Source organism: Mesobacillus subterraneus, assembly GCF_003937825.1.
Taxonomy (GTDB): domain Bacteria; phylum Bacillota; class Bacilli; order Bacillales; family Cytobacillaceae; genus Mesobacillus; species Mesobacillus subterraneus.
Genome location: NZ_RSFW01000011.1, coordinates 1 through 55650 on the forward strand (window position 1 = coordinate 1; position 55650 = coordinate 55650).

Below are 55650 nucleotides of genomic sequence, written 5' to 3' on the forward strand. Positions count from 1 at the left end.
AAATCCCGTGATTTTGAAAAAGAGGTCACCAATGAATGAGGCTCCCCCCATTAACGGGACAACCTCATTCACTTACCATTATTTCTTCAGCCTTGCCCTTTCCTGCCTTGACCACATTTTTAGGTGGGGGTATGGATCAAACGACCATTCGGTGTAGCCGTTGTCTTTATACATTCCGTAATGCAGGTGTGGTGGGAATTTCCCGCTTGTTCCCGGAGGGCCGTAGCCAGAGCTGCCGACTCCTCCGATGATGGTTCCTAGCTCGACAATTTGTCCAACTTTCAGGTCCTTGGCAAATCCGCTCAGGTGGGCGTAATAATGATACGTATTGTTGATATCGCGAATACCGACCCGCCAACCGCCATATTTATTCCAGCCTTTCATTTCGACGATTCCATAGCCTGTTGCGCGAACAGGCACGCCATATCCGGCAAAAATATCGGTGCCCTCATGAATCCGCCGGCCGCCCCAGCCGCGGGCATCACCCCATGTATTGTTATAGCTGTGGTTGCTCCTTAACGGCAGCGGGAAGCTGTGGGTTTCAAGGTCCAGTCTACCAAAATGCCTGTAAATCATCGCCTTGCCAATGATGATGCCGACGGTTTTATCCCGCTTATAGTAATTCCACAGGCCGATTTTGATATTTTCGTGGTCCCTTCCATAAGAGAGAAGGTATTGGGCAAACGCCTGGAGCACATCTTCATCATCCTTCAGGCTCGCTTTGCCATCTCCATTGCCATCAAAACCAATCCCATTGAAAAATTGGATGGATACAGGATTGTCGTCATCAGGGTTAGGATTCAATAATCCAGCCCATTCTTCCGGCTTGAAGTAAATTCCGGCAATTCCCTCTGCCTTAGGCAAATCCCTTCGTGCCTGGCGGACATTCCGTTCATATTGGTCAACTGCTGCAATATAATACCAGGGAATCTGGGTAACAGCTTCTACACGGCTATAAAGTTCCATCCTTTTTTTATACACATCGGTATCCTGCTCTGCTGCTGATGCTTTTTCCACAGAAAGGACAGGACATAATAAAAAAAGAACGATAACTGCTTTTAGAAATTTCACCGTAATCCTCCCTTCGAGATTGGCTCATTAAGTGTCCAGCGTCAGCGCGCAAAACGAAAACCACAGCGCGTCTGCTTTTCTTGTAATAGTTTGCGATGCGCGGGATATTTCATAAATATCAAATAATGGTAATCGCAAAATTGTCGTACTTGTCGTGTTTATTTGGTTATGTTAAAGTGACATCAGAAGCTGTATGCCGGCCTTGATTTTTTCATGGTGTTCTTGATGTAATGCAGCAGGAATGGAGTGAAAATTATGAGCAAAAAAGAGGTACAGAGAAAGCCTGAATGGCTGAAAATAAAACTTAACACGAACGAAAACTATACCGGCCTGAAAAAGATGATGCGCGAGAAAAATTTACATACTGTATGTGAAGAGGCAAAGTGCCCAAACATCCATGAGTGCTGGGCAGTAAGAAGGACTGCGACATTCATGATCCTTGGTGATGTCTGTACGCGCGCATGCCGTTTCTGTGCGGTTAAAACAGGTCTGCCTACAGAGCTTGACTGGCAGGAGCCGGAAAGAGTCGCGGATTCTGTTACGCTTATGAACCTTAAGCATGTTGTTGTGACAGCAGTAGCCCGTGATGACCTGAAGGATGGGGGAGCAGCTGTTTTTGCTGAAACCGTAAGAGCCATCCGCAGGAAAAACCCATTTACATCCATTGAAGTACTGCCTTCAGACATGGGTGGTGTTTTGGAAAACTTAACAACCTTGATGGATGCACGTCCTGATATCCTGAATCATAATATCGAGACAGTCAGACGCCTGACACCAAGAATCCGTGCGCGCGCTACTTATGAGCGCTCCCTTGAATTCCTGCGCCGTGCCAAGGAGCTTCAGCCTGATATCCCGACGAAATCAAGTATCATGGTTGGTCTTGGCGAAACAAAAGAAGAGTTGATCGAGGCGATGGATGACCTGCGCGCAAACAATGTGGACATCCTTACCCTGGGACAATATCTGCAGCCATCCAAGAAACATCTTGATGTTGTGAAATACTACCATCCTGATGAATTCGCGGAACTAAGGGACATTGCCCTTCAGAAAGGCTTCAGCCATTGTGAGGCTGGCCCGCTTGTCCGTTCATCCTACCATGCAGATGAGCAAGTCAACTCCGCAGCCAAACACAGACAGGAGCTTGCTGAGCAGGAAGCTCAACAGGCATAATCAAAAAGAGTTCAGCCCATGTGCTGAACTCTTTTTCAGGATTATTTTCCGCTTTTCATCTGTCTGGAAAGATCGTCTTTATCCGTTTCTTCGTTCAGTTCGCCCTCAGCTTCGCCGTTCGCGTTTTCACCCGTGCTCATGTCGATGCCTTGAGGGGACTTCAGCATTTCCTTGACCATGCCATCAATCATATCGTTCACATCGCGGCTGTCGGTATCAAGTGTCGCGAAATTTTCCACTTCATCACGGAGGTTTGTATCATCCGACACATAGACGTGGAACCAGCGCGGAACGACTGACATCGCCATTCTTTTCACCTGGTCAGCTGTCTGGAAACGATTATCAGAATCCGTTTGGTAAACGATCAGGACTTCCTCGTCGGTTACCAATGTTGAAACATCATCGACGTTCGGAACCATCGTGCTGAACCTGCTGATCATATCAGCGATCCGTTCACGATCGATGGACTCATAAGCATTATTCAGTTCATCTGCGCCCATGACACCGGTCTTTTGGTGGCGCACATACCCAAAGTCTTCACTTCTATTTCTCATGCCCTTGCGTCCATCTTGATTGTAGATGTCGGCACGTTCGTCATTCACATTCAGTGTATTGCCGCTCTGCTGGTAAATTCCTGATCTGCCATCACGAACCCCAGGTGAGGCATTATTATCCGCTGCACAGCCCGTCAACGCGGTTGCACCGCAAATACCAAGAGCGATGATTGCCTTTTTCAATAAAAACACCTCCTATTGATTAGAATGGCTTTCAATTTATTTTTTTTGCTTAGTAATTGATGGGGAATAAGTTATAATTAAGAAAAGCGCGAGCAATCAGGCTTGCTTTAAGGAAGCTGAAACTGTTACCGAAAAAGAGGTGGACCAATGATTTGCATCAATAACCTATGCTACGAAATAGTGGATGAAGGCCGGGATGGCTTCAACGAAGAAGCCTTTCGTGCGAGATATAGCGAAATTTTAACCAAGTATGATTATATTGTTGGTGACTGGGGATACGGACAGCTAAGGCTGAGAGGATTCTTCGACGACCAGAACCAGAAATCGACCTTCGATACAAAAATCAGTACAGTCAGCGAGTATTTATACGAATACTGCAATTTCGGCTGCGCTTACTTTGTAGCGAAAAAAGTCGCAAAGCAAGGATAAGATATTAAAAAGACCCTGGAATTGAACGAATGCTGTTCGATTCCTGGGTCTTTTTTTATTTTTTCTGCTCATGCTGTTTTTTTCTGAAAAAAGCTGAGAAATTTACTGTGGTGATGTTACGAATTACTTCGCAAATGCTTCTAATCAAAGTAAAAATGCAACTCATCACTATAAATTTGCCCTCAGCACTACGAAAGGGGCGCTTTCCACTATGAAATGCGGCTTTATCACTACGATTTAAAGCATTTCCACTACGTTTCAAGGCATTTTCACTACGATTTAAAGCATTTCCACTACTTTTTCCAAATAACTGGTTAAACAGCCCAGGAATGAGCAGCCCATTGGGATATGGACGTTACTCAAAAAATAAAGTCACCAAGCCAGGACTAAACAAAAAAGATGCTCCACCATCTGCGGGGAGCATCCATCCTATCATCAAGCTATTCACTATATGGCGGCTGTTCGCTTTCGTTCGGGTCATCATGGGTTGGGTGGGCGCCGGCTTCTTTTCGCGGCATGCCCTGATGGAGCGATTTGAACTCATAGTTGAAGTTGGAGTAGGATCGCTGTCCCTCTTCCCATGGCGTGCTTTTGCCCTCGACGGGTTCATCCACACGGAATGGTGAGCCATAGGCTCCATCCGGCAAATCTTCAGCGGTGATATAGTTTCTTTGCTTTTCAACATTCGAGAAGTCTGAATAAAGTTCACGGTCTTCCTTGCTCATGGAACTCACCTTCTTTGCTTGTTGTCTTTTTAGTATTTCTTCAAAAAGACAAATCAAACAAACAGTTCATTCCAGTATCAGATGATCGGGCGCAGGAAGGAGCGCAATTCTTCTGCGTCTTCTTCAGACAGATTGTAGACATGCTCCAGATAGCCTGGCTCATCCAAATCATCCTGTCCAATGATCGCAAAACGGCTTCCCTGGATATCCAGGACGATGCTTTTGCCGTAGTAACGGCTTGTCTGCATGATCGCCAGGTCAAAGCGCTGGTTTTCACCGACGAAACTGATATAGCGGGTTTTCGTGTTTTCTGTATCATCATATAAAAAAAATCGTTCTTCCATTTGCTGCCTCCTAAAAACTATTGGTGTATGTATTTATTCTCGACAGGGAGGACGGTTCTTCTGTTTTTCCAAAAACAGGAGAACCGTCCCCCTGTTTTAGACCATCACAAGATGCGGTTTGTGCTGGAGGTGATGGTGTGCTTTGATGTATCGGACTGTTTTTGTTTTTGAACGCATGACGATTGAATGGGTCTCGACGAGGTCTCCGCCGAGGAATCGGACTCCGTCGAGCAATTCACCGCTGGAGACGCCGGTTGCGGCAAAAATGGCGTCGTCACCGGAAACGAGATCATCGAGCATCAGCAGTTGCCGTGGATCTTTGAGTCCCATGGCGATACATCGTTCTTCTTCCTCAAGCGTCAGAGGGACAAGCCTTGCCTGCATATCTCCGCCAAGTGCCTTGAGCGCGGCTGCAGAAATGACGCCTTCAGGAGCGCCGCCTGTGCCTAAAAAAAGGTCCACACCAGTGTAAGGCAATGCCGTCGCGATCGATGCGCCAACATCTCCGTCGCCGAACAGCTTCACCCTTGCGCCCTTCTGTCTGACGCGTTCAATCAATTCATCATGGCGTTCGCGCTCCTGGATGATGACAGTCAGGTCCTGAATGCGCTTATTATTGGCTTCCGCGACAATTTCAATCGTTTTTTCGATCGGGTCATCAAGAAGGACCTTGCCGGCCGCATTCTTGCCGACTGCAATTTTTTGCATATACATATCCGGCGCATGAAGGAGAGTTCCTTTATCCGCGACCGCAATGACAGCCATCGCGTTATTATGGCCTTTGGCAACAATGTTTGTTCCCTCGAGCGGGTCCACGGCGATATCTACCTTTGGCCCCATTTTGGTGCCGAGCCGTTCGCCAATGTAGAGCATGGGAGCTTCATCCAGTTCTCCTTCACCAATTACGACAATCCCGTCCATATTGACGGAATCAAACATTTTGCGCATCGCTGTGGTGGCAGCGTCATCCGCTTCATTCTTTTTTCCGCGGCCCATCCACTGGGCAGATGCCAATGCGGCTGCTTCCGTCACCCTTACGATTTCTAGTGCCAGTTCGCGTTCCAAATGTCTCTCCTCCATTTTCGACAGCATTCTCACTACATCTTACCAGAAAAACGATAATTACTGAATTTATCTGAAAAAATAATCGCGATTACCTTCTAGGAAAAAAGCCTTATTTTTAGCGAAATATGGTACAATTAAGAAAAAGTTCTAGTCATCATCTGAGAGGATTGAAACCTATGGCCCGCCGCGTTACTAGCATATTAGACAACCTGCTTGGTTGGGGTAAAATCATGTTGCCGCACTCATCACTCTGCTATTACCCTCCTCAGTTCATCTTGCGGAACCCTGTCGTTTCAGGGGTGAAAAAAGCGTTCAAGGATGGCTGCGAAGTGGCTGTCATTGCCTATACGATCAAGAATCACCGTGAACTGGCCGCCCAGTTCGGCGAAGAACACTGGAAGTACCGCAAGGCTTTGAAACGCCATTTCAAAGCGGTGATTGAAACTGAGATCGACAAAGAGGACATGATTGTCCTTCATGATTACTATAGCGACAGCTTGAGCCTGTTCATCAGGATTGACCATAACAGACACTGTATCTCTGAAATCGATGGCAAAATGAAGAAAATCCTCAGGGAAGCAGAGAGCAGGCTGTTTCATCAGTACCCTACCGTCCAGCCTGTTTTTGATACTGGGTACATTTTTATTGATAAAAGCGTGGGATCTGTACATGAAGCCGTATTGAAGGCTCATCAGCAAGCGTTTGCGATGGCTGAAAAAAGAATTCAGTCAGAGTTCAATGAGATGGTGTATGAAATCAATAAAATCATCGCTAATCAAAGTATTAAGCTCCTGGCCCAGCCAATCATCGATGTGGCCACAAAGGAAATCCGCGCCTGGGAGATGCTCACACGAGGCCCGGAAGGCACGGCCCTTGAAAGTCCGCTGCAGCTTTTTTCTGTCGCCAGACAGACAAACACGCTTTATGACCTGGAAATGATCGTCCTGAAAAAGACGCTGGAGCAAATCAGCTCGACTGGCTGCAGGCATGATATCTTCATTAACTTCACGCCGATCACGCTCGGGAATTTTCGATTTGTCCGCGACCTGAAGAAAATGATGCAATCGTACGAAAGCATCAAATTGAACCAGATCACTTTCGAAATCACCGAAAGGGACTCGATTGAGGGAATCGATAATTTTATCTATAATATAAAGGTGTTAAGAGGAATGGGAATCAAAATAGCGGTAGACGATACAGGCGCAGGGTATGCCAGTTTGAACACCATCAGCGAAATTATGCCGGATGTCATCAAAATCGATCGCTCCGTCATCCAGAACATCGACAAGAATACGGTGAAGGAGTCGATGCTGAAGGGACTGCTGCTCGTCGCGAGGGAAGCAGGCTCGATTGTCATTGCCGAAGGGATCGAAAATGAGCAGGAGGCCTCCGTACTTTCACGCAACAAGGTTGAACTGGCGCAAGGATACTTTTATGCGCGTCCCGGCTTATTGAAAACCGTCTAGCATCTTTATGAGGTGATAAGGAATGTACTTTGTCGACAGAGATCAAATCGAAGCAACATTGCAGTTTTTGGATAACCAGATTGTCTTCTTCGAAAGCAATTCTTCATGGGAAACACCGATGGAAAAGTCGGCTCTCGAGCGCATTGCCCACACGATGGTTGAGGCAGTGCTCGATGTAGGGAATGCGATGATTGATGGCTTCATCATGCGCGACCCAGGCAGCTACGAAGACATCATCGATATCCTCGATGACGAAAAAGTCGTCACGCCTGAAATGAGCGCAGGGTTGAAAAAAATCGTCCTGTTCAGGAAAATGCTCGTCCAGCAATACACCGCCGTGGACCATGCGAGCCTGATCGATACTTTTACAACAGAACTGCCAACACTTAAGGAATTCCCTGTTAAGGTGCGTGAATACCTGACAAATGAGCTTGGGCCAGTATCCGCTTTTAAAAAGTGAACCTGTTTGAGAGACCGTTTTTCGTGCGGTCTCTTTTCATGTCGCAAAACCGAGCGGTATTCTGAGGCAGAATGGTTGTTTTTTTCAGCAGTGAGGTTTGTCCTTTGCACTTCGAGCTGAGCTTATTTACAATAGGTTTTTAGCATACAATCTGGGCAGGATAACATTAGGAGTGATCAAGATGAAAAAATATAAAGGGTATTTGATTGATTTAGACGGCACGATGTATCGCGGGTCAGAGCGGATTGAAGCAGCTTCTGATTTTATTAAGAGATTGATTGAGGCAGAGATTTCGTATTTGTTTGTTACGAACAATTCATCCCGGACTCCGGCTCAAGTTGCGGAAAAACTGCGCAGTTTCGATATTCCGACGACGGAGGAACAGGTGTTCACGACCAGTCAGGCAACCGCGAACTATATTTATGAACAAAAGCCGGATGCCAGTGTTTATGTGATCGGTGAGGAAGGAATTCTGACAGCGATCCAGGAAAAAGGCTTCAAGCTTGCCGGGGAAGATGCTGATTTCGTCGTCTCGGGAATCGACAGGGGTATTACATATGAAAAGCTTGCCGTTGGATGCCTGGCGGTCAGGAACGGGGCGATATTCATTTCGACAAATGGGGATATTGCCATTCCAACTGAACGCGGCTTGCTGCCGGGGAACGGCTCGCTCACATCGGTGATCGCCGTGTCCACGCAGACAGAGCCCATCTTTATCGGTAAGCCTGAGTCGGTCATCATGGAACAGGCGCTGAAGGTTCTCGGCACGAACAAAGAAGAAACATTGATGGTCGGCGACTATTATGACACTGACATTCTTGCCGGCATGAAGGCAGGCATGGATACCCTCCTGGTCCACACAGGTGTGACGACGAGGGAGCTGCTAAAGGGATATAAGGATATGCCGTCCTATACAGTCGATTCACTGGATGAGTGGGAAGTATGAAAAAAGGGGACTTGAAGCCATTGATGGCTCAAGTCCCTTTTGCATTTGTTAATCTTGTACATTGGCTGCTCTGTGAGCGAGACGGCTTGAGGCCGCGGCAGCCACAGCGCCTACGATATCATCAAGGAAAGTGTGGCACTTACCGGATGCTTTATCATTCAGCTTCTCGAGGATGCCTGGTTTCGCTTTATCAATGAAGCCATAATTGGTAAAACCGATCGACCCATAAATATTGACAATGGAAAATGCGAGGATTTCATCGACTCCGTAAAGACTTTCATCTGTATCGATGATCGACTGGAGAGGTTCGCCAAGCTTCTTCTGCTCCGCCAGGATATCCAGCTGGATACCAGTCAGGATCGCATTCTGTACCTCACGCTTTGACAGGACTCGTTCGACATTCTCGATACAATCCTCGATTTGCAGGTTTGGATGATATTTTTCCTGCAGGAAAAAGACCAGTTCAGCAATATCCTTTATTTCAACCCCACGCTCATGGAGCCATTTCCGGGCAGTTTCCTCTGTCATATGGATCGCGCGTTTTTTTTCTAACATCTGCATCACCTTTCTATTTTTGATTGCAGCTAACTCTCATATCCTATTTAACCTAAATTATTCCGCTTAATCGCTTTTAGTGAAAGAATTCGCTCCTTTAAATCATTTCCAGAATGAAGCCACTTATTCATTTCATTGTTCACACAAGTTTTTTGATTCAAATCATATATTTGTAGAAGAGCGGTGGAAATGAGGTGTCGGGAATGTTTCAAAGGTTGTTACATGAAGTATATGGGATTTCAGCAGAATCAGAAGTATCTCTTGGAAGATATCATGGATATAAGCATAATGAAGGGCTGTACTTAATTATGGATGCAAACAGCGTAAAAGAGCAAGAGTTAAGCGAGCTCTCCAGGATTGCCGAACACCTGCAGAAGTTTGGCGATCGGAATGTTTCGCTGCTTTTGGCTGACAAGGAAGGCAAGCAGGTATGTGAGTGGCAGGGAAGTAAATATTGCGTCCTGCAAAGCCGTGCCGCACCGATGCCGGAAAAAATCAGGGCAGGAAGGAAGCTGGCGAAATTCCATGCAAGGGGCCGGCAAATTCCTTTCAAGGTTGAAAACATCAACAGGGTGGGGCAATGGAAACAGCTCTGGGAAAAACGTCTGGATCAGATGGAGAAGGTGTGGAGCGGAAAGCTCTACAGTGAGCCGGAGAATGATTTTGAAAGAATGTTCATTGAATCCTTTCCATATTACATGGGATTATCGGAGAACGCTATCCAATACCTTGTGGATACAGAAATCGATGATAAGCCAACGATGATTGACCATGGCACCGTCTGTCATGAGCGGTTCACGAACACGATCTGGAAAGGCCAATACTTTGTGAAGAATCCTTTTGACTGGGTTTTCGACCATGGAAGCCGGGATGTGGCTGAATGGGTCAGGGACCGTTATTTTGCCAACATCCAGACCTGCCAGCCCGAAATAAGGGATTTCCTCCAGGAATATCAAACCCTGACAGTGCTATCGCCATTTTCATGGAGACTCCTGTACGCTCGTCTGCTGTTCCCGCTGCATTATTATGATACAGTAGAAAATTATTATATCACCCAGTCCGAACAGACAAAGCGCCAGCTGGAGGAGCGGCTGAGGAAATACTTAAACCAGAGCAGCGACCATGAGCGGTTTCTGAGCCATTTTTATCATCTTTGTGAGGCGCCGGTCAAAACAGGGAAACTCCCCCCAGTGGAATGGTTATTACGGTAAACGAAACTTTATCCGCTGAAATGAAAGTGTTTTGTGGTAGAATAAAATTATTCTATTATATTAAACGCTTTCAAAAAGGAGTTAGACACATGAAACCGTATGTATATATCACCAGGAAACTGTCTGAAGAAACGATCAAAGAACTGACTGAAAACTTCGAAGTGAAAATGTGGGATCACGAAGATCTTCCTGCTCCGAGAGAAGTTTTAATGAACGAAGCTAAAAGGGCCAGCGCCTTGATTACCATGCTATCAGACAAAGTCGATGAAGAATTGCTGACTGCTGGCGAGAATTTGAAAATTGTATCCAATCTTGCTGTTGGTTTTGACAATATCGATCTTGAGACAGCTACTAAACGCGGCATCATTGTGACCAATACGCCAGATGTGCTGACAGAAACCACGGCAGACCTTACATGGGCTTTGCTGATGTCGGCAGCGAGACGCATTGTGGAAGCAGCTGAATACGTGAAAGCAGGCAAGTGGGAAGGCTGGAGCCCGTATCTGCTCGCCGGCCATGATGTTTACGGCAAAATAATCGGGATTGTTGGCATGGGGAAAATCGGAGAAGCAGTCGCACGCCGGGCAAAAGGCTTCGGCATGGAGATTCTTTACCATAACCGTACGAGGAAGACCGAGGCTGAAATAGAACTCGGAGCTGTGTACAGCACATTCGACGAGCTTGTGGCCAAGTCCGACTACGTCGTCACGCTTGCCCCGCTGACAGCGGAAACTAGAAATCTGTTTACAGCAGATGTCTTTGCTAAAATGAAGAACAGCGCCATTTTCATTAATGCAGGCCGCGGCCCGGTCATGGACGAGCAGGCATTATACGAAGCACTGAAAAATGGCGAAATCGCCGGAGCAGGACTGGATGTCTTCGAAAAAGAACCAATCTCTGCCGACCACCCGCTGCTTCAACTGCCAAATGTAACAGCAATCCCTCACATCGGCAGCGCTAGCACCGAAACAAGAACAACAATGATCAAACTCTGCTGCTCCAACGTAAAAGCCGTCTTAAATGGCGACAGCCCAAAAACAATTGTTAATAAACAAGTCCTATAATAAACGCAACCCTAACAAAAAAATCCTTTCCTGATCAGCAGGAAAGGATTTTTTTTGACCAAAACACAGGGACGGTTCTCCTGTTTTTGGAAATTGCAAAACATGGGCAAAACAGGGGGACGGTTCTCCTGTTTTTGGAAATTACAAAACACACGGACAGTTCTCCTGTTTAAATTGGCATTCTGATTGCTGTCCCCCGTACTCGGTCGTGAGGGTGCTGATCAATCGATTTTTCCACCTGCCTGCTAAGAAATTTTTCTGCTTACTGCCGCATATGATTAAGCGTTTACATTGAAACAGGCAGCCAAATTTTCCTTGTAAAAGCAATAGCTGGTCATTATAATGTCTACTATAAATAAACAAATGTATTTTTAGAAAAGACAATAGAGAGGGGAAGAGGATATGCAGGCAATCTCGGTTGGACTTCTAGGCTTGGGAACAGTGGGGTCAGGGGTGGTGCAAATCATTGAAAACCACCAGGATAAACTGATGCATCAGGTTGGGTGCCCGTTGAAAGTGAAGAAAATCCTTGTAAAGGATCCGGTGAAGGAAAGAGCGGTGAAAGTGGATCCTTCACTGTTAACAGTAAATCCGGCTGATGTAATGGAAGACCCGGAAATCGATGTTGTGATCGAGGTCATGGGCGGGATTGAGCATACCCGTGAGCATTTGCTGGATGCGCTAAAAAAGAAGAAGCATGTTGTAACAGCCAATAAGGATTTGATGGCTGTACACGGCTCAGAGCTTTTGACGGCGGCCCAGGAAAACGGATGTGACCTATTTTTTGAAGCAAGCGTTGCCGGAGGAATCCCAATTTTGCGCAGCCTCGTCGATGGCCTTGCGTCGGACCGGATCACAAAAATGATGGGGATCGTCAATGGCACGACGAATTTTATTTTAACGAAGATGAGCCAGGAGGGGCTGGCCTATGAAGATGTGCTGAAAGAAGCACAGCGCCTTGGCTATGCGGAAGCGAACCCTGCGTCGGATGTCGATGGTGTGGATGCAGCAAGGAAGATGGCGATCATGGCCTCGCTTGGTTTTTCGATGAAGATTGACTTGGAAGATGTGAAAAGTAAAGGGATTACTTCCATCACCGAGGAGGACCTGAAATATGGCAAGCAGCTTGGTTACACAATGAAGCTGCTCGGCATCGCTGAAAGGGAAGGCGATAAAGTCGAAATCAGTGTTGAACCGGCATTACTGCCGTCTTCGCACCCGCTTGCATCCGTTAACAATGAATACAACGCGGTGTATGTATATGGAGAGGCAGTGGGAGAGACGATGTTTTACGGACCGGGCGCAGGAAGCCTGCCGACTGCCACAGCTGTCGTTTCGGATTTAGTCGGCGTGGTCAAGAACATGCGTCTTGGAGTCAACGGACGTTCCTCCGTGTCACCGCAATATGAAAAACAGCTGAAGGATGACGGTGAAATCCATTCCAAGTACTTTTTGCGTCTGCATGTACATGATGAAGTCGGGGTGTTTTCGGAGATTACTTCATTATTCTCCAAGCATGGTGTCAGTTTTGAAAAAATCCTCCAGATGCCATTGAAGGCGAAGGAGCTTTCAGAAATCGTCGTCGTGACACATCAAGCTTCTTTGAAAGACTACCAGACGATTTTGATGGAGCTGCGCGACCTCAGGGTGGTAAAGGACATCAAGAGCTCGTACAGGGTCGAGGGGAGTGTAAGTGCATGAGATGGCGTGGCCTGTTAAGTGAGTACCGTGAATTTCTGCCGGTCAATGAACGAACTCCGATGCTCACGCTCCATGAAGGAAACACTCCACTGATCAGGCTGGATCAGCTGTCAGAGGAGTGGGGCATTGATCTGTATGCAAAAGTGGAGGGAGTCAACCCGACAGGTTCTTTTAAAGACAGGGGCATGGTCATGGCCGTCGCCAAGGCGAAGGAGGCTGGCAGCGATACTGTCATCTGCGCCTCCACCGGCAATACGTCTGCCTCTGCTGCTGCCTATGCGGCAAGAGCTGGATTGCGCTGCATCATCGTCATTCCTGAAGGGAAAATCGCCATGGGCAAGCTGGCTCAGGCCGTGATGTACGGTGCCAGCATCGTTTCCATTGAAGGCAATTTCGATGAGGCGTTGAAGATGGTCCGGTCAATCAACGAAACCGAACCGGTCACGCTTGTGAACTCTGTGAATCCGTATCGTCTGGAAGGACAGAAAACGGCTGCGTTCGAAATCTGCGACCAGTTAGGTGAAGCTCCTGATATCCTGGCGATCCCGGTCGGCAACGCGGGGAATATCAGTGCTTATTGGAAAGGATTCAAGGAATACCATGCGAGCAGGAAAACTGGGCTGCCGCGCATGTTTGGTTTTGAAGCGGAGGGGGCGGCAGCGATTGTCCAGGGGAGTCCGATTGCCCAGCCTGAGACGATTGCCACAGCCATTCGCATCGGCAACCCAGCCAGCTGGGACCTCGCAGTCGCAGCACAGGAAGAATCGGATGGGAAAATTGATTTCGTGACAGATGATGAAATTTTGGAAGCATACGGCAAGTTAGCTTCCGCGGAAGGCATTTTTGCTGAACCAGGCTCATGCGCATCGCTTGCGGGTATCTATAAGTCCGTAAAGCAAGGTGAAATTCCCCGTAGTTCCCGCATTGTTGCCGTGCTGACTGGGAACGGATTGAAGGACCCTTCAACAGCAATCGATATGAGTTCCATTTCCCCCGTGCTGCTGCCGAATGATGAACAGGTCGTAAGCGAGCACATCCGGGGAGTTGTCCGCCAATGAATGGAATCGAGGAACCATTTGCAGTAAGGCCAGCAAAGGGACAGGTCTTTTCGGTAAAAGTGCCGGCAAGTTCTGCGAATATCGGGCCAGGCTTTGATTCACTTGGAGTGGCCCTGAACCTCTATCTGGAACTTCAAGCTGAACAAAGCGACGAGTGGGAAGTTCTCGCATTAACGGAGTCTTTATCAAGCTTCCCTCGTGATGATAAAAATTTCATCTGCCAGGTGGCGATCAAAACGGCTGAGTTGTACAAGCAGGAATTGCCCCCGCTTAAGGTGTCGGTGAAAAGTGATATTCCGCTTGCCAGGGGCCTCGGCTCAAGTGGTGCCGCAATCATCGCGGGCGTGGAATTGGCCAATGCATTTTGCCGCCTGGGATTGTCACGGCAGGAAAAGCTGGAGATGGCCACAAAAATGGAGGGACATCCTGATAATGTTGGAGCGAGTTTGTATGGCGGTGTAATCGTGGGCAGCCAGACGGGAGGTCAGGTGGATCTGACCGTCCTGAACGGCATTGATTTTGATCCAGTCCTGGTTGTACCGAAAGAGGAACTTCTGACTGAAACGTCTCGTGATGTCCTCCCTTCGGCGATTGATTTTCAGCGGGCAGTCCAGGCGAGTGCTGTCGCGAACCAGCTGCTTGCAGCATTGCTGACAAGACAATGGAAGCTTGCGGGCAGGATGATGATGGCTGATTTGTTTCACCAGCCTTATCGGAAGGCGCTTGTCCCATTTTTTGACGAGGTACAGGAAAATGCACTTCAAGCAGGTGCATTTGGTGTCGCTTTGAGCGGTGCAGGTCCATCCATCCTTTGCCTCACCGAACCAGGCAAAGGTGAATCGACAGCTACTAGCTTGAAACAGGGGCTCACCGGGATGGATATCCACAGCCTGAAAATCGACCGGGAAGGAAGCCAATGTAAAAAAAGCGGTTTTGCCTAATAGGCAAAACCGCTTTATCATTATGGTTTAATTAGAATACCTGTTCAACCTCAACTACACCAGGTACTTCCTCTAATAGTGCGCGTTCAATACCAGCCTTAAGTGTGATAGTGGAGCTCGGGCAGCTTCCGCATGCACCCAGCAGGCGAAGCTTGACAATGCCATCCTCAATATCAACTAGTTCGCAGTCGCCACCATCGCGAAGAAGGAATGGACGCAATTTATCTAATACTTCCTGTACTTGCTCAAACATTTGCTGTTCAGTCATGCAAATCGACTCCTTTCATAATACTTATTATAATCTCATCGGCCGGAAAAATCTATCCAATTGACTGAAAAACCAGCAATCAACAGTTTTTTCCTTATGCATCCTTTTCATCGTATAGTAAAATAAAAGAAAATAACAGGGGGTAATTGATAATGGAGCGTAAAGAGGTAGAAATTATCGTTTATGGTGCCGAAGTGCTTTGCCCAAGCTGCGTGAACCTGCCATCTTCAAAAGAAACATATGAATGGCTCGAAGCCGCCATCGGCCGCAAATACGCAGACCAGCCTTTTAAAATCACATATGTGGATATCTACAACCCTCCAGCAGAGGAAGATAAGCGCGAATTCGCTGAAAAAGTAATTGAAGAAGACATGTTTTACCCAGTCGTCCTGCTAGAAGGCAAGATCGTAGGCGAAGGAAACCCAAAACTGAAGACCATTTATGCAGAATTAGAGAAATACGGCTACGTTCCAGCATAAAACCAGTGAGCATTCCATATATGGGATGCTTTTTTGATTGAATTCTGGCCCCCGACGAGCTTCATTAACTGCGAAAACTTGGATCAACACTGCGAAAAGGCTATGAATCACGATGAAAATGTCATTATCACTACGAAAATGGACCTTTTCACTACGAAAAAATGCTTTATCACTACGAAAACCGGCTCCATCACTACGAAATTTGCCTTTTTCACTACTTTTTCCATATAATGGGCTGTTTTTATGGAGGTTTTTAATAAAAGCACCTTCAATTATTAGCATATGGAGAGTTGGTTGGCGGAGTTCATCTATTAATGGAGAAGGTTTGTTTAAATGGGGGACAATTTGATTTTATTTAAGCAAACTCACCAATTTGATGACGAAAGTTTGATTCAACTCCCGCAAACTCCTCAAATAGATGGCAGAAGTTTGTTTTTATAGCAGTAAGTGCCCCTAAACGATAACACTTCTATTTCTTATCGGCTAAGTCCCCGGGTTTATTGGTGATAATTTGTTTTTATTAGCGAAAACGACTGCTTTATTGGCGAAAACACGATTTTATTGGCGAAGTTCACAGCTTTATTGGCGAAGTTCACAGCTTTATTGGCGAACTGGAAAATATCAACGATTTTTTCCAGTTGCAAAAAACAAAAACCCGGGCAAAGCCCGGGTTTGATCATCATCCATTATGATATTTGTACATCCACAGAATGCCTGATTTCAGAAGGCGTGCTACGCGTCCGGTGATCGGGCGTTCTGCGACTAGGCCGAAACCGTGTTTTTTTCCAAGTGAACCGATGACGCCTTTCAGCTTGATCGGCGGGAATGATTCTGGCGGCGCTTCGCCTTTCCAGCGTTTTTGCAGGACCTGGACAATTTGTTCTGCCTGGCCTTCTGCAAGCTGGGCGCTTGGTGCGTGCGGCAGACTTGCACAGTCTCCGACGATATATACATTCTCATACCCTGGGAGATTGTGCTGCGGTGTCACTACCGCGCGGCCCATGCCGTCTTTTTCGACATCCATCTCGCGGACAAGTCGATTGGCCTGGATTCCGGCAGTCCACACAATCGCATCAGAAACAATCGGCTCATCGTGGTTATATAAAACGTTTTTCTGCACTTCAGTAATATTGGCGTTATTGATAATCTCAACATTATGATTGTCGAACCAGTTTTCCACATAAGTGCTCAGACGCTCAGAGAACGCGGAGAGGATGTGGTTACCGCGGTCGAATAGCTTGATTTTCAAGTCTTTCCGGCTTTCCGCAAGCTCACTCGCAAGCTCTACTCCGCTGAGGCCTGCGCCAACGATTGCCACAGTTGAACCAGCTGGCAAATTGTTTAGCGCCTGGTAGGTGGCTCGCGATTTTTCAATAGACTGGATGCTGTACGTGAACTGATCAGCGCCAGGGACATTATGATACTTATCCTCGCAGCCAAGGCCAATGATGAGGTCATCAAAAGCTATAGCTTCACCGCCCTGCAGTTCAACCTTCTTGTCGTCGATGTTGACGGCTGTGACTTCACCGAATTTCAAATGCAGGCGCGGGTGCTCAGGAAACGCCACCCGGATATGCTGGTCTGAAATCGTACCTGCCGCCAGGGCATAATATTCTGTTTTCAAGCAGTGGTAAGGAACTCGATCAATCAGCGTAATCGATACATCTTCCGGCAGATCATTCGGCAGCAATTTATTCAGGACGCGCATGCCGCCATAGCCGCCGCCAAGGATAACGAGATTTTTCATGTGAATTTCTCCTTTATAACTCTTCATGAGACAGTCATTGAAGTTTTTCAAGCTCGTTCTACAAAACCCGCAAACGGATACATTTTTCGAAATTATTCTGCAATATTTTTATGTTCAATAAATCACCATAAAAAGTATATCGAAATTGTGACAAAATAACAACAATTTTATGGCGGCTTCAAACCTGGTAAATTGACGAATTCCCAGAAAAAAGGTACGATTAAAAATTAGTAGAGAGGTGAACAAAATGATAAAGCCGATCATTGAATTTTGTATCAGCAACCTTGCGAGCGGTGCTCAAGTAGCGAGGGCGGAGCTGGAGAGAGATCCAGACCTTGATGTGATTGAATACGGCTGCCTCGGGTATTGCGGAAAGTGCGCACAGTCAATGTTTGCGCTGGTGAACGGCGACCCGGTGGTAGGAGATACACCGCAAGAACTTGTCGAAAATGTTTATAAATACTTGGACGAGAATCCAATGTTTTAATATAGGGAAGGCTGGCCTGGAAATTCCAGAGTCAGTCTTTTTCGTTTTAACGTGTGAAATAATTTTAAAATGAGATTGATTTCAGAATAGTTGGCATATTAAGATAATCGAAAGGAGGGTTTAAAATGTTTGGAATCATAAACTTTGAAGTCTTTTTAGTTGCAGCAATCTTGCTGAATTTAACACCGGGTACAGATACGATGTACATAGTGAGCAGAAGCATCTCACAAGGGAGGACAGCAGGCATCTATTCAGCCCTGGGCATCTCTGGGGGAATAGTGGTCCATACATTTCTCGCTGCTTTTGGACTGTCTGTGATTTTAATGCAGTCGGCTTTTTTATTTAATGTAATCAAAATTGCAGGCGCCATCTATCTGGCTTATCTCGGCATAAAAATGATCATCACGAAAAATGAATCAAATGAACAGAAACCATTGCCACAGCAAAGCAATAAGAAAATTTTTATGCAAGGGATGATTACAAATGTGACGAACCCGAAGGTAGCTTTGTTTTTCCTGGCCTTCCTTCCGCAATTCATTCATACCAATTCAGGGGTTGCGTCCCCAACACCTTTTCTAATTTTAGGGCTCACCTTCACCCTGACAGGAGGAATCTGGTGTATGCTCACCGCCTGGTTCTCTTCAATGGCAACAAGCAGATTAAGAGGGAATGCCAGTGTTTCCACAGCATTAAATAAGTTAACGGGAATCGTCTTTATTGCAATGGGGATTAAATTGCTCTAGACAAAACAAGCGTCCTGAGGAATTGGGCACTTTTTTATGAATTGAATGATACTACGCGAAAAAAAACGCTCCGAGCTGCATCAGCTCAGGAGCGTTTTAATGTTCTATAAAGAATTTAAAAGATATACATCGATTTAACTTTGTATCCAAAATATGAAATGATAGAATCATTAATAATTAATCACTTAAACAAAGAAGGGGCTTTCTGATGATTAACAAAATTGGTAAAGTAACTGTTTATGTAAAGGATCAAGAAGAGGCGAAAGATTTCTGGTTAAACAAAGTGGGGTTTGTTTTAAAATTTGAACAAGCGATGGGACCTGGAATGTCGTGGATTGAAGTGGGCCCAAGTGAAGATGAATTTACCACTCTGGTTCTTTACTCGAAGTCAGCGATGGAAAAACAAAACCCGGCTGCTGTTGCGCATCCTTCTATTCTTTTCAGCACCACTGATATCGAATCCGCATATGAGAAAATGAAGCAAAATGGTGTAGAGGCAGATGAATTGCAAAGAATGCCTTTTGGCACGATGTTCTCATTTAAGGACCAAGATGGGAACAACTACTTATTACGAGAAGATAAATAAAGAGGCTTGATAAAAGAGAGCATGGTATTCATCAAAGAATATCATGCTTTTTCTATTGAATAAACAGTAAAAGGAGCACTTGATTATAGATTACTTGGTTTTAAAGTAAATAATCTCCGGGTCTCCCTCGTCCAAATTTTCAATATAACCACTCTCGACAAATCCATTTGCCTTAAATACTTCATGTATTGGTTTATTCGATTGGTTTGTTGAGGAGAAAATTTTACTGGTTGGTGAGATCTCAACAAAATACTGAATTAGGGCTGTGGCAAATCCTTTTCTTCTTTCACTTGCTCTAATAATGATCAAGCCAATAAAGCTTTGCTCAAAGAACTGTGTATCAAAGATCAAAAAACCAGCAATTGAACCCCCATTTTTAACGACTATGCACCGGTCTTCTTCAATCGCTTTGTTTATCGATTCACGTCGGCTATCATTGCCGATTACCTCAAAATCGATACTTACTAATACATCTAGATTATTTAGTTGAGCCATTCCTAGTGATGCCATAGTGCAGCCTCCTTTTTCTTACATTAAAAATTCGACTTTTACTATATTAATCCTCCCATAAAAAAAAGCAGCCCCAATTGGACTGCTCCTTGTTATCCCTGCACCAATTTCTGTTCCTCGCGTATCTCGTGCCAGCGGTCTTTGGCGAGCTGGATGATTTGAGGCTCGACGGATTGTTTTTGTTTTTCGATGACTTTTGAGAAAAAGCGGACTGCATCCTGTGAAAGGCCGGTTTTTCTGGATAATTCGCCTAGGAGGTAAATCAGCCGCAGTTCGGAGACTTGTGTGCCTTTATAGTCGCCGGTGCTGTATGATTGGGTGTATTCCTTCAAAGCCAGTTTCAGGAATCTCGTTTCCTGATCATGCTCGTCCATTGAGCGGTAAAGCCAGGCCAGTCTGATATACAGTCCTGCTGTCACAATATGCTTTTCTTTTTTCAAAGTGGAGCAATACGCTGCAAGCTTGAAAGTACCCATTGCCTCCTGTAATGTGCGCTCATTGCCATAGTCACGCGGGTTCCAGTTGCTGGAGATTTTCTCCTGGATGATTTGTTTGGCGCCGGGTGGAAAATAGGCGCTGAAGTCTTCGGTAAAGGAATAGCCGCAATTCGGGCAGACGTTCACATAATAGAAATTAGGATTTTCAAAACCATCGGCATACAGTGGGGCAAAGTCAGAATCAAAACGGAGGACTTTCACAAAGCGGGAGCGAACTTTTTTAGTCGTAAAAGAATGATCGCATATGGCGCATGTGTACTTTTTATCATAGAGTGGTACTAGTTGAGACATCATCGTCACCTGCCGAATCTCCTATATTTTTTTAAAAAAGTGTTTGGGTATATTATACCAATAATAATAGCTTGTTGGGGCAGAAAAATGAGTAATTTCTTTTTCAGCCTGATTGGTTGAGGATTGGAAAAAGTGTGAGTATACTATAAGAAAGGGATCAAGGAGGTTTTATTGTGGATAACATTGTGATTCTTACAGAAGAAGCTGCATTGCAGATTAAAGATATGATGAAGCAAAATGAAACAGAGGATGCGTACCTGCGTGTTTCTGTTAAGGGTGGCGGCTGCAGCGGCCTGTCTTACGGAATGGGTTTTGCTCATGAAGTGGAGGAAGGCGATCAGGAATTGGAGCAGCATGGGATTAAAATCCTTGTGGATAAAGATTCCGCTCCTGTTTTGAACGGCACGAAGATCAGCTACAAGCAGTCATTGATGGGCGGCGGTTTTACGATCGACAATCCAAACGCAATCGCATCATGCGGCTGCGGCTCAAGCTTCAAGACAGCGACAAACGCTGGAACTCCTGAAGATTGTTAAAAAAGCAAGGTCCTCGGACCTTGCTTTTTTTATAATGTCTTATTTAAACATGGATGAGCTGTGAAGCGGCTGTGTCTTCGCCTTTGGATCCATATAGGACTTTGCGTTGTTTACCGCTGTTGGAGCTTCACCGAATCCTGTCGCAATCAATTTGACTTTTCCTTCGTATGTGCAGATATCGCCGGCAGCGTATACGCCTTCGATATTTGTCTCCATTTTGGAGTTTACAACGATTGAATTCTTTTCGATTTCAAGGCCCCACTCCTTGATTGGTCCAAGGGAGGAAACGAAACCGAAGTTGCAGATGACTGCGTCAACGTCAACCGCTACTGTTTCGTCGCTGTTTGCGTCCGTAAGCACGATCTTGCTGATTTTTTCACCATCGCCGACAAGCTCGGCAGGTACATAAGGAGTTTTGATATCAACCTTTGAATTTTGCAGGTTTTCTACACTGTGCTCGTGTGCGCGGAACTTGTCGCGGCGGTGTACAATTGTCACCTGCTCAGCGATTGGCTCCAGCATCAATGCCCAGTCAACCGCAGAATCTCCTCCGCCAAGTACGGCAACCTTTTGGCCGGCGAACTGGTGAAGGTCATCGATGAAATAGTGCAGATTCTTGCCTTCATATTGGGCAGCGCTTTCAAGTTCAAGTCTGCGAGGCTGGAAAGCACCGTTTCCGGCAGTGATGATTACCGTTTTTGTATAATGAACTTCTTTGTCAGTTGTTAACTTGATTGTTCCGTCTTCCAGTTTTTCGAGCTTTTCCACAGATTGTTCAAGAGCTGTCGCAGGCTCGAATTTCGCCATTTGCTCCTTCAGGTTGTTGATCAGCTCCTGGGCACGGATTTTTGGAAATCCAGCAACATCGTATATGTACTTTTCAGGATACAACGCTGATAATTGTCCGCCAAGCTGCGGCAAACTTTCAATAATCTTCACTGATGCTTGTCTCATTCCGCCGTAGAAAGCAGTGAAAAGACCAGCAGGCCCCCCGCCGATAATCGTGATGTCATAAACTTTTTGATCTTCTTTCACTCCATATCCCCCTCACTATGTAGTAAAATTGCTCCACTATTAATAATACCATAAATTGAAAAAATAAACTCTATATCATAATGGCTGAATGCTTGTGGAACACTATATTTTATAAAAAATAGGCGAAGAAGTTGGTAAAAATAGTGAAATCAGCCTATTTTCTGAATATTTCTAAGTTAACTCAATCGCTTGAAAATAAGGTTCAAAAAGAATATTATGGATGGTAGGCAAGAATGTTAAGATTTTGTGACATTTTTACGGCATTTTTTTGAACATTTTAGTGAATGATATCACAAACTTATCCAGAAATAGATGGCGGCAGATAGAGATGAGCCATTCGACCAAAAATATTTTAAAAAGGTGGAAGTGATCACTTTGAGAAAGCCAAAGATCGTAATTTTAGGAGCAGGATACGGGGGATTAATGACAGCTACCCGTCTACAAAAAGCTGTTGGAGTAAACGAGGCTGACATTGTCCTTGTCAACAAGAACGATTACCACTATGAAACTACTTGGCTGCACGAAGCATCAGCAGGAACACTGCATCATGACAAGGTGCGTTACGATATCCGTGATGTCATTGACCGCCATAAAGTTGAGTTCGTCCAGGGTACAGTAGAAGAAATCAAAATGGATGAGAAGCGTGTAATCCTTGAGAACGGCGACATCCTTTATGATTACCTGGTGATCGCCCTCGGTGCTGAACCTGAAACATTCGGTATTAAAGGCTTGAAAGAGTATGCTTTCTCTATCGTCAACGTAAACTCAGCAAGACAAATCCGTGAGCATATCGAATATCAATTTGCGACATACAATACAGAGGCTGAAAAGAAAGATGAGCGCCTGACGATCGTTGTCGGCGGCGCCGGTTTCACAGGAATCGAGTTCCTTGGCGAACTGACAAACCGTGTTCCTGAACTTTGCCGTGAATATGATGTGGATTACCATAAGGTAAGGATCGTCTGTGTCGAAGCAGCTCCAATGGTCCTTCCAGGATTCGACTCTGATCTTGTGAAATACGCTGTCGCTCATCTTGAGAAAAAAGGTGTGGAATTCCGCATCGGCACAGCAATCAAGGAAGCAACTCCTGAAGGCATCATCGTTGCAAAAGGCGAGGAAGAAGTGGAAGAGATCAAAGCTGGTACTGTTGTCTGGGCAGCAGGTGTACGCGGAAGCTCTGTCATCGAAAAATCAGGAATCGAAGCCATGCGCGGACGCGTTAAGGTTCAGCCTGACTTACGCATTCCGGGATCAGATGATGTATTCATCGTTGGCGACTGCTCATTGATCATCAATGAAGAAATCAATCGTCCATATCCTCCGACTGCACAAATCGCAATGCAGCAGGGTGAAGTCTGCGCAAGAAACATCGCAGCTTTAGTCCGCGGCAAGTCCGAGATGGAGTCATTCACACCAGATATCAAAGGAACAGTATGTTCACTCGGTGAAGATGACGCGATCGGTGTAGCATTCGGCAAGAAGATGGTTGGCACGAAGGCTTCATTCATGAAAAAAATGATCGACAACCGTGCGCTATACATGATTGGCGGACCATCATTGGTTCTTAAAAAAGGTAAATTCAATATTCTTTAATCTATAGGCCCTATAATAGGCTATATATATATTTATTTTAACACCCGTTGATTGTAGTGGAAGGTGCGAAGACTCCTCCGAAAATGCTAACGCATTTCCATCGTGCGTGGGTTCATTCGGGGAAGCCATTCAGGTCCTGCGAGATCAGCTGGAAGGTGAGACCCCGCAGGAGCGAAAAGCGACGAGGAGGCTCACCGCCAGCCTCGCGGAAAGCGAAGCGCCTGGAACGAAAATCAACAGTTAAATTTGGCAAAACAGGCTTCTTCACGGAGCCTGTTTTTTTGCGTGCTTATAATCAATGACGAAGACAGGCAAATAAGATAAAATCTTAAGTATCTATATATAATGGGTTGTGATTGTTATGGGTAAAAGAGAGAATGTCTGGCTGGGAGTAGCAGGAGTCGTGATTGCAAACGATGGACGGTGGCTGGTTGTTAAAAAAAGGTACGGCGGTTTGAAGGGCAGCTGGTCCCTGCCAGCGGGCTTTGTGGATGAAGGGGAAACGGTGGATGAGGCGGTGATCAGGGAGGTACGGGAGGAAACAGGGGTGGAGTGTACCGTAAAGGGTCTGATTGGTGTTCGGACAGGAGTGATCCGAGAGTCCATCAGTGATAATATGCTGGTATTCCTGCTGGAGCCGCTGCCAGCTCAGCAGATCACCACCCAGGAAAACGAATTATACGAAGCAAGATATATGTCCCCGGAAGAATTAAAAACGGATTCCAAAACTTCTATGCTGCTTCACTACCTCTTGGATCAGCCTGCCTGGAATGCAGTAAGCTGCCAGGATGGCAAGAACCCGGGTGACCAGTTCCATTACACGGCATATAAATTATTTTTATAATTTTCTGAAACTTTGAGAAAGTGACAGAAAAACGAAGAAAAAATGGGATGTATCCGTTTTCAATCACTGTTTTTCGCCGAATATGAACCTTTTCAAAAACAAAGATTCTCTGATATATTATCAGAAAATTCAATTATAAAAGGAGAGGTTCATAAATGACGATGCATACACACGACTCAAAAGAATGTCCATATTGCTCTGGCAAAGGGTACTTCCAATTGCTGCTCGGCGGTTCAGAAACATGCTCATGCTGCAGCGGCTCAGGCAAATCAAAAAAATAATCGAAATGCATCCTTGACCTTCGCATCAGCGAGGTTTTTTCTTTTTTTTAGGGGATCATCTTAGAGGTTCTTGCTCAAGGAGAAGTCCAACATTGACTGTAAAAAGGACAAACAGTAAACTAGAAATGATGTGTAATGGGGGGATTTAGATGCTGACAATAGTAACACTCATCATTTCGATGCTGCTGTTTTTCGTCCTTTTTTTCGGGATTGGTTTCTTACTGAATATGCTGTTGAGGATGTCGTGGATCATGGCGGTGGTTTACCCGTTGATCGCAATCTTCATCATTGATAAATATCCGTTTATCGATTATTTCCGAAATAGCGGAGAAGCTTTCAGGGACCTCGGGCAGAGAATTTCCGAGCTGGCTGTCGCAGACGTATTGATTTTAAGCAGCGGCATGGCCGGGGCCATCCTCGCAGGAATTGTGATCAGGCTCCTGCGCAAAAAAGGATATCAAATGTTTTAAAGAAAACGACCTTCATTTATTTGAAGGTTTTTTTGTATTGTGAAAACTTTCCAATAAGAAAAATCCTACTAATGTTATCGTTGATTGAAGCGGAGCCCGCTTGACTTCTAGGGGACTAGCGGTCAGGTGAGACCCCGCAAGAGGGAAGCGATGTGGAGACTCATCTCACACCCCAAGAAAGAATTGCTTATGAAAAAGACGGCAGTTGGTCTGTTTCATATTCTTCCAGCGGAGGGCAAGCGGCTGGAGAGGAATCCAGCCAACTTCGGACATTTTCACTGCTTCTCCACTGGAATTTGTCCGAAGTCCTATCAACTTCGGACATTTTCAGCGCTCCTGCACCGGAATTTGTCCGAAGTCCTGCCAACTTCGGACATTTTCACCGCTCCTGCACCGGAATTTGTCCGAAGTCCTGTCAACTTCGGACATTTTCAGCGCTCCTGCACCGCAATTTGTCCGAAGTCCTGTCAACTTCGGACATTTTCACCGCTCCTGCACAGGAATTTGTCCGAAGTCCTATCAACTTCGGACATTTTCACCGCTCCTGCACCGGAATTTGTCCGAAGTCCTATCAACTTCGGACATTTTCACCGCTCCTGCACCGGAATTTGTCCGAAGTCCAGCCAACTTCGGACATTTTCTCTGCTCCCATATGATCGAAGTCCTAAAGCAACAAAGTTTACGTAAAGAGCCTTTTTTTAATACATAAATACATGGATTATGATAACAATAATCTTGACCAACAGTCATTTTTTTACTTTTAATGGAAGTGTAAATAGGTATTTAGGCACTTTTTTGCTCCTTTTGGAATATTTCTTGTTACGTTGGGAAATTAATAGTTTTGGGAGGAGTGAAAAATTATATGAATATTTTAAAAATGTGGGCCAGACGCTCAGCGATGGCGGTTTTATTTTTTGCTGCCATAACATCGACGTTCCATTCGATCTCAGGAGTTGAAGCATCAACTGTTGCTACATACGTTTTTGACAGCGAGGGAGCAGAACAAGACGGGAATTCTACTTTTGATCATAAAAAGAAATCTGTTGGACTTGCGTTTAAATTCTTGAAAAAAGTATCTGATTTCACTACAAAAATCTCATCAAGCGAAAAGGTTGCCGGCACACCGCCGACACTGGAGGAAGCCCTGAACTGGTCTCAATATCCTACCAAAACGATTGTAGCGACCGGCTACACTGCGGGTATTGAATCAACGGGCAAAAACCCCGGGCATCCAGGATACGGAATTACATATTCTGGTGTAAAGGTGAAACGTGACCTATATTCGACGATTGCAGCAGATCTGAACGTGTTTCCGATTGGGACCATCCTTTTCATCCCTGGCTACGGTTTTGGCGTTGTCGCTGACAAAGGCGGAGCGATAAAAGGGAACAAAGTAGATTTGTATTATGATACGGTGAAGGATGTATACGAGAAATGGGGCAAGAAGACTTTGGATGCATACATAATTGAAATGGGCAACGGCAAGCTGACAGAAGCCGATTTAAAAGCGCTCAATGAAAATGAATCCATGCAAGTATTCCGCCAGCAGTATATCAGCGGTAAAAAATCATAATAAGTATAGGCACTTTCCCAAATAGGAAGGTGCCTTTTTTAGTCATGTATAAGCCCGTACAGTTTTTCCAGACCATCAAGAAGCCGTGGCGATGGGCGGCAATACAATTCTTCTTCGAGAATCAGGATGCGGTCATTTCGAACGGCATCAAGCTCGTTCCATCCCGGCCGGTTCGTAATCAGATCCTTTTTGATTTTCTGTTTCCTGACTCCGACCCAGGCGATGCAGAGAAAATCGGGATTTCGTGATTTTACGTCATCCCAGTCCGTCTGCACGCTGGCCAGCTCGACATCTTTGAAAACATTTTCGGCGCCTGCAGCTTCTGATACCTCGGTCAGCCAGTTGATGCTGCCTGGAGTGAACACGGGTTTCGGCCACCATTCCCAATAAAGTTTAGGCTTGTGTGCGGCTTTGCTTCCCTTTTGCTTGATGTCATCAAGACGCTTGCAGAACTGGGATGCGGCTTCTTTGCCGCGTTCAGGCATATTCAGGGCATTGGCCGTGGCAATCAGGTCGTTTTCTATGTCTGCCAGGGATTGCGGGTTCAAGATGATATGTGGAATATTTCGCTGTATTAAGCCTTCAACATTTTTCTCCATTCCCGGAACACTCAGTGAAGCAAGAACGAGGTCTGGTTTCAATTCCTCGACCATGTCAAGGTCAATCGAAAGGTCCGGGCCAAGCTGCGGCAACGATTTTACACACTCAGGCCAGTCTGAAAAATCGTCCACCCCGACAAGGAGGTCTGTGAGCCCAAGGTATTCCATGATCTCGGTATTGCTTGGGCATAAGGATATGACTCTCATGAACAACACCTCCGTTTAAATTAGATAGTGCAACAATAATGTCAAGGTGATTCCGGTCAAACCTCCAAAAAATACCTCGATTGGCTTGTGGCCGAGCAATTCCTTCAGTTCCTTCTGTTTTTCCTTCTCGGGTTTATCCTGCCAACCCTTTGCCTCCTGTGCGAACCGGCTGAAGTCGGAAACCAGCTGGTTAAGGACAATCGCTTGTTCCCCAGCCTGCCTGCGGACACCTGATGCGTCAAACATCGTAATGATCGCGAAAACGGCCGAAACGGCGAAAACAGCCGAATCCATGCCTGTCTCAAGCGCCACACCAGTTGATAACGCGGTAACAGCGGCCGAATGGGAGCTTGGCATTCCGCCCGTGCTCGTCAGCAATGACCAGTCGATCCTCCTCGTGGCGATATATTGGATTGGGACTTTAACGAACTGCGCAAAGAAAATCGCGGCAAGCGAAGCCCATAATGGAAAGTTTGTTAATAATTCCATGGCTGTTCCTCCTAATGTCAGATAAGCTGTTTTCTGCGTCATTGCCTAAATTATATTTATTTGTTTCATTATAACGAATTGAGGCAATTTGTTAAAATAGTTCTAATCACTCTGGGATGGAGGTGAATGGATTGACAGATTTTCCCGATGAATACTATGAGTTCTTTATTAAATTCAACGAAGGCGATTATTATACCTGCCATGACTTGCTTGAAGATATGTGGATGACCGATAAAGGCAATTATTTTTTAAAAGGCCTGCTGCAGATGAGCGTTGCAATTTATCACTACAGTTATGGTAACGTCAAGGGAGCCCGGCTGATGATGCAGGCTGCGCATGACTATTTGCAGTCCTACCGTCCAGTCCACTGGGGGCTCGACCTCGAAAAAGTCTATCCCTTCATCGAGGAATGCCTTGGGACCTTTCCGCCGCATGTAGATCGCGTTCCCTATGATGAAGTCGCGCAGCTGCCGGAGCTTCCTGTTTTATTTTTGTATCTGGAAGACTGAAAATTGTTACGATCAACTCAATTAGGAAGTCGAAATATTTTAAGAGTTTCGATATAATGGAACTATACATTCGGAGGTGAAGGAATTTGTTTAAAGTACTTGATCAATTTGATTTTACAAACAGCCATGACTGTCTGGTAGTCGGCCTGTTCAATAAGCCATCAGGAGTGGAAGGCGTCCTTGGCGAAGCGGACCAGCTTTTCGACGGCCAGTTAACGGAGCTGATTAAAAGCGGGGACATCTCTACTAAGAAAAAAGCAATTACGAAAATACATACTTTCGGAAAAACCGGTGCACGAAAAATTTACTTCGTTGGGTTGGGACATGAAAAAGAAATCAATTTTGAAGTGCTAAGGGACGCTTTCGGCCGTCTGTTCAAGACAGCTAAACAGGAAAAGTGGACCGAAGCTGCTGTGCTTCTCGATACGTTCACAGGTGGGAAAGTCGAGCTGAATGATGCTGCCCATGCGTTGGGTGAGGCGTTCCCGATGGCGACATACGAATTCGAAGGCTATAAGCAAAAATCAAATGAGCCTGAGAAGCGTATCGAAAGCTTGACCGTGTACAGTGCCGATGAAGAAGGGGATCTTGAAATTGCCCTAGAGGTCGGCTATGTCTTCGGAAAAGGAACGAACTCTGCGCGTACGCTCGTAAATACACCAGGGAATCTGCTGACAGCCACTGACATGGCGGAATATGCTTTGAAGCTTGCTGAGAAATATGAGTTCGAAGCAGAAGTGCTCGAAAAAGAGGAAATGGAAAAGCTCGGCATGGGTGCACTGCTTGCTGTAAACCAGGGCTCAGCTGAACCGCCTAAAATGATTGTCCTGAAATATCAGGGCAAGGAGGAGTGGACGGATGTCATCGGATTAGTCGGCAAGGGCATCACGTTTGATACTGGCGGCTATTCGATTAAGACGAAAGCTGGCATCGTTGGCATGAAATCCGACATGGGCGGCGCTGCAGCCGTGCTTGGAGCGATGGAAATCATCGGCGAAATCAAGCCGGAGCAAAATGTCGTGGCTGTCATTCCATCTACGGACAATATGATCAGCGGCACAGCATTCAAGCCGGATGATGTCATTACATCAATGAGCGGCAAGACAATTGAAGTGCTGAATACCGATGCGGAAGGCCGACTTGTGCTTGCTGACGCGATGACCTACGCCAAGCATCATGGAGCAAATTATTTAGTGGATATCGCTACCCTCACAGGTGGTGTCATCACGGCTCTTGGTTTGCATACATCAGGGGCTTTGACGAACAATGAGACGTTTTTCGAGCAAGTACTGGAGGCATCCTATGAATCTGGTGAGCCAATCTGGCGCCTGCCGCTGTTTGAACGCGACATCGAACGTGTCCGCAGCAGCAAGATCGCAGACTTGAACAACTCACCAGGCGCAGAAGGCCATGCAATCATGGGCGGAGCATTCGTCGGAGAGTTCGCTGAAGGCACGCCATGGGTTCACCTGGATATTGCCGGAACAGCGACGACAAGCAAGGAGTATGATCTTGGCCCAGCAGGTGCCACCGGCGTCATGGCCCGCACACTTGCATTGCTTGTAGAAAGATTTGAAACAGGAGATAAGGAATAATGAATGACCCCAAAGCGAAGGAGCTTTGGGGTTTTTTAGTGTGAATTTGGGTAACTATAGAGAGATAAAACTAAGCTATAGCGGCCAGGCATCCTGAATCCCATGAAAAAATACCAGTTGACAGAAAAAACGAATCTATGATAATTTAATACTTGTCATTTTAATTCTCTACCAATTTACCAAACTAAAGCGAAAAACGAAAAACATCGAGAGGAGCACATAACATGAATGCAGTTGTAGTTGCTGTCCTGGCAATGCTTGTCTTGAGCCTGCTTCGCGTCAATGTTGTATTGGCATTGATTGCGGGAGCGCTCATTGGCGGGCTGACAGGCGGCTTAAGTATAGAAAAAACGATAGAAGTATTTTCAGGAGGACTGGGTGGAAGCGCAGAGGTGGCACTCAGCTACGCGCTTCTGGGTGGATTTGCCGTTGCCATCTCAAAGACTGGCCTGCCAAATCTGCTGGTTGACTGGATCATCAACCTGATCGGCAAGAAAGGCGAATCAAAGGCAAAGACATACTCCAAAGCAATCATTATTATCCTTATTTTAATGATGTCGATTTTCTCGCAAAACCTGATTCCGATTCATATCGCGTTTATTCCGATCCTGATTCCGCCGTTATTGATCATTTTTAACGAACTTAAGATCGACCGCCGTCTGATTGCGGCAGTATTGACGTTCGGACTTACCGCACCATATATTTTGCTGCCAGTTGGATTCGGTAAAATCTTTCATGAGATCCTGGCGACAAATATGTCAGACAGCGGCATGGAAATCAACTTAGGCGATATTCCAACGGCCATGCTTCTGCCTGTAGCAGGACTTGTACTTGGTTTGCTGATTGCGATTTTCGTATCGTACCGTAAACCAAGGGAGTATCAGGACCATCAAATTGTGCAGGTAGAAAAAAATGAATACTCAAAACTGGGAATCATTTTCTCATTCATCGCCATCATTGCTGCACTTGCGGCTCAAATCATTTTTGATTCAATGATTATCGGTGCGCTTGCCGGTATCCTCGTTGTTTATGCGAGCGGTGCGATCAAGTGGCGTGAGGCGGACAATCTTTTAACAGAAGGCATGAAGATGATGGCCTTTATCGGGTTCGTCATGCTGGCAGCCTTCGGTTTTGCTGAAGTGCTGAAAGAAACTGGACATGTCGACACACTCGTAGCTCAGGCTGCTGATGCCATTGGCAACAACAAAGCATTAGGCGCGCTGATGATGCTGATTGTCGGCTTGCTTGTCACAATGGGAATCGGGTCATCCTTCTCCACGATCCCGATCATCGCGACGATTTTTGTACCACTAAGCCTTCAACTCGGCTTCAGTCCGATGGCTACCATCGCGATCGTAGGCACGGCTGCAGCGCTTGGGGACGCAGGTTCACCGGCATCCGACAGTACGCTTGGACCGACTGCCGGTTTGAACGCCGATTCCCAGCACAATCACATCTGGGACACCGTTGTTCCTACATTCGTTCACTATAATATTCCGCTGATCATCTTCGGCTGGATTGCCGCAATGGTATTATAATCAGTTAAAACAAAGCCGTCTTGCGATAAACCGCAGGCCGGCTTTGTTTATTTTACCTATTAATTTAGGTAGGATAAGACTAAGAGGTGATCAAGATGTATTTTGGAAAAGTACGAAAAAAGGGCCCATCTGACAGGGTTCCTCCAAACCAGAATGTCACGACCTCATTTCCAGTCCTGCATTATGGAAATGTCCCTTACTATAAAAATCTCGATAACTGGACCCTTAAAATTTTTGGACAGGTCGAACATGAAGTGATTTTATCTTATAAAGAACTGATGGACCTGCCTCAGACAACGTCAGGAAACGATATCCATTGTGTGACAGGCTGGTCGAAGCTGGATAATGTTTGGGAAGGGGTATCCACACAGCAGCTGGCAAAGCTGGCAAGGCCAAAAGAGGCGGCCAGGTTTGTCATTCTCCATGCCGAGGAAAACTGGACAACGAATCTGCCAATCGAGGATTTCCTGAAAGAAACGAGCCTGCTGGCCCATTCGCACAATGGCGAAGCCCTGACTCCTGAGCATGGCTTTCCATTGCGGGCAGTCATCCCGCATCTGTATTTTTGGAAAAGTGCAAAATGGCTTAGGGGCATTGAATTCAGCCTTGAGAACAGACCTGGTTTCTGGGAGGAAAATGGGTACCATATGTATGGTGACCCGTGGAAAGAACAGCGGATGACCTGGGACTAGGCTTTTTTTGTACTATAATGGACAAACGCCCATTCAACTATCTCACTGTATGCATATGAAAGAGTATAGGCATAGAAAAGAGGGAGGTAGCTTGATGCATAGAAGAAGACCATACTATGGTGGAAGACGCCCATTTGGTTTTGGTTATGGCTTTGGAGGACCGTTCATCGGCGGCGTGCTTGGCGGCCTGTTAGGGAGCGCATTATTATATCCGCAGCAGCCATATCCGCTCTATACGCCTTATGGATACCCTCCATATGGTGGACCGTACGGATACTATTAATAATACCCTTTAATAAGGTTGAAGCCGCTGTTCCTTGATCTGGACAGCGGCTTTTGCATATTTTTACACCCACCTCAGCTGGGTAATGATATGACAGCATTCCTTTTCATCTACATAATCCACAAAGTTCATAGTGATTCCGTCAGGGTTATAGGTGATCTTCGGCTTTTTCTTGATTCCTGCTGATTGGACGAGCCTTTCAACTTCCTGCTGGTCAGATTTTTGGGCGGCTTCCATTAAATTTTTCGAATAGGAGTCAGAGGTAAGAATTTGCTTCATGACCAGGTTAGCATCGGCCATTAAGGCAATGGCTTTTTCGGCAGAAGTCCTGAACAGGGCAGCATTTACTTCAGGATAGGGGCGCAACCCCAGAGGTGTGTTTTTTTTCAGCTGTTCATCATATAAAAATAAACAATGCATGTGCGCTTCTCCTCCTATCCAGAATGGTCTTTTTCAATGTATGAAAATAATGATTGAAGTATGAAACCTGGAAAAGCTTAAAAGGCTTTAAAATGAAAAAAAGAGGGAATTAACCTCTAAGGGAGAATTGATATACATATACTTCTATAGTGAAATAGAATTGGACCAATGCGGAAGAGAAGGGTGGGGAGCTCATGGATTTGGATCTAGTTATTGGCGTCATTGAAGACAGAGGCTATCTTGGGCTGTTTTTGTGGCTATGGTTCGGGATGTTCGTCATTCCCGTCCCGAATGAAGTGCTGTTGATGACAGTCGGTTTTGCCTCCTCCAACGGCGCGCTGACACCTGTCCTGGCTTTCCTGGTTTCATATGCAGGCATTTCAGCTGCTTTCACGACAACCTATTTGATTGGAAGAATTGTGGGTCCACGGCTGCTAAGATACTTAAAGAAGAAGAAAAGGTTCGCCAACTCCATTGAATCCTCGATGAAGCTGATGGAGAAGTATCATGCCTTTTCACTGTCCTTAAGCTGCTTTGTTCCAGGAGTGAGAAATCTGGTACCATTGCTGTATGGCTTCAGCCGTCTGCCGTATAAAACGTTTGCAGTTTTTGCATACAGCGGCGCTTTCCTTTGGGTTACAATCATGTTCACTCTTGGCTACTTATTCGGAGATAAAATGGACACAATCATGAAGTACAACGAAGAATTATGGCTCGTTGTCCTGGGAGCAGCCGTCATCACCGTTTTCATCATGGTGCGAAGGAAAAAATGGAAGGTTGCCCAAAAGGCGATGGTGCAGGAAAGGCAGCCTAAATAGCCGCCTTTTTTGTTACTTTTAAATTTCATTCCGATGTTCGACCAGGTCAATGGCACCCAAGACGATATGAGCTAATCCAAATCCGAATACAGTGTTGGAGATCATTTTATCGATACTGCGATTTTGCTTCATAGCGTATCCAGCAGCAGTAACAGCTGTTCCAAGGACAGCGGGAATCATGCCTTCGCGAATTCGGTTCATCCGGATCACCTCAAGTTAGGAATGTGTCCATTCAGGACAAACCTAGTTTCCCCGATTCTCACCGCAAGTTGTTTGCCAAATCTAAGGAGGTTAGCAAATATGGATTTACATAACACCCTGCTCGGCTCACTGGGAATTGAAGTGACAGAGCTGCAAAAAGGAAAGGTCATCGCAACGATGCCTGTGGATGAACGGACAAGGCAGCCGTTTGGCCTGCTTCACGGAGGAGCCTCTGTGGCACTGGCGGAAACTGTCGCCAGCATCGGCGCATTCGAACTGGTTGATCAGGAAAATGAAGTCGTCGTCGGCCTCGAAATCAACGCCAACCATATCAAAGCGAAAAGAGACGGAATCGTCACTGCTGTAGGGACAGTAGTGCACCAGGGGAAAACAACGATGGTCTGGGATATTAAAATCATGGATGAAGAAGAGAACCTGGTGTGCATTTCAAGATGCACCATTGCCGTCATAAAACGCCGAAAGTAAATCAGCCATAATGGCTGATTTTTTTGATATGGCCCTGCTCATATTCATGTTTAAATGACATTTTAGAAGCTATGGCCAATCGAAATGTCTAATAAAAGTGATTTCATGGCCATTTTATAACCAAGAGCCCTCGCAATTGTCCAATAAAGGTTTAAACCTGCGACTGATCAGTAAACCGCGGAAAAGTCTTTCCTTACAACTCCTCCTCAATCTCAATGATTTTCCTCAGCTTCCCGCTATGGTAGGAGGCAGGGGTCAGCTGCATCATTTTATTGCGGAGCGAGCAAAGGAGGGGGAAATCAATCCTTGCTGCCAGTCCGTATAATTTCATATCATCTTTTATCCGCTTGATCCGTTCCTGCCTATGCTGCTCATACTTTAGGATCGCATCCTCAACAGGGCTGACGGTACTGACCCACTTCGCCAGATAGACGGCATCTTCAACCGCCTGTGATGCTCCCTGTCCGATATTGGGAATGGAGGCATTTGCAGCATCACCGAGCAGAATAATCTGGCCTGTGTGAATATGTTCCACATTCTTAACCTCATATAATTTATCGAAAAGGATGTTCTCGGGAGCTGTGCTTTCGAGTAGTTCCTGAATGGGTTCATGGTAATAAAAGAAGTTGAACAGCAGGTCAATAGGGGTCCATTTGGCTAAATCTTCTCTGGTGTGTTCAGCTTTTTTTGAACACATACCAATACAGGCGATTGCCTGGCATGGGCGCTATTCCGAACCGTCCCCTCGGTCCCCAGGTTTCCGAATACATAATCGGCTCTATTGATGGCGCCTCGACGATTCCTCTCCAGCAAACATAGCCTGTATAGTGGAGTTTACCATCAGGCATATACTGTGACCTGATTCTGGAGTCTGCTCCGTCACAGCCGATTACGAAGTCTGACACGGCCTGGCTTCCATCCTGGAAAGATACATGGATTTTATGTTGGTCCTGTTTTAAATCGATTAGAAGTTTATTGAAGTGAAGTGAGCCGGGAAGGAGTGCGTCTGCTAAAAGTGTGTGAAGGACTGATCGCTGGATGAACAGATAGTTTGGGATATGGGTTGGAGCATCATAGTTGAATTCAGCGATGAGTTCGCCTGAATGTGATTTTAATTGACAAATGTCAGAGGCTAATCCATACTCCAGCAATTTAGGACCCAGGCCGAGGATATAGAAGGCACGTACTGCGTTCCCGCATAGGACAATGCCTGTATCGGGCGCATTCATCCCGGAAGCCTGTTCATAAACTTCCGCACGGAAACCTTTACGCTGCAGGGCAAGTGCTGTACTCAACCCGCTTATTCCTCCGCCAATGATCGCGAACTCGGCTTGAACCATGACTGTAAGCCTCCTTTCAGCTTATTCACCCTAAATATACGCCAAGCCGCAGAAGAAGGGTATGGATAAAGATTGAACTTTTCCAAAAATAAAAAACCATCAGGGGTGGATTACCCTTGATGGTCGATTGAGTATTTACTTTTGTTGATCCATCGCTGCCAGGGTTTTTTTTGCCGTTGCCAAATCATCCTGTACGGTCAGGTCTGTCGGTTTTACGCCAGAATTATAGGCAGCCCTGCCGATTAAGTGGCCGGCAACTGGTGATGTGAGCAGGATAAACGCAATCCCGAGCAGCAATCTTGAATTAAAGTGGTTTTCAACAAAATAAAAATAGATAAAAGTACCGAGAAGCACAAACATGACCCCTAATGTCGCACTCTTGGATGCCGCATGGTTCCTGGTGTAGACATCAGGAAGCCTGATCAGGCCAAATGCCGTCACAAGACTTAGGAATGCACCTAATAAAATGAAAATCCCAGCAAAAAACTTAGCTATTTCCAGATCTGTCATATTCCATGATTACTCCCTTCTCAAGATACTTTGAAAAGGCTACTGTCCCAATGAAAGCCAGGATCCCGATCAGCAGGATAATATCCAGGAAGGCACTGGTTTCGAGCAGTAACGACACGAGGGCTACAACCGACACAAGGCTGATTCCAATCGCATCGAGGGCAACAACCCTGTCTGCAACTGTCGGCCCCTTGATGACACGGAAAATCAGGCCGATCATCGCCAAAGATATGAATGTCACTGATATCCACAAAATAGCCTCAAACATTATCTGCTCACCTCCATGATCGCTTTCTCGAACGTATTCTTGATTCCCTGGATCGCTTCATCAATGTCGCTGACATCCATCGCGTGTACATACAGGATTTTGTTGTCGGGCGAGACATCGATGACAAGGGTTCCTGGTGTCAATGTAATCAGATTGGCGAGCACTGTGATCTCCCAGTCCTCCTTGAGCTCAGTAGGAAGGGCGAAGATCGCCGGCCTGATATTGAGCTTAGGTCTTAAAATGACTTTCAGGACAGCTATATTCGATAACAGTAATTCTCTTAAGAAAATATAGAGAAGATTTAATACAGCCACAACCCTTAACAAGTAAAACCGCGTATGGAAAAAACGGCGGAACATATAGATGATGAGCAGGCCTAATAAATATCCGACAAAAAAGGAGGCCGGTGAGTAGGATGTTTTAAGGAACATCCATACAAATGCCAGAATGAAGTTCAGCAAAATTTGAAAAGCCATAGCTCATCACTCCTTTAAAACTGCATTGATGTATATTTCCGGATTGGCGAGTGTTTCAGCAGCCATTGAGATGACCGGATAGATTGCTTCGGTCCCGAAACCATAGAGGACGGCGAAGGCTGTCAACAGGGCCGGAGCGAACAACAGCCACTTGACTGGTGCATTCTCTTCGTTTTTGTACGCTCTCGGCGCTCCCCAGAACCCTCTGATGAAAATCTTCATGACCGAGAATAGGACCAGCAGGCTGGACATCAGAACAAATGCCGCGCCAATATAATCTTCTGCTTCAAAACCGGAACGCACAATCAGGAGTTTGCCTGCGAAACCGCTCAGCGGAGGTATGCCTGCAAGTGCAGCCGATGCAATGAAGAATGTCCAGGCAACGCCGGGATACCTGTGAATCAGCCCGTGAATTTTATTGAGGTCGCTCGTCCCGGTAATGCTGATGACAATTCCAATCAGCAGGAAGAGAGCGGCCTTGATATTCATGTCATGGATGATGTAAAAAACAGAGCCTGCGAGTGAATTCTCTGTAAATACGGACACTCCGAACAGGATGACACCGACCGCGACAATGATGTTATAGATCACGATTTTCTTGATATCCGTGAATGCTACTGCCCCAATGACACCGGCAATGATCGTCAGGATGGCCATTATCTGCAGAAGCTCATGCGTATATCCTGTGTCATGGTAAAAGAACAGAGTATAGGTCCTTGTGATGGAATAGACGCCAACCTTGGTCAATAAAGCGCCAAACAGGGCCATGACAGGAGCCGGCGGTGCGTAATAAGAGCCCGGCAGCCAGAAATAAAGCGGGAAAATCGCTCCTTTGAGACCGAATACGATCAGGAACAATACAGCGATCACGGTAATGATCGTCAAATCGCTGACCTCGCTTAGCCTTAAAGAAATATGCGCCATGTTCAGGGTGCCGACCACTGAGTACAGGTAGGCGACGGCAATGACGAACAGTGCAGATGAAATGATATTCACGAGAATGTATTTGATTGACTCGCGAAGCTGGATTTTGGTGCCTCCCAGGACAAGCAATACATAAGAAGACATAAGCATGACTTCAAAAAAGACGAACAGGTTGAAAATATCGCCTGTGGTGAATGCGCCATTGACCCCGACGATCAAAAAGCTCACGACAGGATAATAGTAGAATTTTTCCCGTTCCTCACCGATTGACTTGAATGAGTACAGCACCACGAAGAAAGAAATGATGCTTGTCGTCAAGACGAGCAGTGCCGAGAACATATCTGACACCAGCGTGATGCCGTATGGTGCTTCCCAGTTGCTGAGATGCATGGTCTGGATGCCATCCTGGTAAACATGGCTTACAAGCATCCCGGCAGCAACGATCATGAGCAGGAAGCCTGCTGCCGAAACCCAGCGCTGGACCGGTATATTTTTTGTGAAAAAGATCAGTATAACCCCGGTAATGAGCGGGATTAAAATAGGTAAGATGATTAGATTATTCATGTCCTTCCTTTCCTCTCAAGCGATCCATATTATCAGTCCCAAGCTCCTGGTACGCGCGGTAGGCCAATACCAGGAAGAACGCTGTCACGCCAAAGCTGATGACGATGGCAGTCAGGATGAGAGCCTGGGGGAGAGGATCTGCGTAAGCAGGCGCATTCTCACCAAGAAGCGGTGCTGCCCCTCTCTTCAAGCCGCCCATGGTCAAAAGCAGAAGATGGGCTCCGTGGCTCAGCAGCCCGGTACCGATAATGATCCTGAGCAAGCTTTTCGAAAGCATGAGATAGGTTGCTGTCATAAACAAGATACCAACAAGAAAAGCCATTAAGATTTCCATTATTCGCTCTCTCCTATCGTTTGAATAATGGTCATTGTCACACCAATGACAACCAGGTATACCCCGGTATCGAATAATACCGCAGTATGCAGGGAGGTTTTCCCGAGCAGCGGCATGTTCACGTACGTATAGGCGTGTGTCAGGAATGGCATATCGAACAGCAATGCTCCTGCACCCGTTCCTATCGCAAAAAGAAGTCCAATTGCTGTGAGCTTAATATAATCAATTGGGAGAATCGACTTTACTGTCTTGATATCGAAAGCCAGCAGCAAAAGGACGATCGCTCCTGATGTCATCAATCCGCCGATGAATCCGCCGCCAGGATAATAGTGTCCTGCGAAAAATAGATGGATTGAAAACAGGATGATGATGAACAAGGTAACTTTGGTAACCGTCTGAAGGATTACATCGTTGGTTTTCATCTTATTCCTTCCCCCTTGTCAGCCGGAGTCTGATCATGGCGAAAATACCAAGCGCTGCAATACCAAGCACGGCAATTTCAAACATCGTATCAAAGCCACGGAAGTCAACAAGGATAACATTGACCATATTTTCTCCGCCGGCTTTCTTATAGGTATTCTCCACATAGTATTCGGAGATCGACTTGAAGCTCTTGTTGCTGTGAGCCGACAAGGCAATCATGGTGACAATGACTCCGACACCAATCGATACGAGCAGATTCCCCAGTTTAAAACGCATATGTTCTTCTTTCCGGTTGATTTGCGGCAGATGGTAAAAGGCCAGCAGGAACAGGGCAACTGAGACAGTTTCAATGACGAGCTGTGTCAATGCCAGGTCCGGTGCCCGGAAGATAACGAAGAACAGCGCAACTGTGTATCCAACTGAACCAAGCAAAATGATGGATGTGAGCCTTGATTTAGCGAACAAAATTGTAATTGCGGATATAGCCATGATCGCGACGAGCACGACTTCAAAAAATCTGATTGGTGCTACATCGCTGAAATCAAGTGCAAATGCATTTCTGTAGAAGAGCGTCACACCCAAGGCAAGCACAAAGAATGTAAAAATGTAAACAAGGTATGTTCTGATGAACCCGGTCATATATCCTCTCGTGATATTGAGTGAACCGAGTTCCAGCTTTTCGAGCCCACTGTCATAAAAACGGTTGAGAGCAAGTTTTTCAGGGAAGGCCCTGTAAACACCTGTCCATTTAGTGAGCGTTTTGTATAACAGGATTCCGACCGCAATGACCCCAATTGTCATGAATAATTCAGGCGTGAAGCCATGCCAGTGATAGATATGGACTTCGTATGCTTTGCTGTCATCCAAAAGGGCAGGGAGGATCGACCTTAATGCAGGAGAGATCAATCTGCCAGAGATGACATCAGGGTAAATACCGATAATCACTGCAAGGGATGCCAGGATGACAGGCGGAATCAGCATGCCCACTGGTGCTTCATGCGGCTTCTTGTCCAGTTTTTCTGGCTGGTATTTGCCAGTGAACGTCTTGAATACATAGATCATGCTGTACAGGAAAGTGAACACACTTGCTGTCCAGGCGATGATCGGAAACAGGATGCCCCATGTATCGAAGCTGAAAATATCCATTTCAGCGATACGAAGCATGCCCGTGAAAAACATTTCCTTACTTAAGAAGCCGTTGAAAGGCGGGATACCGGCCATTGAGAATGTACCGATGATCGCAAGAGTGAAGGTAATTGGCATGAAGTTCATCAATCCGCCGAGCTTGCGTATATCCCTTGTCCCTGTCTCATGGTCGATGATACCGGTGACCATGAAGAGGCTTCCCTTGAATGTCGCATGGTTGATCAGGTGGAACACTGCTGCAGTGACAGCTACGATGTAATAGCCATCCTGGATTGTTCCATAGTGAAGCGCAGCTGCTCCAGCGCCGAGCAAGGACATGATCATGCCCAGCTGGCTGACAGTCGAGAAGGCCAGGATCGCCTTAAGGTCAACTTGTTTGACGGCAGAGAAGGAACCCCAGAACAGAGTGATGATCCCGATGCCGGCAACAAGCCAGACCCATGTTCCAGAGTGAGCAAACACTGGCGTCATTCTGGCTACCATATAGATTCCCGCCTTGACCATCGTCGCTGAGTGAAGGTACGCACTGACAGGTGTCGGTGCTTCCATCGCATCTGGAAGCCAGATATGGAATGGGAACTGGGCAGACTTTGTGAATGCCCCTAAAAGGAACAAAATCAATGTAGCCGTGAACAACGGATGGTTGACGACTTCATTGGACATGGCAATTGTTTCGGTGATGCTGAAGGTCCCAGTGATCGAATTGAGCAGCAGGATTCCCCCGAACATCGACAATCCGCCAAAAACAGTGATCAGCATTGATTTTTGAGCTCCATACCTGGAACGCTCCCGATGGTTCCAGTAACCGATCAGCAGGAATGAAGAAAAACTGGTCAGCTCCCAGAATGCATACAGGACAATCAAGTTATCCGACAGCACCACGCCAAGCATGGCACCCATGAATAAAAGCAAATAGATGTAGAATGTATTCAATTTTTCCTTTTCAGGAGACAGATAATAAATCGAATACAGTACGACCAACGCGCCTATTCCTGTAATAAGAAGGGCGAATAATAAGCCTAGTCCATCAACCTTGACGGTGAAGTCAATCCCGAGAGATGAAATCCAGGGGATGGTTTCCATGACAGTATCGCCCTGCCTAGTGACGCTGATGAATTGCAGGAAATATCCAAAAAGCACTGCGGGCAGCGGCAGCAAGAACCACCCGGTATGAATTTTGCGGAAGTGCTTATGTAAAAATGGAATTAAGAGCGCGAGTAGAAGTGGTGAAATAACTGCTAGGTGAAGTAACGACAAATGATAATACCTCCTTATAATTCCAATTACGAATTACTTCTTCTTGGCCAGATGAACATTATATTTTTTACCAATTCAACCAAGTTCATGCCTTCTAGTCACTGATGTAAAAATTATATCGTAAAAAATAATCAGATGCATGTCATCGACCTTGATGAGACAAGGTTTTATCAGTGTGTTGAATAAAAATGCCGCAATTTTTGCATACTAACAATGAATAGGGGGGATAAGCCATGACCCGGAAACTTGTTGTATGCGGAGGAATTTTCTTAAGTTTGCTGGCGGGGTTTACAATTCTCGATAACATGGACGAAAAGGAGCTGTCACGTAAAGGGACAGACGCGGATCCCGGTTTGCTGCGTGTCCAGCAAACGGAATTGGACGAGGTTGAAACAGCTAAATCAATACTGCCATTTGGTTCAAGAGAATATGTCCGCATAGTGCCTCGATAGGCATCAGCTTGTTTATACGGATGAAGCCCCAAAAGGTTTCAAAAAAATTTAAAGTTCCTTCAAAAGGAGCTTTTTTTCTTTTGGGTTTATTATTGTGGAAAGCGAATCTAAATCAATTTTATATTGCCGCCAGAAACCAATTCTTTCATAATGTTCAATAGAACAACAAAAGAATTGAGTGAAGCTTTTATTATGAAAAATCCGTACTTAACCGGCTATTTTCCTCTGCTGGCGATCATCATGTTCAGTTTATCCTTATCAATCAGAACCGAGATTGAATTAATATCCATCCTGAAGAATGCAGGTATATATGAAGGAATGCTGGAGTTTTTCTCCGAAACAGGAATCAAACTATCCCTTCTAGCTTTGCTCATGGCGCTTTATTTTATGATTTTTGCTGCTTTGAAGCTGATAGCTGATACAGTCAACAAGGTCAGCCTGCTATTTTTTTCAAAGGACCACGAGGGTGAAAGCCTTAACCGGATCCATCATGGCGCAACGATTTATTTTGCAGCCGGAGCGGCATCGCTTGTCAGCATTTATAGCTGGATTGGAATCGGCGCGATCTTTGCACTGGCAACACTGATTTACTTCTTTTATTTTGTCTATAAAGTCAGCCAAAGTCTGACCATGTCCGGCCTAATCGGGATTGTGTTCTTCCAGGTCATCCTCTGGAGCACACTAGTATTGGGATTCGTTTTTATTGCAGTAAAAGTCTATAACAGCATCATCGCCAGTTTGCCGTTATAGATGGAATGAATATAAGAAAAAACCGGGCAGAATTGCCCGGTTTATTTTTTCATGATGTCCCGCCAGATCAACAGATGCGGTGACTGGCTGTTTATGGCTTCCATGCTCTGGGGCTGATCTTTGCCAACCCAGACGCCTGCGGTTAGAGGTCCGTTGAAGCCGATGAACCAGAAATCCTTGAAGTCATTCGTGGTCCCGGTTTTCCCTCCTGCTGAGGTGCCGGCGACTGACGCTTTCCGGGCCGTTCCAGAGGAAACGGTCTTTTGCATAAGGCCCCTTACTTTTCCTGCAGTGCTTGGGCTCCACACCTGGACAGGTTTTTCATTCCACTGATAAAGCGTTTCTCCATCATGACCAGTTACTTTTACGATTGCCCGGGGCCTGAGATACAACCCATTATTGCTGAAAACCGTATATGCCTGCGTCATTTCAAGCGGACTCAAGCCATTGGTAAAGCCGCCGACCGCAGCTGAAAGCCCATGGTCCTGCCTGGTTACTTTTTCAAAAGAGAATTGTTCGAGGTCACTGAATGCTTCGTCAACTCCGATCTGCTGCAGCAGTCTCACTGCAGGAGTGTTATAGGAGTGGATGAACGCTTTCTCGATTGGAACCATTCCATAAGTTGATCCGCCATAGTTTTTCGGACAATACCCTTTAATGCAGAGCGAACCGGCATTCACTTTTGCATCGGTGCTGACGTTGAACCTTTCGAAATAGGGGGCATAGACAAGCAAAGGCTTGATTGACGAGCCTGGCTGACGAAAGGCCTGGTAGGCTCGATGGAAGTCGCCGCCATGATAATTCTTTCCGCCTGCCAGCGCCACGATCCGGCCAGTTTCATGGTTGATCACTGCCACTGCTCCCTGGATACTTTTATCGCTCAGGTGATGGGTGACTGCCTGAATCGTCCGGTTTTGCAGCCCGGTATCCAGGCTGGTGTGAACCGTGATCCCGGTGCGCAGCAATTCTTCGAGCCTTGAAGACAGTAAGGCTGGATCCTCGATGTTTTCCTGCTCAGAAACTAATTCCTTCAACTCATGCAAAGCAAAGGTCGAATAATCAGGATACGCATTTTTGCGTTGATCGACCTTTAGCTTGATGGCTTCATTTTTTATCTTCTCGACCTCCGAAACACTGATTTTTCCATGCTGCGCAAGCTGGTCCAGCAGCCGCTCCTGGCGTTTCTTCGTCCTGTCAAAATGCTTGAGAGGGTCATAATAGGATGGGTTGTTTGGAATTGCTGCAAGGAAGGCTTGTTCCGCCTTAGACAATTGTGCAGGCTCCTTCTTAAAATAAAAGCCGGACGCAGCCTGTATTCCGTAAGCATTATGCTGGAAGTAGATCGCATTCAAGTATTGCTCCAGAATCTCAACCTTGGTAAAAGTCTTCTCCAGCTGGTATGCATACAAAACCTCACTCAGCTTCCGGTTATATGACTTGTAATGGTTCAAATATTGATTCCTTGCAAGCTGCTGTGTAATCGTGCTCGCACCCTGCTCAATTGTATCGGAATGGATATTGATTGCCAGAGCACGGGCAATACCGGGCAAATCAAAGCCAGGGTGCTTTTCAAAATTACGGTCTTCAGAAACAATGAATATCTCTTTGATGAAATCAGGTATCTCATGCCCCTCTGCATAACTTCTGTTCATCGGCTGAAAAAGCTCGGTGATGACTTTTCCATCAGCATCAAGAATTCTGCTCGTTTCCGTCAGCTTTGTCTTTGTTAAATCGATTTTTCGATCAAGAGTGCCGCTGAAACTTTCCACTCTTTGTGTCTCTTCAAAGGTGAAAACAACAATTGCAATCAAAAGGGGAAACATGAGCAATATCATTAGGTAGCCTGTTGTCATTCGCACGGGGAAATCCCCTTCCTCGTTGTAAAATAATCACTCGTTTAATATCGGAGGTTATGATGTGGTTATTTACAATCCTGGTAAAAAGATCGATTTTACGAAAACCGAAAAAAATGACGGTTTAAATTGCAGAAAATTTAAAAATTTTTCCGGAATCATGATATAATAGAAAAAATAATTGAGAGAAAAGCATATACTGGTTACATACAACTACTGGCTTTTCAGAAAGTTGGGGAAGCATGAGCGAAAATGAAAGGACATTATTTATTGACTTTGAATTTACGATGCCTGACCGGAACAGCAGGAGGCGGGGCTTTTACCAGGAAATCATCGAAGCTGGGGCTGTCCTAGTCGAGAATAATAAGGTGCTCGAGCAATTTTCATCTTATGTGCGGCCGATGCGTTTTCCTGTATTGACTGAACGATGCCGGTCCTTCCTGAACATTTCCCAGGAGCAGGTGAATTCAGGTATTTCGTTCAAGGATTTGGCAGATAAGCTGAAGTCGATGGGTGGAAACAAGAATTGTCAGGTGGTCACATGGGGCAATATGGACATGAAGGTGCTGCATCATAATTGCCAGCAGGCTTCCGTGGCATTCCCGCTGCCAGGAAAGCAAATCGATCTTTCGATGGAATACAAGCGATTTTTTGGCGACCAGAACCAGACAGGACTATGGAAGGCTGTCCAGGAGTATGGAAGGGAAGGAACAGGCAAGCATCACCGCGCGCTTGACGATGCTCTGACAACCTACCATATTTACAAGCTTGTCGAGAAAGACAAACAATATCTTCAGAAACCAGAACCTGCGACGATCGGGGATATGGTCGATTTTTCCAAGCTGCTCAATAAATTCGCATAAAAAAGCCAGATTGGAAACAACAATCTGGCTTTTGGCGTTCTATTTGAAATAGTCCTTTTCAAGTGAATCCAGGTTTCTCAGGCTTTGCCTTGCCCAGGCGGAATCGTCGGCCTCGAGTTCAGCACGCAGCTTGCTGGCTGCTTCTCTTAGCGAAACCGTATAATCAGGGAGTTCGCCCTCGAATAGCTTGACCATTTTTTCAGGGATGTTTGCCTGTTCACGGTAGGAAAGCGCCTTTCTTTCATGGAAAAAACCAACCTCGGCATCCTTCGGGTTATGAAGGTCGCCCTGCATTGGATGTTTGGCAACTGCCAATACTCGGACAAGATAGTGCTGGGGGCGGCGCTCGGTGATTTCACCTATGTATTTACCGGTTTTATAGATGGCGGTCACTCGATCGCCAATGTTCATTTCAGCCATGGTGGATGCTCCTTTCGGGAACGAATTTCTTTCATTATATCAAAATCAAAGATGCAAAACAGTCAGCAATGCTTTAAAGTGTCTAATAGGAGGGATACATACAATGATGAAAAAAATAGCAGCAGTATTATTTATGATGATGATGGTCCTGGCAGGCTGCGGGACGGCAGATGAGAAGCAGGAAGCAGAGCAGCCAAAAGAAGAAGCGAAGGATAATGGTGGACAAGCCGATCAGGCCGAGGGCGATGAAGACATCGTTTACCCTCAGCTGACAGCGGAAGTCCAGGAAAATGAAAGGCTTGTGGAAATAGTTACATCCATGGGGACGATCAAAATCAAGCTCTTCCCTGAACAGGCGCCAAAAACGGTCGAAAACTTCATCAAACATAGCGAAGATGGCTATTACGAGGGAGTCATTTTCCACCGAGTCATCGACGGATTCATGATCCAGGGCGGCGACCCTGACGGAACAGGAATGGGCGGGGAAAGCATTTACGGCGGCCCATTTGAAGACGAGATCTCAAGGCAGTTGTTCAATATCCGCGGAGCACTATCAATGGCAAACGCCGGACCCAACACGAATGGAAGCCAATTCTTCATCGTCCAAAACAAAGAAATCGATGCGAGCCTTCCGGAAAAAATGAAGCAAGCAGGCTATCCGGAAGAAGTGGTCAAGATGTATGACAATGGCGGAACACCGCACCTCGATGGCAAGCACACCGTCTTTGGACAAGTAGTCGAAGGAATGGATGTCGTCGATAAAATCGCTGCAACCCCAACAGGAGATGCTGACAAGCCGGAAAAAGACGTCGTCATTGAAAAAATCAATGTCCTGAAATAGGCAGTTTCTTCAAGTTGGACGAAATCTCAAAGCTTGCTATAATGTGAGGAGAAGCGTTTCCCAGCTGAAGAAAGGAAGATGAGAATGAGTAAGTGGTTTGTCATCTCATTGTTTTTATATTTCCCTGAAGATAAGACTGAATATATTCCAGCAGCGTTGACCATGGTCATTTTCCTGATCGGAGCCATCCTCACGATGCGATTCATCATCAAGGTTTCCAAGAAGGAAGCCCAGAAAGCCAAGGAATTCGAACAGGCCATCATGAAGCGGAATGAAGAAGCGAAGGAGAACAGCTGATTGCGGCTGTTCTTTTTTTATTTGAAAAAATTCATACTTCCGTTGTTTTTTTTCTTCGTGGTGTCCCGCTAGACAGCATCCTGGCAAAGTTTGAGGCATGTTGCCTGGCTTTTTTTGCTTGCTGAAACGTTATATTCCCCGTTGGAGGGCGGATAATCCCCCGTTGGTCGAGATATATCCCCCGTTGGTCGAGATATATTCCCCGTTGGCGGACGGATATTCCCCGTTGGCCGGGATATATTCCCCGTTGAGGCAAACATTCCTGTCCCGGCACTTTACTGTGTATTTTCGGGAATGTGAAACTGGAAAAAATCGCACATTATTTCCAGTTCGCTATAAAAATTAGATTTTCGCTTTAATAATCATTTTTTCGCTATTAAAAAGGAATTTTCGCTATAAAAAATCTTTTTTCGCTATTAAATCGGGATTTTCTATAAAATCTGCGCTGGCGTATTAACTCAAGGTTCCTGACCTGAATTTCATCCTTTATTTCACCTTTTTAGGTTTAACACCCCGAAAATCGGGGTAAAAGTCATGTTTTCATTATTTTAGTAAAGCGTTATAATACAATTTATATTCTAAAACCATGTGAGTAGGGGTATAAATTGAAAGACTTACAGATAGAGAATATTGTCGAACGTATTCTGGCACATTCTGGCAGTGATGTGAAGGTGGAGCTTGAATCTTATTTCCCTGGTGACCGGTTTGCGGGCGGGAAGTATAATTTTGGAACTCATACGATTACTTTATATATGGAAGAAATCAAGGCGCAGTGCCTGCAGATTTTTTCATCATTGGATTCATTTGAGGATTATCTCGCCGTGGTGTTTGCCCATGAAATCGGACATGCTGAAGACAAGCAGCTTGCAGAGTTGATCGATCAAATGGATGCTTGCCATCATGACTACACCAGGAAGGGAATCGCGCTCCAAATCGAGGAGAACGCATGGGACTATGCGAGAAAGCTGCTCCCGCAAAAGCTGCATTCCTTTATGGAGACGATCATCCACTATTCCTTGCAGCCATATTACGAAGCGCTCGAAGTCAGTGCATAAAAAGGAGCCTTCCGCCGACCAATCAGCGGAGGCTCCTTTCGTTATATTAACTAAATGCTCTCTTCAAACGTTCCAGTCCTTCATTCAAAGTCTCCCGCGGGCAAGCTAGATTCATCCGGACAAACCCTTCGCCGCCTTCACCGTATTTCGTTCCTGGTTCAAGTCCGAGTTTTCCCTTGTACAGAAGCTTATCCTTGATTTCCTCATCATTCAACCCAAGTCCGCGACAGTCTATCCACAAAAGATACGTTGCATCTGCTTTCATTGGCTTCAGAGCTGGCAAATGTTCCGAGATATAATCGGTTGCAATCTGCATGTTTTCAGCAAGATACGCCAGCAGCTGATCCAGCCACTCTTCGCCATGGCGGTATGCTGCTTCGATTCCGGCAATCCCGAAGGTGTTTAATGTGAAGAATCCCTGCTCCTGCTGGATCCGTTTGAATTTCGTCTTCAATTCTTTGTTCGGAATCAATGCGGCAGACGATTGAAGACCAGCCAGATTAAATGTCTTGCTTGGCGCGACAAACGTCACGGTGATTTCCCTGAACTTTTCGTTTATGGATGCAATCGGGATATGGACATTTGGTTCAAAAACGAGGTCGGAGTGGATCTCATCGGATACGATCAGGCAATCATGCTTCAGGCAGAGGTCGCCGATTTTTTCGAGCTCTTCCTTAGTCCACACCCGGCCGCCTGGATTGTGCGGGTTGCAGAGGATGAACATCTTCACTCCTTCCTGCAGCTTCGCTTCAAAGTTTTCAAAATCGATTTCGAAACGCTCGTTTTCATAGATCAGTCTGGAAGTCACTAGCGTACGCTCATTGTCTTTTACCATATTGAAAAATGGTGTGTACACAGGTGAATGCACGAGCACCTTATCACCTTTTTCCGTAAAGGCACGGATCGCTGTGCTGATGGAAGGGACAACCCCTTCGCTAAAAACAATTGATGATGCCTTGAACTCGCAGTTATGGCGCCTCTTCATCCAGTCCTGGATGGCTTCGGTCACGGAAAGGGGGACAAATGTATAACCAAACACTCCATGGTCAATCCTCTCCCTTAATGCATCGATAACAGCCTGGGGAGGTTGGAAATCCATGTCCGCGACCCACATCGGCAGGACATCACCTGTCCCGAATACCTTTTCCGTTGCATCCCACTTCACGGAATGGGATTTGTTCCGGTCAACCACTTTGTCAAAATCAATTCTATCCACTATGTACGCACCGCCTTTTCCTGAAAAAATTTAACTCATTCTATCTTTATGATAAGATATTTCTAAAAAATAATCAGGTGATTGAATTGGAATCAAAGGAACTTAGCTATAAATTAATTGATGTGCTGAATAAATGGGATCCTTTTAACATGGGAGAAGGCGGATTCGACCCGGAAATTGCGGATATCCTCCAGGCTGTCCATGATTATGATGACGGTGATCTAATCGCAAAAAGGATCCAATCTGTATTCGAGTTTTCATTCGAACAAGTATTGCCATACAAAGAGTGCCTGACAATAGCGAACACTTTGCTCGGAATCAAGAATGAGGACGTTTGTTCCTTGTAATGCATAAAACGGCAGCCATCAGCGGCTGCCGTTTGCTGTTGCTTCCGTTATAGCTTCTTCGGCCATGAAGCTGTTGATCAGCTGGTGGACTTCTTCTGGCTTTTCCTCAGGAACAAGATGGCCGGTCTCCTTCAAGATAATCAGCTCCGAGTTCCGTAAGTCCTTTTTCAGGCGTCTCCCGATACTGACGGGGACGACCTTGTCATGTTCTCCCCAGATCATCAGGCATGGTGACTCGATTTTTTTCAATTCCTCTGACGTAAGGTCGCCCTCGCGATGGCGGATCATCATCGTCAACGCTTTGAAAATATCGTCCTCAAGGAAAGGTGTGAGATACCCGTAAAGCATTTCGTCATTGATCATTGAATGGTCATAAACGACATTTTGCAGGTTTTGTTTTACCCCTGACCGTGCAAGATGGAATTTTACATACAGGTGGAAATAAGGAATATAACTCGACAGCACAAGCGGGAGCTTAGCCCTTTTTAAATATCCCGAGCTGCAGAGCAGAATTCCTTTTTTCGCATTTTCGGGATAATGCAATAGTATGTTCAGGGCAATCTGGCCGCCCATCGAATGACCAACGACAGTAAATGTCGGGATGCCGAGGGATTTCATCAATTCCACAACCGTTGTCGCAAGATTATGGTACGAATATTTGAAGCTCGAAACCTTGCCGCTTTTGCCAAACGGCGGAAGGTCGACGGAAATGACGTTATAATCCTCTTTCAGCAGCGGAATCAAATGCCTGAAGCTGAAAGTGGAGGAAAGAAAACCATGGAGCAGCACGAGCGTTTCTTCAGCTTCTGGGTGCTGGTAATGCTCATAATAAAGATCAATTCCTCTAACGGTTTTATTCCTGGAGAATTCCATACGGCTTTCACTCCTGACATTATTTACGAAATATGTAAGGTATGCCATTTATTTTCCCCGCGAATCGTAACTTCACACAAAAATTTCGGATTTTATTTGAAAAAGGCTGTTTTCGCTTGGTTGTCGCTTATCGCGTGTTCCAGTTTTCGCTTTGCTCTTGTAAAGAAACAAAAAAAGATGGACACCCATTACAGGTGCCCATTAAAAAAGGGGGGAATACTAGAAAGCCTTATGGGAATAGGATAGCCAGATTGCCCGAATGCTATACATCATTTTTCGGAATTTTGTACAAAAATAGCAGGCAGAAAAAATCTGCCTGCTGGTGCATTTCACTGTTATAAGTTGCTTGGTTTTTGTTCGAGTTCTGGCGGTGCAGCGTAATAAATTTGTCCCATAAGCTCTGATGCAGGGACATCAAGGGCAGTTGAGATCTTTAGAATCGTCTGCAATTTCGGTGTTTGCTCTCCGCTTTCGTACCGTCTGATCGTCTGCGTACCCACCCTGATTTTCAACGCGAGCTCTTCCTGGGACATACCAACGCGTTCACGGCACATTTTGATATTGTGTCCAATTGCAGTCATCGCTCATCACCTCCAATTAAAATATCTCCTACTATAAGTTTATCATTAAATTTTTGAAAATATCGACAATAATGTGAACGTTTTCTTAACTTTAAAGTATACCAATCGACTGAAGAAAAACAAAACCAATGCCGACGGGCACAATATAGCGAATCGAGAAGTACCACATCCTGAATAATAATGGCTGTTCTCCTGAACCTTGCTCAAGTTCCTGCCTGACCATCTTTCTTGGCAGCGCATAGCCGACAAAAATGGCAATGAATAAGGCACCAAGCGGCAGGGCGATATTGCTTGTCAGGAAGTCTGCAAGATCAAAGAAGGTTTTACCGAAAAAGGTGACATCAGATAAAATCCCGAATGAAAGCGCGTTTGGGATTCCTGCTGCAAAAACGAGCAAGCCACTGATCCAAGCATACTTCTTGCGCTTATCCTTGTTCCCCTTGGAAAGAACAGCAACTATGATTTCCAGGATGGAAAAGGCCGAAGTCAGGGTTGCGAATAACAGCAGAACAAGGAAAATTGTCAAGAAGATCCCGCCGAATGCCAATTCTTCAAAAACGGCTGGCAGGACGACGAAAACAAGTCCCGGTCCGGCTTCAGGCTCTAATCCAAATGCGAAGACTGCAGGGAAGATGACCAAGCCGGCAAGCAATGAAATCAAAATATTAAGGCCTACGACCGAAAATGCTGATTTAGCCAGGCTTTCGCCTTTTGGTAAGTAAGAAGCATAGGTAACCATTACGGAAAGTCCGACGCTTAATGCAAAAAAGGATTGCCCCAGTGCCAACAGAACTGTCTGGCCGGTAACCGCAGACCAATCCGGCTTCAACAGGAACTCGACCCCAGCCATTGCGCCATTCAGCGTCAATGATCGGATGACAAGTATGATAAAAAGGATGAACAATGCCGGCATCATGTATTTGCTGGCTTTTTCTATTCCTTGCTGAACGCCGCCCTGTACGACCAAGATGGTCAGCAGCAGGAAGAGTAATTGAACAGCGACAGCTTCTACGGGATTGGAAATGATTTTTTCAAAAGTGGCTCCATATTCCGGCTGGCTAAGTCCGGACAATCCTCCCGTCAGACTGCGGACAAGGTAAGACAGAATCCAGCCGCCGACTACACTATAGAAAGAAAGAATCAGGAACGAGGCGATTACCCCTCCATATCCAAGCAGCGGCCAGGCGCTTTTCGGTGCCAGATGTTTATAGGACTGGACAGCATCCTTTTGTGAGTTCCGGCCGATGATGAATTCGGCCAGCAGGATGGGACCGCCGATAAAGATCGTCATCAGCAGGAAGAAGACCAGGAAGATTCCGCCCCCATTTGTGCCTGCCATATATGGAAACTTCCAAATTGCCCCAAGTCCAATGGCAGAACCTGCGGCAGCCAGGATGAACCCCAACTTTGATGACCATTGTTCGTGCTTGCTCATAAGAAAACTCCTTTGTATAAGTCTGAATGTAAATATTTTCTGACAAAACAGAAAAATTATCTTTATATGGTACTATTTTTTCAGGTAAAAGCCTAGCTTTTTTATGCTTATTTCAATATTTAAGTTTTTTGTTATTTTTTTGAAACAAAACAGATTTTATGCCGTTTCATAGTAAAAGAAGTTTTCACTGGATCGCATGCGGCCGCACGGTGTTACCGAATAAAACCACGTGAAGACAACTTAATAATGAAGCGAAATCAGTTTGGGGGATACAAATGAATGACGAGGAATTAGTATTCCGGGCGCGGAACGGCAATATGCAGGCGTTCGCGGAGTTGATTGATATCCATACTCCGACAGTCAAGCGCTTTGCGTTCCAGCTTGGGAATAAATATGACGACATAGACGATATCACACAGGAAGTATTTGTAAGAGTCTATCGCTTCCTGGAACAATTTTCGCACGCGAAGTTCACAACCTGGCTGTATAAAATCACCCTGAATGTCACCAGGGATTTTGCCCGAAATAAACAGAGGCAAATCAAGAAGGTTTTGAAAATCGGCAAGGAGCGTACCTACAACGGAAAAACGGCAGAGGAGAACATCCTTCGTTATGAGGAGGACAGGGCGCTGCATGAATGCATCCAGAAACTTGATGAAAAGTACCGCATTCCGATCATCCTCTTTTATTTTCATGATAAAAGCTACGATGAAATCGCCGAAATCACCGGGATTTCACTGGCAAATGTAAAAACGCGCCTGTTAAGAGGAAAGGAACATTTGAAGAAACTGCTCGTTTTAGCCGATAGGAAGGAAGGTGAACGGCATGGATGATCAATTATTGGAGAAACGACTCGACAGTCTGAAAAAAGCCTATAATGAGATGCCAGAAGAGGAGAATCGTTCCGCCATCCTCGCGGCGATCAAAAAAGACCAGAAGAAAAAGCGCACGAACAAATGGCTGCACTTGCCCTATGCTGCCAGCTTTATTGGTGTCGGCATGATTGCCGGGGTTTTGATGATGCAGTACATCGGCGACCATATACCTTCCGGGGAAAAAACAGAGCAGCGCCAGGCCTCCGGCGAGAATGCAGGAACCGGGCTGAAGAAGGCTGATGTGAAGGCGGAGTTTGAAGAGCTGCGCAGTTATTATACTGAAAAGCAGAAGGATACGAAAGAAAAATTAGGGCTGGGTGCAGGTTTTGAGAAATGGTTGTTTCTAAGTATGGAGGAATTGAAGGGAACAGAAGCAAACATGCTTGATAACCTGGATAACACCAGTCAAGTTGAACTTGAACTAGAGATAAAGCAGCTGAAAGGAACAATCGACGAATCATTCACCTTGCCGGGCAAACTCATTGAAGAAATTTCAAAAGGCGATCCTGATGAAAAAGTGGGCAGGAGGGAAGAACTTTTATCCTTGCAGCTCGAATCCTATCTTGGTGCTTATATGCAATCCATGGTGTTCCATGAATGGGATTTGAACCAGGCGACTGAGCAGGAGGGTGTAACGGCTGTATTAGAGAAGCTGAATCGAGGCGGAAAGGGTCTCGCGTCGGCAAATTTGAGAAAACTGGCTGCAAGTGCAGTTGAAAATGGCTATGCTTTCAGGGAAGAGGACGGCAGAATCCTCCCATACATCGATTTCATCAGAGTCGCTGAGCGCTTGAAGCCAAATGGCAATAAGGATTTTATCAAATACTTGGTATTGAGAAGCAATAAAATCCAGGACCGAAACGGGGTTGTAATGTCCTATCAGAAACTGGGGGAGCTATTGGTCAAGCTTGAGAGGGAAAGTTTTGGCGTGAAGGACAGCATGATTCACCAAACGATGATGAATGATGCACAATCACTATATGCGCTATTTGTAATCGGTTCCCCTTTGAACTCTTTGTTCGATGAGAACAATCTTTTAAAGGGTGAGGTGAAAAAAGCGTATCAATACGTGATTGACCTATATCCAGACACTGATACAGCGAAGGCTCTGGAAACTCACTATGTGCAGTTAGAGAAAGCTGGGTTTAAGAAGCCGGCTGATGGAGATCTGCATGTGGAACTTTATCCGGAATACCTGCAGATCCCAGCGCCACAGGGGCGGCAACAGGAAGAAAAGTTTATTCAAAGTATCTACTTATTGCCTGAAGAGCTCCTGGCAGCCTATAAGGGGTTTTCGGTTGAAAAGGATTTCGACATACTAAGGGATTTTGGACCGTTTGAAATCATGCAGCTGTACTTCTATGCAGACAGTCTTGAGGATTATGGAACAAAATATGCTCTTTACAGTAAAAATGGCGAAAAGCCGCCGGAAGACCGATATATTAAGGAACAGCAAGAGTCAGGCCATAAACTGGGAGAATTGCTTAGAGGCTATGAGTACGGTACGCTCTACCAAGCAAATGACACAGAGGAAATAGTCGGAGTCCAAATGCATTTCAAAAATCCAGAGAATAACATGGTCTTCCAGGTTATCGAGGAAGACGAAGGCTGGAAGGTAAGGTATATGCCTTTCCAGTAAATTGATATGGAAACACCTAAATAGAATTATCTTATTCCTTTTGATAAATGCTACAGAATATGATATAATTTTTTATTGCGTATTAATGGGATAAAATAAAACAATATTTAGGAGTGTTACCATGTCAGAAAAAATCGAAGTAGGCAGCGTTTTAACAGGTAAAGTTACAGGAATCCAGCCATATGGCGCTT

Annotated in this window: 67 protein-coding genes and 1 pseudogene (1 of these 68 only partly in view); 37 read left to right on the forward strand and 31 right to left on the reverse strand. The window is 45.6% G+C overall.

Going from position 1 to position 55650, the window contains the following annotated elements:
• Window positions 1–78: 78 nt before the first annotated feature.
• Window positions 79–1017 (reverse strand): M23 family metallopeptidase, encoded by a 939-nt coding sequence (locus tag EJA10_RS09010; protein ID WP_246017737.1) that lies wholly within the window; start codon window positions 1015–1017, stop codon window positions 79–81.
• A gap of 309 nt (window positions 1018–1326) precedes the next feature.
• Here EJA10_RS09010 and lipA point away from each other — a divergent pair, with 309 nt between their 5' ends.
• Window positions 1327–2241 (forward strand): lipoyl synthase, encoded by a 915-nt coding sequence (lipA, locus tag EJA10_RS09015; RefSeq protein WP_170169098.1) that lies wholly within the window; start codon window positions 1327–1329, stop codon window positions 2239–2241.
• Between the two features lie 41 nt (window positions 2242–2282).
• On the opposite strand, the gene EJA10_RS09020 is transcribed toward lipA, so the two are convergent.
• Window positions 2283–2978 (reverse strand): YhcN/YlaJ family sporulation lipoprotein, encoded by a 696-nt coding sequence (locus EJA10_RS09020; protein ID WP_125479672.1) that lies wholly within the window; start codon window positions 2976–2978, stop codon window positions 2283–2285.
• Between the two features lie 147 nt (window positions 2979–3125).
• Between EJA10_RS09020 and EJA10_RS09025 the strand changes: the two genes are divergently transcribed.
• Window positions 3126–3407, forward strand: a complete 282-nt coding sequence (locus EJA10_RS09025) for a YutD family protein (RefSeq protein ID WP_125479673.1) — start codon at window positions 3126–3128, stop codon at window positions 3405–3407.
• 440 nt (window positions 3408–3847) lie between these two features.
• On the opposite strand, the gene EJA10_RS09030 is transcribed toward EJA10_RS09025, so the two are convergent.
• The 3 genes from EJA10_RS09030 to glpX all read right to left on the reverse strand — a co-directional run bounded on the left by EJA10_RS09030 (window position 3848) and on the right by glpX (window position 5541).
• On the reverse strand, window positions 3848–4132 hold the full coding sequence (locus tag EJA10_RS09030) for a cytosolic protein (protein ID WP_125479674.1): 285 nt from the start codon (window positions 4130–4132) through the stop codon (window positions 3848–3850).
• A 77-nt stretch (window positions 4133–4209) separates the two neighbouring features.
• Window positions 4210–4476, reverse strand: coding sequence for a DUF3055 domain-containing protein (locus tag EJA10_RS09035; RefSeq protein ID WP_125479675.1), 267 nt, complete (start codon window positions 4474–4476; stop codon window positions 4210–4212).
• A 96-nt stretch (window positions 4477–4572) separates the two neighbouring features.
• Complete coding sequence (glpX, locus tag EJA10_RS09040) at window positions 4573–5541, reverse strand: class II fructose-bisphosphatase (RefSeq protein WP_125479676.1); 969 nt, start codon at window positions 5539–5541, stop codon at window positions 4573–4575.
• Window positions 5542–5717: 176 nt separating this feature from the next.
• Here glpX and EJA10_RS09045 point away from each other — a divergent pair, with 176 nt between their 5' ends.
• The 3 genes from EJA10_RS09045 to EJA10_RS09055 all read left to right on the forward strand — a co-directional run bounded on the left by EJA10_RS09045 (window position 5718) and on the right by EJA10_RS09055 (window position 8413).
• Entirely contained in the window at window positions 5718–7007 is a 1290-nt protein-coding gene (locus tag EJA10_RS09045) for an EAL domain-containing protein (protein WP_125479677.1), read from the forward strand.
• Between the two features lie 22 nt (window positions 7008–7029).
• Window positions 7030–7467 (forward strand): DUF86 domain-containing protein, encoded by a 438-nt coding sequence (locus EJA10_RS09050; RefSeq protein ID WP_125479678.1) that lies wholly within the window; start codon window positions 7030–7032, stop codon window positions 7465–7467.
• Between the two features lie 181 nt (window positions 7468–7648).
• Window positions 7649–8413 (forward strand): TIGR01457 family HAD-type hydrolase, encoded by a 765-nt coding sequence (locus tag EJA10_RS09055; protein WP_125479679.1) that lies wholly within the window; start codon window positions 7649–7651, stop codon window positions 8411–8413.
• A 48-nt stretch (window positions 8414–8461) separates the two neighbouring features.
• On the opposite strand, the gene EJA10_RS09060 is transcribed toward EJA10_RS09055, so the two are convergent.
• On the reverse strand, window positions 8462–8968 hold the full coding sequence (locus EJA10_RS09060; RefSeq protein ID WP_125479680.1) for a phosphatidylglycerophosphatase A family protein: 507 nt from the start codon (window positions 8966–8968) through the stop codon (window positions 8462–8464).
• A 203-nt stretch (window positions 8969–9171) separates the two neighbouring features.
• Here EJA10_RS09060 and yutH point away from each other — a divergent pair, with 203 nt between their 5' ends.
• The 5 genes from yutH to thrB all read left to right on the forward strand — a co-directional run bounded on the left by yutH (window position 9172) and on the right by thrB (window position 14943).
• Window positions 9172–10179: a spore coat putative kinase YutH gene (gene yutH / locus EJA10_RS09065; protein WP_125479681.1), complete on the forward strand. Its 1008-nt coding sequence runs from the start codon at window positions 9172–9174 to the stop codon at window positions 10177–10179.
• Window positions 10180–10268: 89 nt separating this feature from the next.
• Complete coding sequence (locus EJA10_RS09070; protein ID WP_125479682.1) at window positions 10269–11243, forward strand: 2-hydroxyacid dehydrogenase; 975 nt, start codon at window positions 10269–10271, stop codon at window positions 11241–11243.
• 402 nt (window positions 11244–11645) lie between these two features.
• Window positions 11646–12944 (forward strand): homoserine dehydrogenase, encoded by a 1299-nt coding sequence (locus EJA10_RS09075; protein ID WP_125479683.1) that lies wholly within the window; start codon window positions 11646–11648, stop codon window positions 12942–12944.
• Window positions 12941–14002: a threonine synthase gene (gene thrC / locus EJA10_RS09080; RefSeq protein ID WP_125479684.1), complete on the forward strand. Its 1062-nt coding sequence runs from the start codon at window positions 12941–12943 to the stop codon at window positions 14000–14002. The genes EJA10_RS09075 and thrC overlap by 4 nt, the downstream gene beginning before the upstream one ends.
• Window positions 13999–14943, forward strand: a complete 945-nt coding sequence (gene thrB, locus EJA10_RS09085; RefSeq protein ID WP_125479685.1) for a homoserine kinase — start codon at window positions 13999–14001, stop codon at window positions 14941–14943. The genes thrC and thrB overlap by 4 nt, the downstream gene beginning before the upstream one ends.
• Before the next feature lie 31 nt (window positions 14944–14974).
• Here thrB and EJA10_RS09090 read toward each other — a convergent pair whose 3' ends face one another.
• On the reverse strand, window positions 14975–15211 hold the full coding sequence (locus EJA10_RS09090; protein WP_041966137.1) for a NifU family protein: 237 nt from the start codon (window positions 15209–15211) through the stop codon (window positions 14975–14977).
• A gap of 152 nt (window positions 15212–15363) precedes the next feature.
• On the opposite strand from EJA10_RS09090, the gene EJA10_RS09095 reads away from it, so the two are divergent.
• Window positions 15364–15690, forward strand: a complete 327-nt coding sequence (locus EJA10_RS09095) for a YuzD family protein (protein WP_125479686.1) — start codon at window positions 15364–15366, stop codon at window positions 15688–15690.
• 679 nt (window positions 15691–16369) lie between these two features.
• Here EJA10_RS09095 and EJA10_RS09100 read toward each other — a convergent pair.
• Window positions 16370–17437, reverse strand: a complete 1068-nt coding sequence (locus tag EJA10_RS09100) for an NAD(P)/FAD-dependent oxidoreductase (protein WP_125479687.1) — start codon at window positions 17435–17437, stop codon at window positions 16370–16372.
• 247 nt (window positions 17438–17684) lie between these two features.
• Between EJA10_RS09100 and EJA10_RS09105 the strand changes: the two genes are divergently transcribed.
• From EJA10_RS09105 to EJA10_RS09115, 3 genes are all read left to right on the forward strand, one after another.
• Entirely contained in the window at window positions 17685–17924 is a 240-nt protein-coding gene (locus EJA10_RS09105; RefSeq protein ID WP_125479688.1) for a YuzB family protein, read from the forward strand.
• Window positions 17925–18049: 125 nt separating this feature from the next.
• Window positions 18050–18667 (forward strand): LysE family translocator, encoded by a 618-nt coding sequence (locus EJA10_RS09110; RefSeq protein ID WP_125479689.1) that lies wholly within the window; start codon window positions 18050–18052, stop codon window positions 18665–18667.
• A 208-nt stretch (window positions 18668–18875) separates the two neighbouring features.
• Complete coding sequence (locus EJA10_RS09115; protein WP_125479690.1) at window positions 18876–19253, forward strand: VOC family protein; 378 nt, start codon at window positions 18876–18878, stop codon at window positions 19251–19253.
• A 90-nt stretch (window positions 19254–19343) separates the two neighbouring features.
• On the opposite strand, the gene EJA10_RS09120 is transcribed toward EJA10_RS09115, so the two are convergent.
• Window positions 19344–19763 carry a GNAT family N-acetyltransferase gene (locus EJA10_RS09120; protein WP_125479691.1) on the reverse strand — a complete coding sequence of 140 codons (420 nt, stop codon included), beginning with the start codon at window positions 19761–19763 and terminating at the stop codon, window positions 19344–19346.
• A 92-nt stretch (window positions 19764–19855) separates the two neighbouring features.
• A complete protein-coding gene (locus tag EJA10_RS09125) occupies window positions 19856–20554 on the reverse strand; it encodes a DUF2225 domain-containing protein (RefSeq protein ID WP_342773900.1) in 699 nt (232 codons plus the stop codon).
• Between the two features lie 170 nt (window positions 20555–20724).
• On the opposite strand from EJA10_RS09125, the gene EJA10_RS09130 reads away from it, so the two are divergent.
• Complete coding sequence (locus EJA10_RS09130; RefSeq protein ID WP_125479692.1) at window positions 20725–21087, forward strand: HesB/IscA family protein; 363 nt, start codon at window positions 20725–20727, stop codon at window positions 21085–21087.
• A gap of 39 nt (window positions 21088–21126) precedes the next feature.
• On the opposite strand, the gene EJA10_RS09135 is transcribed toward EJA10_RS09130, so the two are convergent.
• A complete protein-coding gene (locus EJA10_RS09135; RefSeq protein WP_125479693.1) occupies window positions 21127–22122 on the reverse strand; it encodes an NAD(P)/FAD-dependent oxidoreductase in 996 nt (331 codons plus the stop codon).
• A gap of 375 nt (window positions 22123–22497) precedes the next feature.
• On the opposite strand from EJA10_RS09135, the gene EJA10_RS09140 reads away from it, so the two are divergent.
• From EJA10_RS09140 to EJA10_RS09150, 4 genes are all read left to right on the forward strand, one after another.
• A complete protein-coding gene (locus tag EJA10_RS09140) occupies window positions 22498–23715 on the forward strand; it encodes an NAD(P)/FAD-dependent oxidoreductase (RefSeq protein WP_125479694.1) in 1218 nt (405 codons plus the stop codon).
• A gap of 361 nt (window positions 23716–24076) precedes the next feature.
• Window positions 24077–24559 carry an NUDIX hydrolase gene (locus EJA10_RS09145; RefSeq protein ID WP_125479695.1) on the forward strand — a complete coding sequence of 161 codons (483 nt, stop codon included), beginning with the start codon at window positions 24077–24079 and terminating at the stop codon, window positions 24557–24559.
• Between the two features lie 155 nt (window positions 24560–24714).
• Window positions 24715–24840: a YuiA family protein gene (locus EJA10_RS23320; RefSeq protein WP_170169099.1), complete on the forward strand. Its 126-nt coding sequence runs from the start codon at window positions 24715–24717 to the stop codon at window positions 24838–24840.
• Window positions 24841–24989: 149 nt separating this feature from the next.
• Complete coding sequence (locus EJA10_RS09150) at window positions 24990–25310, forward strand: YuiB family protein (protein WP_125479696.1); 321 nt, start codon at window positions 24990–24992, stop codon at window positions 25308–25310.
• A gap of 187 nt (window positions 25311–25497) precedes the next feature.
• Here EJA10_RS09150 and EJA10_RS23325 read toward each other — a convergent pair whose 3' ends face one another.
• A complete protein-coding gene (locus tag EJA10_RS23325) occupies window positions 25498–25635 on the reverse strand; it encodes a hypothetical protein (protein ID WP_170169100.1) in 138 nt (45 codons plus the stop codon).
• A gap of 537 nt (window positions 25636–26172) precedes the next feature.
• Here EJA10_RS23325 and EJA10_RS09155 point away from each other — a divergent pair.
• On the forward strand, window positions 26173–26883 hold the full coding sequence (locus EJA10_RS09155) for a 3D domain-containing protein (RefSeq protein WP_125479697.1): 711 nt from the start codon (window positions 26173–26175) through the stop codon (window positions 26881–26883).
• 38 nt (window positions 26884–26921) lie between these two features.
• Here the strand turns inward: EJA10_RS09155 and EJA10_RS09160 are convergent, their stop codons facing one another.
• Together EJA10_RS09160 and EJA10_RS09165 are read right to left on the reverse strand one after the other, a co-directional pair.
• Entirely contained in the window at window positions 26922–27689 is a 768-nt protein-coding gene (locus EJA10_RS09160) for a cobalamin-binding protein (RefSeq protein ID WP_125479698.1), read from the reverse strand.
• Between the two features lie 15 nt (window positions 27690–27704).
• Complete coding sequence (locus EJA10_RS09165; RefSeq protein ID WP_125479699.1) at window positions 27705–28178, reverse strand: divergent PAP2 family protein; 474 nt, start codon at window positions 28176–28178, stop codon at window positions 27705–27707.
• 131 nt (window positions 28179–28309) lie between these two features.
• On the opposite strand from EJA10_RS09165, the gene EJA10_RS09170 reads away from it, so the two are divergent.
• The 5 genes from EJA10_RS09170 (at window position 28310) to EJA10_RS09190 (ending at window position 32795) form a co-directional block, all read left to right on the forward strand.
• Entirely contained in the window at window positions 28310–28687 is a 378-nt protein-coding gene (locus EJA10_RS09170) for a DUF309 domain-containing protein (protein WP_125479700.1), read from the forward strand.
• An 86-nt stretch (window positions 28688–28773) separates the two neighbouring features.
• Entirely contained in the window at window positions 28774–30282 is a 1509-nt protein-coding gene (locus EJA10_RS09175) for a leucyl aminopeptidase (protein ID WP_125479701.1), read from the forward strand.
• Between the two features lie 224 nt (window positions 30283–30506).
• Window positions 30507–31820: a Na+/H+ antiporter family protein gene (locus EJA10_RS09180; protein ID WP_125479702.1), complete on the forward strand. Its 1314-nt coding sequence runs from the start codon at window positions 30507–30509 to the stop codon at window positions 31818–31820.
• Window positions 31821–31915: 95 nt separating this feature from the next.
• Window positions 31916–32512 carry a sulfite oxidase-like oxidoreductase gene (locus EJA10_RS09185; RefSeq protein ID WP_125479703.1) on the forward strand — a complete coding sequence of 199 codons (597 nt, stop codon included), beginning with the start codon at window positions 31916–31918 and terminating at the stop codon, window positions 32510–32512.
• A gap of 94 nt (window positions 32513–32606) precedes the next feature.
• Window positions 32607–32795 carry a hypothetical protein gene (locus EJA10_RS09190; protein ID WP_125479704.1) on the forward strand — a complete coding sequence of 63 codons (189 nt, stop codon included), beginning with the start codon at window positions 32607–32609 and terminating at the stop codon, window positions 32793–32795.
• 63 nt (window positions 32796–32858) lie between these two features.
• On the opposite strand, the gene EJA10_RS09195 is transcribed toward EJA10_RS09190, so the two are convergent.
• On the reverse strand, window positions 32859–33215 hold the full coding sequence (locus EJA10_RS09195; protein WP_125479705.1) for a YuzC family spore coat inner layer protein: 357 nt from the start codon (window positions 33213–33215) through the stop codon (window positions 32859–32861).
• 194 nt (window positions 33216–33409) lie between these two features.
• Between EJA10_RS09195 and EJA10_RS09200 the strand changes: the two genes are divergently transcribed.
• Entirely contained in the window at window positions 33410–34033 is a 624-nt protein-coding gene (locus tag EJA10_RS09200; RefSeq protein WP_125479706.1) for a DedA family protein, read from the forward strand.
• A gap of 18 nt (window positions 34034–34051) precedes the next feature.
• Here the strand turns inward: EJA10_RS09200 and EJA10_RS09205 are convergent, their stop codons facing one another.
• Window positions 34052–34234 carry an asparagine synthase gene (locus tag EJA10_RS09205; protein WP_125479707.1) on the reverse strand — a complete coding sequence of 61 codons (183 nt, stop codon included), beginning with the start codon at window positions 34232–34234 and terminating at the stop codon, window positions 34052–34054.
• A 99-nt stretch (window positions 34235–34333) separates the two neighbouring features.
• Between EJA10_RS09205 and EJA10_RS09210 the strand changes: the two genes are divergently transcribed.
• Window positions 34334–34720 (forward strand): hotdog fold thioesterase, encoded by a 387-nt coding sequence (locus tag EJA10_RS09210; RefSeq protein WP_125479708.1) that lies wholly within the window; start codon window positions 34334–34336, stop codon window positions 34718–34720.
• 193 nt (window positions 34721–34913) lie between these two features.
• Here EJA10_RS09210 and EJA10_RS09215 read toward each other — a convergent pair whose 3' ends face one another.
• The 9 genes from EJA10_RS09215 to EJA10_RS09255 all read right to left on the reverse strand — a co-directional run bounded on the left by EJA10_RS09215 (window position 34914) and on the right by EJA10_RS09255 (window position 41962).
• Entirely contained in the window at window positions 34914–35255 is a 342-nt protein-coding gene (locus tag EJA10_RS09215) for an FAD-dependent monooxygenase (protein WP_170169101.1), read from the reverse strand.
• 142 nt (window positions 35256–35397) lie between these two features.
• Window positions 35398–36060 carry an FAD-dependent monooxygenase gene (locus EJA10_RS09220; RefSeq protein ID WP_125479710.1) on the reverse strand — a complete coding sequence of 221 codons (663 nt, stop codon included), beginning with the start codon at window positions 36058–36060 and terminating at the stop codon, window positions 35398–35400.
• A gap of 135 nt (window positions 36061–36195) precedes the next feature.
• The gene (gene mnhG, locus EJA10_RS09225) at window positions 36196–36570 is read right to left on the reverse strand and encodes a monovalent cation/H(+) antiporter subunit G (RefSeq protein ID WP_125479711.1); all 375 of its coding nucleotides are present in this window, start codon (window positions 36568–36570) and stop codon (window positions 36196–36198) included.
• The gene (locus EJA10_RS09230) at window positions 36548–36838 is read right to left on the reverse strand and encodes a Na(+)/H(+) antiporter subunit F1 (protein WP_125479712.1); all 291 of its coding nucleotides are present in this window, start codon (window positions 36836–36838) and stop codon (window positions 36548–36550) included. The genes mnhG and EJA10_RS09230 overlap by 23 nt, the downstream gene beginning before the upstream one ends.
• Window positions 36838–37314, reverse strand: coding sequence for a Na+/H+ antiporter subunit E (locus EJA10_RS09235; protein ID WP_125479713.1), 477 nt, complete (start codon window positions 37312–37314; stop codon window positions 36838–36840). Before EJA10_RS09235 ends, EJA10_RS09230 begins: the two co-directional genes overlap by 1 nt.
• A gap of 6 nt (window positions 37315–37320) precedes the next feature.
• Window positions 37321–38802, reverse strand: a complete 1482-nt coding sequence (locus EJA10_RS09240; RefSeq protein WP_125479714.1) for a Na+/H+ antiporter subunit D — start codon at window positions 38800–38802, stop codon at window positions 37321–37323.
• Window positions 38795–39136, reverse strand: coding sequence for a Na(+)/H(+) antiporter subunit C (locus EJA10_RS09245; RefSeq protein ID WP_125479715.1), 342 nt, complete (start codon window positions 39134–39136; stop codon window positions 38795–38797). Before EJA10_RS09245 ends, EJA10_RS09240 begins: the two co-directional genes overlap by 8 nt.
• Window positions 39136–39558 carry a Na(+)/H(+) antiporter subunit B gene (locus EJA10_RS09250; RefSeq protein ID WP_125479716.1) on the reverse strand — a complete coding sequence of 141 codons (423 nt, stop codon included), beginning with the start codon at window positions 39556–39558 and terminating at the stop codon, window positions 39136–39138. The genes EJA10_RS09245 and EJA10_RS09250 overlap by 1 nt, the downstream gene beginning before the upstream one ends.
• A 1-nt stretch (window position 39559) precedes the next feature.
• Window positions 39560–41962: a Na+/H+ antiporter subunit A gene (locus EJA10_RS09255; protein WP_125479717.1), complete on the reverse strand. Its 2403-nt coding sequence runs from the start codon at window positions 41960–41962 to the stop codon at window positions 39560–39562.
• Between the two features lie 233 nt (window positions 41963–42195).
• Here EJA10_RS09255 and EJA10_RS09260 point away from each other — a divergent pair, with 233 nt between their 5' ends.
• Window positions 42196–42414 (forward strand): hypothetical protein, encoded by a 219-nt coding sequence (locus tag EJA10_RS09260; protein ID WP_125479718.1) that lies wholly within the window; start codon window positions 42196–42198, stop codon window positions 42412–42414.
• Between the two features lie 192 nt (window positions 42415–42606).
• Window positions 42607–43164 (forward strand): DUF5366 family protein, encoded by a 558-nt coding sequence (locus EJA10_RS09265; protein WP_125479719.1) that lies wholly within the window; start codon window positions 42607–42609, stop codon window positions 43162–43164.
• A gap of 41 nt (window positions 43165–43205) precedes the next feature.
• On the opposite strand, the gene EJA10_RS09270 is transcribed toward EJA10_RS09265, so the two are convergent.
• A complete protein-coding gene (locus EJA10_RS09270) occupies window positions 43206–45017 on the reverse strand; it encodes a transglycosylase domain-containing protein (RefSeq protein ID WP_246017740.1) in 1812 nt (603 codons plus the stop codon).
• 242 nt (window positions 45018–45259) lie between these two features.
• Here EJA10_RS09270 and kapD point away from each other — a divergent pair, with 242 nt between their 5' ends.
• Window positions 45260–45880, forward strand: coding sequence for a 3'-5' exonuclease KapD (gene kapD, locus EJA10_RS09275; protein ID WP_125479721.1), 621 nt, complete (start codon window positions 45260–45262; stop codon window positions 45878–45880).
• Window positions 45881–45919: 39 nt separating this feature from the next.
• Here kapD and kapB read toward each other — a convergent pair whose 3' ends face one another.
• On the reverse strand, window positions 45920–46300 hold the full coding sequence (gene kapB, locus EJA10_RS09280) for a kinase-associated lipoprotein KapB (protein ID WP_125479722.1): 381 nt from the start codon (window positions 46298–46300) through the stop codon (window positions 45920–45922).
• A gap of 103 nt (window positions 46301–46403) precedes the next feature.
• On the opposite strand from kapB, the gene EJA10_RS09285 reads away from it, so the two are divergent.
• The 3 genes from EJA10_RS09285 to EJA10_RS09295 all read left to right on the forward strand — a co-directional run bounded on the left by EJA10_RS09285 (window position 46404) and on the right by EJA10_RS09295 (window position 48493).
• A complete protein-coding gene (locus tag EJA10_RS09285) occupies window positions 46404–47141 on the forward strand; it encodes a peptidylprolyl isomerase (protein ID WP_170169102.1) in 738 nt (245 codons plus the stop codon).
• Between the two features lie 84 nt (window positions 47142–47225).
• Entirely contained in the window at window positions 47226–47438 is a 213-nt protein-coding gene (locus EJA10_RS09290; protein ID WP_125479723.1) for a hypothetical protein, read from the forward strand.
• A gap of 605 nt (window positions 47439–48043) precedes the next feature.
• Window positions 48044–48493, forward strand: coding sequence for a M48 family metalloprotease (locus tag EJA10_RS09295; RefSeq protein WP_125479724.1), 450 nt, complete (start codon window positions 48044–48046; stop codon window positions 48491–48493).
• Window positions 48494–48539: 46 nt separating this feature from the next.
• On the opposite strand, the gene EJA10_RS09300 is transcribed toward EJA10_RS09295, so the two are convergent.
• Window positions 48540–49709, reverse strand: coding sequence for a MalY/PatB family protein (locus EJA10_RS09300; protein WP_125479725.1), 1170 nt, complete (start codon window positions 49707–49709; stop codon window positions 48540–48542).
• Window positions 49710–49795: 86 nt separating this feature from the next.
• Here EJA10_RS09300 and EJA10_RS09305 point away from each other — a divergent pair, with 86 nt between their 5' ends.
• The gene (locus EJA10_RS09305; protein ID WP_125479726.1) at window positions 49796–50056 is read left to right on the forward strand and encodes a DUF1871 family protein; all 261 of its coding nucleotides are present in this window, start codon (window positions 49796–49798) and stop codon (window positions 50054–50056) included.
• Between the two features lie 18 nt (window positions 50057–50074).
• Here the strand turns inward: EJA10_RS09305 and EJA10_RS09310 are convergent, their stop codons facing one another.
• From EJA10_RS09310 to EJA10_RS09320, 3 genes and pseudogenes are all read right to left on the reverse strand, one after another.
• Window positions 50075–50929 (reverse strand): alpha/beta fold hydrolase, encoded by an 855-nt coding sequence (locus tag EJA10_RS09310; RefSeq protein ID WP_125479727.1) that lies wholly within the window; start codon window positions 50927–50929, stop codon window positions 50075–50077.
• Between the two features lie 392 nt (window positions 50930–51321).
• Window positions 51322–51510: pseudogene (locus EJA10_RS09315) on the reverse strand (helix-turn-helix domain-containing protein); the annotation flags it as partial.
• A gap of 91 nt (window positions 51511–51601) precedes the next feature.
• Window positions 51602–52945, reverse strand: coding sequence for a sodium-dependent transporter (locus EJA10_RS09320; protein ID WP_125479729.1), 1344 nt, complete (start codon window positions 52943–52945; stop codon window positions 51602–51604).
• A 275-nt stretch (window positions 52946–53220) separates the two neighbouring features.
• Between EJA10_RS09320 and EJA10_RS09325 the strand changes: the two genes are divergently transcribed.
• From EJA10_RS09325 to yugI, 3 genes are all read left to right on the forward strand, one after another.
• A complete protein-coding gene (locus tag EJA10_RS09325) occupies window positions 53221–53778 on the forward strand; it encodes an RNA polymerase sigma factor (RefSeq protein WP_125479730.1) in 558 nt (185 codons plus the stop codon).
• Complete coding sequence (locus EJA10_RS09330; protein WP_125479731.1) at window positions 53771–55459, forward strand: hypothetical protein; 1689 nt, start codon at window positions 53771–53773, stop codon at window positions 55457–55459. Before EJA10_RS09325 ends, EJA10_RS09330 begins: the two co-directional genes overlap by 8 nt.
• A gap of 121 nt (window positions 55460–55580) precedes the next feature.
• Window positions 55581–55650 carry the beginning of a S1 domain-containing post-transcriptional regulator GSP13 gene (yugI, locus tag EJA10_RS09335; protein ID WP_125479732.1) on the forward strand. The gene runs 323 nt beyond the window's last position, so only the first 70 of its 393 coding nucleotides appear in the window; the start codon lies at window positions 55581–55583; its stop codon lies off the right edge, out of view.

Coding starts and splice junctions, on each gene's coding strand:
- EJA10_RS09250 (WP_125479716.1), bottom strand. CDS start 39,558: ATGAAAACCAACGATGTAATCCTTCAGACGGTTACCAAAGTTACCTTG.
- EJA10_RS09115 (WP_125479690.1), top strand. CDS start 18,876: ATGATTAACAAAATTGGTAAAGTAACTGTTTATGTAAAGGATCAAGAA.
- thrC (WP_125479684.1), top strand. CDS start 12,941: ATGAGATGGCGTGGCCTGTTAAGTGAGTACCGTGAATTTCTGCCGGTC.
- EJA10_RS09320 (WP_125479729.1), bottom strand. CDS start 52,945: ATGAGCAAGCACGAACAATGGTCATCAAAGTTGGGGTTCATCCTGGCT.
- EJA10_RS09245 (WP_125479715.1), bottom strand. CDS start 39,136: ATGGAAATCTTAATGGCTTTTCTTGTTGGTATCTTGTTTATGACAGCA.
- EJA10_RS09290 (WP_125479723.1), top strand. CDS start 47,226: ATGAGTAAGTGGTTTGTCATCTCATTGTTTTTATATTTCCCTGAAGAT.
- EJA10_RS09090 (WP_041966137.1), bottom strand. CDS start 15,211: ATGACTGAACAGCAAATGTTTGAGCAAGTACAGGAAGTATTAGATAAA.
- EJA10_RS09195 (WP_125479705.1), bottom strand. CDS start 33,215: ATGCATTGTTTATTTTTATATGATGAACAGCTGAAAAAAAACACACCT.
- EJA10_RS09110 (WP_125479689.1), top strand. CDS start 18,050: ATGTTTGGAATCATAAACTTTGAAGTCTTTTTAGTTGCAGCAATCTTG.
- EJA10_RS09035 (WP_125479675.1), bottom strand. CDS start 4,476: ATGGAAGAACGATTTTTTTTATATGATGATACAGAAAACACGAAAACC.
- EJA10_RS09100 (WP_125479687.1), bottom strand. CDS start 17,437: ATGAAAAATCTCGTTATCCTTGGCGGCGGCTATGGCGGCATGCGCGTC.
- EJA10_RS23325 (WP_170169100.1), bottom strand. CDS start 25,635: ATGTCCGAAGTTGATAGGACTTCGGACAAATTCCAGTGGAGAAGCAGT.
- EJA10_RS09230 (WP_125479712.1), bottom strand. CDS start 36,838: ATGTTTGAGGCTATTTTGTGGATATCAGTGACATTCATATCTTTGGCG.
- EJA10_RS09190 (WP_125479704.1), top strand. CDS start 32,607: ATGCATAGAAGAAGACCATACTATGGTGGAAGACGCCCATTTGGTTTT.
- EJA10_RS09145 (WP_125479695.1), top strand. CDS start 24,077: ATGGGTAAAAGAGAGAATGTCTGGCTGGGAGTAGCAGGAGTCGTGATT.
- EJA10_RS09150 (WP_125479696.1), top strand. CDS start 24,990: ATGCTGACAATAGTAACACTCATCATTTCGATGCTGCTGTTTTTCGTC.
- EJA10_RS09260 (WP_125479718.1), top strand. CDS start 42,196: ATGACCCGGAAACTTGTTGTATGCGGAGGAATTTTCTTAAGTTTGCTG.
- EJA10_RS09210 (WP_125479708.1), top strand. CDS start 34,334: ATGGATTTACATAACACCCTGCTCGGCTCACTGGGAATTGAAGTGACA.
- yutH (WP_125479681.1), top strand. CDS start 9,172: ATGTTTCAAAGGTTGTTACATGAAGTATATGGGATTTCAGCAGAATCA.
- EJA10_RS09050 (WP_125479678.1), top strand. CDS start 7,030: ATGTACTTTGTCGACAGAGATCAAATCGAAGCAACATTGCAGTTTTTG.
- EJA10_RS09055 (WP_125479679.1), top strand. CDS start 7,649: ATGAAAAAATATAAAGGGTATTTGATTGATTTAGACGGCACGATGTAT.
- EJA10_RS09200 (WP_125479706.1), top strand. CDS start 33,410: ATGGATTTGGATCTAGTTATTGGCGTCATTGAAGACAGAGGCTATCTT.
- EJA10_RS09070 (WP_125479682.1), top strand. CDS start 10,269: ATGAAACCGTATGTATATATCACCAGGAAACTGTCTGAAGAAACGATC.
- EJA10_RS09120 (WP_125479691.1), bottom strand. CDS start 19,763: ATGGCATCACTAGGAATGGCTCAACTAAATAATCTAGATGTATTAGTA.
- EJA10_RS09325 (WP_125479730.1), top strand. CDS start 53,221: ATGAATGACGAGGAATTAGTATTCCGGGCGCGGAACGGCAATATGCAG.
- thrB (WP_125479685.1), top strand. CDS start 13,999: ATGAATGGAATCGAGGAACCATTTGCAGTAAGGCCAGCAAAGGGACAG.
- EJA10_RS09205 (WP_125479707.1), bottom strand. CDS start 34,234: ATGAACCGAATTCGCGAAGGCATGATTCCCGCTGTCCTTGGAACAGCT.
- EJA10_RS09125 (WP_342773900.1), bottom strand. CDS start 20,554: ATGATGTCTCAACTAGTACCACTCTATGATAAAAAGTACACATGCGCC.
- EJA10_RS09285 (WP_170169102.1), top strand. CDS start 46,404: ATGATGAAAAAAATAGCAGCAGTATTATTTATGATGATGATGGTCCTG.
- EJA10_RS09270 (WP_246017740.1), bottom strand. CDS start 45,017: ATGACAACAGGCTACCTAATGATATTGCTCATGTTTCCCCTTTTGATT.
- EJA10_RS09155 (WP_125479697.1), top strand. CDS start 26,173: ATGAATATTTTAAAAATGTGGGCCAGACGCTCAGCGATGGCGGTTTTA.
- kapB (WP_125479722.1), bottom strand. CDS start 46,300: ATGGCTGAAATGAACATTGGCGATCGAGTGACCGCCATCTATAAAACC.
- EJA10_RS09045 (WP_125479677.1), top strand. CDS start 5,718: ATGGCCCGCCGCGTTACTAGCATATTAGACAACCTGCTTGGTTGGGGT.
- EJA10_RS09185 (WP_125479703.1), top strand. CDS start 31,916: ATGTATTTTGGAAAAGTACGAAAAAAGGGCCCATCTGACAGGGTTCCT.
- kapD (WP_125479721.1), top strand. CDS start 45,260: ATGAGCGAAAATGAAAGGACATTATTTATTGACTTTGAATTTACGATG.
- mnhG (WP_125479711.1), bottom strand. CDS start 36,570: ATGACAGATCTGGAAATAGCTAAGTTTTTTGCTGGGATTTTCATTTTA.
- EJA10_RS09310 (WP_125479727.1), bottom strand. CDS start 50,929: ATGGAATTCTCCAGGAATAAAACCGTTAGAGGAATTGATCTTTATTAT.
- EJA10_RS09235 (WP_125479713.1), bottom strand. CDS start 37,314: ATGGCTTTTCAAATTTTGCTGAACTTCATTCTGGCATTTGTATGGATG.
- EJA10_RS09060 (WP_125479680.1), bottom strand. CDS start 8,968: ATGTTAGAAAAAAAACGCGCGATCCATATGACAGAGGAAACTGCCCGG.
- EJA10_RS09165 (WP_125479699.1), bottom strand. CDS start 28,178: ATGGAATTATTAACAAACTTTCCATTATGGGCTTCGCTTGCCGCGATT.
- EJA10_RS23320 (WP_170169099.1), top strand. CDS start 24,715: ATGACGATGCATACACACGACTCAAAAGAATGTCCATATTGCTCTGGC.
- EJA10_RS09075 (WP_125479683.1), top strand. CDS start 11,646: ATGCAGGCAATCTCGGTTGGACTTCTAGGCTTGGGAACAGTGGGGTCA.
- EJA10_RS09265 (WP_125479719.1), top strand. CDS start 42,607: ATGAAAAATCCGTACTTAACCGGCTATTTTCCTCTGCTGGCGATCATC.
- EJA10_RS09160 (WP_125479698.1), bottom strand. CDS start 27,689: ATGAGAGTCATATCCTTATGCCCAAGCAATACCGAGATCATGGAATAC.
- EJA10_RS09180 (WP_125479702.1), top strand. CDS start 30,507: ATGAATGCAGTTGTAGTTGCTGTCCTGGCAATGCTTGTCTTGAGCCTG.
- EJA10_RS09240 (WP_125479714.1), bottom strand. CDS start 38,802: ATGAATAATCTAATCATCTTACCTATTTTAATCCCGCTCATTACCGGG.
- EJA10_RS09030 (WP_125479674.1), bottom strand. CDS start 4,132: ATGAGCAAGGAAGACCGTGAACTTTATTCAGACTTCTCGAATGTTGAA.
- EJA10_RS09220 (WP_125479710.1), bottom strand. CDS start 36,060: ATGGTTCAAGCCGAGTTCGCGATCATTGGCGGAGGAATAAGCGGGTTG.
- EJA10_RS09105 (WP_125479688.1), top strand. CDS start 17,685: ATGATAAAGCCGATCATTGAATTTTGTATCAGCAACCTTGCGAGCGGT.
- EJA10_RS09095 (WP_125479686.1), top strand. CDS start 15,364: ATGGAGCGTAAAGAGGTAGAAATTATCGTTTATGGTGCCGAAGTGCTT.
- EJA10_RS09025 (WP_125479673.1), top strand. CDS start 3,126: ATGATTTGCATCAATAACCTATGCTACGAAATAGTGGATGAAGGCCGG.
- lipA (WP_170169098.1), top strand. CDS start 1,327: ATGAGCAAAAAAGAGGTACAGAGAAAGCCTGAATGGCTGAAAATAAAA.
- EJA10_RS09330 (WP_125479731.1), top strand. CDS start 53,771: ATGGATGATCAATTATTGGAGAAACGACTCGACAGTCTGAAAAAAGCC.